The sequence below is a fragment of the Flavobacterium panacagri genome, from assembly GCF_030378165.1.
GTDB classification, from domain to species: domain Bacteria; phylum Bacteroidota; class Bacteroidia; order Flavobacteriales; family Flavobacteriaceae; genus Flavobacterium; species Flavobacterium panacagri.
The window spans coordinates 4,267,692-4,325,362 of sequence record NZ_CP119766.1; the positions used below are offsets into that span (position 1 = coordinate 4,267,692).

The window sequence follows — 57,671 nt, forward strand, 5'->3', positions numbered from 1 at the left end:
ATTAGCAATTTATCTCCCTTTCTATATATTATGGAATTGACAAAAATAGACTCCAAGCTTTACCACACCCTTTAAATAGCAATTAATACTCAGCTGAAAAATACTAAGATTTAATTTTGTACTTTCAAATGTTCTAAACACTTACGAAAAAACCACAGTAAAAAAAAGAATAACTATCAAACCAAAAAACACCCAAATAATTTGATGAAAAAAGTATACAAATTAGTGTTAATGTTAAACTTCGCAACATTAACCACTTTCGCACAGGAAAACCCTGCTTTTAAAAATCCTAACTTACCTATTGAACAGCGCGTGAATGATTTGGTATCCCGAATGACTGTAGAAGAAAAAATCAGTCAACTGATGGATTCCGCGCCGGCAATTGAACGTCTCGGCATTCCAGAATACAATTGGTGGAATGAATCCTTACATGGAGTTGCAAGAGCAGGATTTGCAACTGTTTTTCCGCAATCTATTTCGATTGCCTCTTCTTGGGACAAACAATTAGTACTTGATGTTGCCAATGCGATATCAGATGAAGCTCGTGCCAAACATCATGAATATCTTCGACGAGGGCAACACGGTATCTATCAGGGATTGACATTTTGGTCGCCAAATGTTAACATCTTTCGTGATCCACGCTGGGGACGCGGGCATGAAACTTACGGCGAAGATCCGTATTTAACTGGTCAATTGGGACTTAATTATGTAAAAGGTCTTCAGGGAACTGATCCAAAATATTTAAAAGTAGTAGCGACTGCAAAACATTATGCTGTACATTCCGGGCCAGAACCTTCTCGTCATGAGTTCAATGCCAATGTTAGCGATATTGATTTGTATGAAACGTATTTACCAGCATTCCGCACTCTTGTAAAAGATGGAAGCGTTTATTCTGTCATGGGAGCTTATAACCGTTTTAGAGGAGAATCTTGCAGTGCTAGTCCGTTTTTGTTTAACATTCTTAGAAATGACTGGGGTTTTCAGGGTTATATTGTTTCAGACTGTGGCGCTGTTACAGATATATGGAAATATCATAAAATTACAAATGACGCGGCATCTGCTTCTGCTCTCGCCGTAAAGGAAGGCTTAGATTTGGAATGTGGTAGTAGTTATAAATCTTTAAAAGAAGCTCTGGATCGCAAACTGCTTTCGGAAGCCGATATCGATTTAACAATAAAACGCCTTTTTACGGCTCGTTTTAAATTGGGAATGTTCGATCCGGACGAAATTGTTCCTTATGCACAGATTCCGTTTTCAGTTAACAATAACGCCGCTAATGACTGGCTGGCTCGAATAGCTTCACAAAAAAGTATAGTTCTACTAAAAAATCAAAATAATGCTTTACCGCTTTCTAAGAACATAAAGACAATTGCAGTAATTGGCCCAAATGCAGATGATGTGCAATCTTTGTGGGGTAATTACAGTGGCGTACCAAGTAATCCTGTAACGGTTTTAAAAGGCATTCAGAATAAAATAGAACCTAATGCTAAAGTATTGTACGCAAAAGGAACTGATCTTGCCAAAGGTGTTCCGGAAATGACGGTTATTCCCTCTGTTTATTTTCAAAATGAAAACGGAAAACAAGGTTTAATGGGCGAATATTTTGATAACAGCAAATGGGAAGGAAAACCTCTTTTTGTCCGTAATGATGATAATGTAGATTTTCACTGGGACATTAATACTCCTGATCCAAGAATGAAAATGGGGAATTACAGCGTAAAATGGTCGGGTTATCTTACTGTACCAAAATCCGGAGTTTATGAAATATCAGACTGGGCAAAACCTTTTATGACTGTAGAAATTGAAACCGGGAAATCAACGGGAGGAAAAAACAATCATCATCCAAGGATTCGTCCGCAGAAAATTGAATTGGAAGCTGGAAAGAAATATAAAATTGAAGTAAAATATCAAAACTTCTACGGCGATGCCATAGCACAGCTTTTATGGGCAGAACCGCAGCAAGATGTTTTGAAAGAAGCTGTTGAAACCGCTAATCAAGCAGATGCTGTAGTTTTAGTTTTAGGATTAAACGAACGTCTGGAAGGCGAAGAAATGAAAGTCGAAGCAGATGGTTTTGAAGGTGGCGACCGTACAAGTCTAAATTTACCAGCAAATCAAGAAGAATTAATGAAAGCTTTGGTTGCTACAGGAAAACCAGTTGTTTTAGTTCTAATTAACGGAAGCGCACTTTCTATCAACTGGGCAAATGACAATGTTCCTGCGATATTAACAGCAGGATATCCTGGGCAACAAGGAGGAAATGCTATTGCTGATGTTATTTTTGGCGATTACAATCCTGCTGGAAGATTGCCTGTTACGTATTATAAATCGGTAGATCAACTTCCTGCCTTTGAAAACTATGATATGAAAGGTCGTACTTATCGCTATTTTGAGAAGAAACCATTATATCCGTTTGGTTTTGGTTTGAGTTATACTCAATTCAAATACAGCAATTTACAACTTCCATCAACGGCATCAGCTGCTAAAGACTTAAAAGTATCTGTTGATGTAACCAATGTTGGAGATCGCGATGGCGAAGAAGTTGTTGAATTGTATCTTAAAGACGAAAAAGCGTCAACACCTCGTCCAATAATTCAATTAGAAGGTTTTGAACGCATTAATTTAAAAAAAGGCGAAACCAAAACAGTTGATTTTATTCTAACTCCGAGACAATTATCCTTAATCAATAAGAAAAAACAGCGCGTTGTTGAACCGGGATGGTTTACTATTTCAATTGGTGGAAAACAACCTGATGGTTCTGCTGCTGTTCAAACTGGCCGTGTAAATATTATTGGAAAAACAATCACGCTGGATAAATAAATTCAATCTACCGATGAGATGTTCCGATGGAACATAAAAAAAACAGGCTGTCTCAATTTTTGAGACAGCCTGTTTTTATCTTACGATTTTACATTAGATATTATAACAATACTCGTATAAAGCTTTAAAATGTTCTTTCATTTTCTGCTTGGCTAATTGCGGATTTTGTTCTTCAATCGCTTTATAAATCTCCATATGTTCCTTCATTCCTTTCTGAGCCTGATTTTCGTCACATACATGATACTTTTCAAAATTGGTGATAATCTCAGGAGTAATGATTAACATTAAAGTATTAATGGTACTGTTACCACTCGCCTTTGCTATTGCCAAATGAAATAATAAATCTTCCTGCACAGCATCTTTTCCATTCAACGCTTTTTCATTATAGGCATCAAGAGCGGCTTTCATTCTTTCCAAATCCTCGTCTGTTCTACGGGTTGCGGCCAAACGAACTGTTTTTAGTTCTAATAAAATTCGTGTTTCTACTAAAGACTTAAAATCTGATTCCTGCAATTTTAAAATATCCTCGATAATACCATTTATAGCAATCTGTCCAATATCAGCAACAAAAGTACCGCTTTGCGGAATCGATTTTAAAATACCATAAAACTCCAATTTTTGAATAGCTTCACGAACGGCGCTTCGGCTTACTTCGAATTTCTCGGATAACATACGTTCAGATGGGAGTTTGTCTCCAGGCTCCAAATTTTTATAATTCATATAATCCCTAATCTTTGCGATTATAGTATTCAAAACCTCTTTACTGTCTTTCTTGCTTAGAACCTCTAAATTCATCATTACTATTTTTAAATTAGTTTTTGGTTATCCACATTGGTTTGCTAAAATTATAAAAAAAAACGACATAAAAACAAGAAAAAACTTTCTTTCAAAATATAAGATTTTGAACTGCTCATTAATGTATTGTCTAATCTAAAACGATAACGATATAGTTGCTTTCATATTTCATTATAAAAAGTTTAAAAAAACTATAAAAAAACATAAATTATTATTTTTTTATCACATAAAAACTTAATAAAAAAAGAATTCCATTTTTTTATCATTCTTTTTTGATTTTTACGCACTTACTATTCTTTGTTTCCAAAAAAACAATTATGTTTGCCTTATTAATTGGTTAACCAATTTGGTTATTTAGTTTGAAATACATAAAAACTCAATTAATAAACTAACCGAAAAACTATTTGAATGCAAAACCTAACAAAAATTTAAATTATGAAAAAAAAGATTTTGATTTTACTTTTGGTCTTCTCAAGTGTTATCAATGCACAAACTGATAAAATAAAAATATCAGGTAGAGTTGTTGATAATACAGGTCAGTCGATACCAGGAGTTACTATTACTTCAGAAGAAAATAGTACAGTAACCGATTTTGAAGGTTCTTATGTTATTAACGTAAAAAACTCAAAATCAATCATAAAATATTCTTTTATAGGATTTGCGACCAAAACGATTACAGTAGGAAACAGTAAAACTATAAATGTAACATTAGTTGAATTTGCAAACGTTCTTGATGATGTAGTGGTGATTGGTTACGGAACTCAAAAACGTTCCAGTGTTACAGGTTCTGTTGCTAAATTGAAAAGCGATAAATTCGAAGATGCTCCCGTTTCAAGATTAGACAATGCTATTCAAGGAAAAATAGCTGGAGTTCGTGTACAAAGCATTTCATCTGAAGCTGGTGCTGATACACAGATAAACATTCGTGGAATTAGTTCCGTAAAAGCAGGTTCAGGCCCCCTTCTTGTAGTCGATGGACAACCAATGCCTGATGGTTTCTCTGCTCTTAATAGCGCAGATGTTGAATCTGTGGAAGTATTAAAAGACGCAGCTTCTGCCGCAATTTATGGTTCTAGAGGAGCTAATGGAGTAATATTAGTAACAACAAAAAGTGGTAAAGAAGGTAAAACGAAATATTATTTTAGAAGTACAGCAGGTGTTAAGCAAGCTTATGATACTTATGATATCATGAGTTCAACAGATTATGTAGAAAGATTATACGCTGAACAAGCGATGAGAAATGCCGATCCTTTGTGGACTACTGCTTATGGAGCGAGTTTACCATCTTTAGATAAATGGCGTGCGCAATACTCAATCGAAAAAGATTTATTAGGAGGCCAAGGAACCGATTATCAAAAAGAGGCCTTGCGTAAAGCCTATTATCAAGATATGCAATTTAATGTTTCTGGCGGAAGCAATAAGAATAAGTTTTTTATATCAGTCGGCTATCAAAATGATCAAGGTTTAATGCTGAAAAGTGAATTCGAAAAATTAAACTTCAGAGCAAAATTTGATTTGCAATTGACAGAAAAATTAAAGCTAAATATTAATTTGAATCCATCAAATACAAAAACGGAACGTCCGGCTATTAATTTCATTGATTTTACGAGATTTCCAAGTTTTATTCCTGTTTATCATACCCAAGCTACAGCTGATTTTATAAATGGACAGCAACCGTCAAGAGGAATTGTTGTTGGAAATTATGCAGAAGCGTCAGATTTTGCAAACTTAGTGTATACTGGTATTGATCCAAACGGAGTTGCTTATACTACTGCCGCTAATGCAGTTCCGTTTACAACATCCAATACAAATCCGATGAGAGCTTTATTGGAGCAAGATGATAATAACAATCAATTTCGTTTTCAAGGAAGTGCCGGTTTAGAATATAAAATCGCAAAAGGATTGGATTTTAGAACTACAGAAAACATTTACTATAGAAATTCTCAAAGAGTGCAATCTGGTGCTGCAAATGCTGCCAGAATAGGAAACCCAAATTATGCAACTTATACCAATGCAAATTATTTCGATTTCTTAACAGAGAATACTTTAAACTATAAAAAAAGTATAGGCAATCATGAATTTGGAGCTTTGGCGGGGTTCTCATTACAATCTACCAGAACAAAATCGTTAGTTACTGCTGGAACCACTTTCCCTAGTGATGACAACAAAAACTTGAACTATGCTACAGTTATATTACAACCTATTCAATCAGATGTTTCAATTGGACTTGTTTCTTTTTTGACCAGAGTAAATTATGCCTATAAGGACAAATATTTACTAATGGGAAGTTATAGAACAGATGGCAGCAGTAAATTTGGAGATGGCAATAAATGGGGAGGTTTCCCTGCTGTATCTGCAGGATGGGTAATTTCTAAAGAAAAATTCTTGGCAGATGTATCTGTAATCAACAGAATGGCTTTTAGAGCAAGTTATGGAGCTACAGGAAATAACAGTATTGGAGATTTTATGTATCAATATTACCTAAATCCTTCTAATTATGTAAGCGGTACTGGAAACGGAACTGTTTCTATTGGTTTGGCCAATACAAGTAACATTAATAATAATCCTGATATTACATGGGAAAGAACATTTCAATCTAACTTCGGTTTTGATCTTTCTATGTTTAAAAGCAGGCTTAACTTAAACATCGACGTATATCAGTCCAATACTGAAAAACTATTATTAGAACAATCTAGTATGTTAATTTCAGGATCAAGCTCTGTTATTGCAAACGTGGGAAGCTTAAAAAACAAAGGATTTGAAGTTGAATTATCTACAGTTAATCTTAAAAGCAAAAATTTCTCTTGGACTTCTGATTTTAATATCGCTCATGTTAAAAATCAAATCACTAATCTTGGCGATAAAACAATGATCATCTCGCCAACTATCGATGGCCGAAATGGATTGAATAATTATGCTATTGTTGGACAACCTTTAATCAGTTTCTATGGATTTAAAACTAATGGAATCTGGAACAGTATTGAGGAAATCACTGCTTCTGGTTTAACAACAACTTTGACCAACGGATTGAAAGAAGGTGGTTTGAAAATTATTGACTTAAATGGAGACGGAATTCTGGACAATAACGACAGAACAATTTTAGGTAATCCTTATCCTGATTTTACTTGGGGTTTCACTAATAAGTTTACATTCAAAAATATCGATTTAAGTTTTACACTTCAGGGGGTTGTAGGTGGCGAATTAATTAATGGAGATGTTAACTACAATGAGCCTAAAGAACGAAACTTAAATTACATGGCAAACAGATGGGTAAGTCCAAGTAATCCTGGTGATGGAAAAACCCCTTATACAACAAATGGTTATAACTGGGTTTTTACAGACAATGCTATAGAAGATGCTTCCTATACTTCTTTAAGAGAAATTTCTCTTGGATATAATTTAGGGAAAAATGCATTAAAACAAGTAGGCTTAACAAATTTAAGATTCTCTCTTTCAGGACAAAACCTATTATTCTGGAATAACAAAAACTACAGAGGCATTAATATTGAAGCCAGAACATCACAAACCAGTGCTTTGATAGATGGTTATCAAAGAGGAGGTTTCCCGATGCAGCGAACTGTTTTATTTGGAGTTGAAGTAGGTTTATAATTAAAAAAATAAAAAATAACTATGAAAAATATTTTCAATACAAGCAAGCTGTTCATTTTATTTTTAGTTCTATCTGTAAGCGGCTGTTCTGATTATATAGAACTTGAAAACAAAAATGATATCCCTCAAAAAGGATTTTATAATAGTGAAAGTGAATTAAATTATGCTTTATCAGGATGTTACAGTACCTTGAGAGCTCCTATCGCTTATGAGTGGATGCTGTCTGAAATCAGAAGTGACAATACTTTTATGAACCTTACTGCTACAACAGTCCCTCAGAACTTACAGATTTATAGTAATGATATATTTGAAGCACCAGCTTTTGATAGTTTTATTGAAAGTTACTGGGGAACAACGTATCAAAGTATTAGAAGTATTAATGCTTTATTAGAAGGTTTAAAAACTTCTTACAATCCAAATTCAGGTACAATTGAATACGGCTCTTTTACTATTACGATGACAGAAGCCGAAAGAAAAAGAATTGCGGGAGAGGCTTCTTTTATGAGAGCTTATCATTACTTTAATTTAGTACGTCTGTATGGCGGGGTATTTCTAATTGACAAAGTCGTTTCTTCTGAAGAATCATTGAGAATTCCAAGATCTACCGTTGCAGACATCTATAAATTTATTCTAGCAGACTTAAAAAATGCTTCTGAAAATTGTATCTCTGCCAAATATGGCAATACAACAGATGCACAAAAAGCGGTGCAAGGAAAAGCTACCGTTTGGGCTGCCAAAGCTTTATTGGCAAAAGTGTACCTTACCTTAGGACAAAAAGCAGATGCTTTGCAACTCCTAACAGATGTAATTGGAAACAGTGGACATTCTATTTTAACAGGAGCTACAGGATATGCTAATGTTTTTTCAAGTACTAATGAGATGAATGCTGAAATTGTTTTTGCTATAAGATTCAAATCTGGAGCATTGGGATATGGCAGTTCCTTATCCAATTTGTTTGCTACAAATAACACAAGTGTGGCCTCTCAAACTAAATTGGCACAGCCAGTAGGAACTAGAGGTTCGTATAATAATCCAACAGCAGAATTGTACAATTCGTATGCTACAAACGATATAAGAAGAGATTATTCGATAAAGGTTTACAAACCAACTGCAACGTCATTATCATCAACATGGACGTATTGGGCTGCAAAACACAATATCGCGACAACTGTTGCAAATGACTCTGAGTTAGACTGGCCAGTATTGCGTTACAGTGATGTATTGTTGATGTATTGTGAAGCTGTTGGTGCTAACAATCCAACAACTTTAGGGTATTTAAACCAAGTACATACCAGAGCAGGATTAACAGCCTTGACTAGCGCAAATGTTAACACGCAAGCCTTATACGAAAAAGCGGTTGCCGATGAAAGAAGATGGGAATTCGCCCTAGAAAATCAAAGATGGTTTGATTTACTACGTTTTTCTACTACCATGCCAACGATTAATGCAAAAGCAGTAATGAATAATCATTTTGCCGTAATGCAACCTTTCTATGCTCAATATGATGGTGCTTACACAACTGCACAATTACAACAAAAAACAGCAGATCCAAAATTTGATTTATTACCGATTCCAAATTCGGAAATTGTTACCAATACAATTAATCCAATACAGCAGAATCCTGGTTATTAATCCTCAAAACATTTTAATTAAATAGTAATTTTTATTTTATTGAAACATCCCATAATACTTGCTTTGATGCAAGATATTATGGGATGTTTTTATATAACAACTGTAAGTAAAAAGACGAAATTTACATCTTTTAGTCTCCAACAGAAACCTGACAGGTTTTAAAAACCTGTCAGGTTTAACTTGAAAAACAATACTATTTTTGATTCGCATTATCATCCAAAAATGCAAAACTCGTTATTGTAAGCTCCAACGGAGCTAAATATTTAAAAATATCAATTCGAGCAAATAAACCACTTATGAACTTAAAGTCAATAGTATAGCTGACAGATTGAAAGTCTTCAAGTTTCGAAACTTAATTTTAACCACAAATTGCACAAATTTTCGCAGATTAATTTGTGGGAATTTGTGCAATTTGTGGTTAAAAACTTTTTTAGAAGCTAAAATCGAAATACTTTAAAGTAAATAGTTTTAGAATATTTTTTGAGACCAATAAAAAAGCAACAATGTAGCGAAATATATTTAGTATGTTTAAAAAAACGTTACTCCATTTCAGCTTTCTATTGTACACATCTTGCTATAAAGATTTTGCTTTTCTCTGAAGCTTACAAAAAAAAGGCTGTCCAAAATAGGACAGCCTTTTTACTCTTTTTGGTATTTTATTTTAGCTAAAGGCTAATCCTCCATTAATATCAATATTATTTCCAGATAAAAATGACGATTCTTCAGAAGCTAAATAAGCTACTAAATCGGCTACTTCATCAGCACGTCCCTCACGGCGTAAAGCTGTCGCATTTGCAACATTTACGCGTACTTGGTCTTTTGTAAAATCATCATGAAATCTTGTTGCAATCATACCTGGATTAATTGCATTTACACGAATTCCTTTTGGCCCTAATTCTTTAGCCAATCCTCTTGTAAAAGTAGAAACTGCTCCTTTTGAAGCCGCATATAAAAATGCTCCTGGCCCGCCGCCATCTCTTCCAGCCTGTGACGCAAAATTTACAATTGCACTACCCTCGCCCATTAAAGGAACAAAAGCTTTAGTTACAAACACAGCCGATTTGAAGTTTACATCCATAATAAGATTATAAAAATCGACATCTATTTCATCAATTGTTTTACGAGCAAATAAACCTCCGGCAACATTAACTAAAATATCAACTTTCTCACCAAATGCAGTTTTAGTCTTCTCCACAAGATTAGAAATATCTGTCAAACTTGTAGCGTCACCTTGAACATAAATTCCCTTTCCTCCCATTTCTTCAATTAGTCTAATTGTCTCTTTAGCATCATCTTCATTATCAAAATAATTAATAACAACATTAGCACCTTCCTTTGCTAATTTTAATGATACAGCGCGACCAATATCTCTGGCGCCGCCTGTTACAACAGCTACTTTACCTTTTAATTTACTCATCTTAATTCTAATTTATTTTTAAGTTTATATTTTGTTTATTTTTCTACAGATTCAATATTTCTAGCGAAATAATAGATTGCGCCTACTCCTAATGGAACAAAAACCGCAATAGCAATAAAAATTGGTGTATATGATATTTCGGCAATTAAGGGCACTAGAAAATTCATAATAATTACAGAAAATACGCCTACCATTCCGCCTAATCCAGCCAATGACCCAACAGATTTTCCACTAAACAGGTCACTTGGCAAAGTCTGCACATTTCCAATAGCAAACTGAAAACCAAACAATACCACAAAAACAATGGCTACAAAACGTTCAGGCGACGTAGCAAAAAATACTGAGGCCACTAATCCAAAAAGCATAATGATGCCACCTATTAAAATGGTTGTTTTTCTTCCTTTATTGATTGAATTTGTTTTAGATATAATCTGTCCAGAAACATAGCCTCCAGCAATACTTCCTATGGCAGCACCAACATAAGGCACCCAAGCAAAAGCTCCCACTTCTTTAACATTAAATCCATATACATCAAAAAGATAAATCGGCATCCATCCAACAAAAAACCACCAAATAGGCTCAAGAAATAAACGTCCAACAACTATAGCCCAAGATTCTCTGTAAGAAAGAATTTCTTTTAAACTTAGACCTTTCGTGTGCTCAGTAGCACTTTGATCCGCTTTGCTCTGCCCCTCAATTATATATTTTTGTTCCTCCTGAGTAATCCAAGGATGCTTTTTTGGGCCAGCTTTATTCACAAAAAGCCAAGGTACAATCCATAGAATCCCGAAAGAACCTATTATCATAAATGTGATTCTCCATCCATAGCTTACAAAAAGCGCCGCAATAAAAGGCGGTGCAATTACAGATCCAATAGATGCTCCTGCATTGAATAAACCTTGTGCAATGGCTCTTTCTTTGATTGGAAACCATTCGGCATTGCTTTTTACGCCGCCGGGCCAATTTCCTGCCTCAGAAATCCCTAAAGTACTTCTGAAAAAGGCGATGGATAAAAAACCTCTTACGGTAGAATGAAGAAAAGAAGATAATCCCCAAACCCCAATACTGATTACATAACCAATTCGAGTTCCGACTTTATCAAACAGTTTTCCCGAAAACAATTGTCCTAATGCATAAAAAACCATAAAAATGTTCAGGATATTACCATAATCATTTTTGTTAAGCCCTAAAGATTTTGAAATAGAACCTTCGACATTTTCGTTGCCCCACATTATGGCAAGCGCACTTCTATCAATGTAATTGATAACCGTGGCTAAAAATATCAACCCAATAATAAACCATCTAAGTCCTTTTACTTTCATTATAATTTGTTTTTTTAGGTTCTAAAATCTCTTCAAAAAGAATATAGAACTTCCTGCATCAATGTTTTTAGCATGATGAATTGTTTATTTTTTTTAATTGGCGATAAAATAACTAAGTGAAAAATCAATCTATCTACACTTAGACAAACCTATTATCCATCTCTTAGTGAGATACTTGAAGGTCATAGATTTTAACTTTAGCAAATGTATTTGGATTAGTAGATTGGAAATAATTTCCCGCTTTGAAATAATTCTCAAAAACGCCCCATTTTTTAATATTAATATCTTCGTAAACAAATGATTCAGAACCATTCATAATTACTTCTAATCTTCCGTCAGATACTTTAATCTCTAGAGTGAATTTAGTATTGAAATCTATTTTTTCTTTAAAATCTCTTCCTTTATCATCAGTCCAAGCCTCTGCAGGAAGCATCTCTTTTAAGGATGCATTTTGATTTTTAAGTACCTTAGTTTTTACTCTTATTTTTCCCTGATCCCAGAAGATTTTCAAAATCGGTGCCGCATTTTTATCTTTCTGACCGATTAAAGCTTGCTGGCTGTCTGTTAATATTCCATGAATCTGAGCGATAATCACTCTGCTGTATTTTCCGTCAGCTTCCTTTGAAACATCTTCTATGGCGTATGTTCCTTTGAAATAGCCACCTTGGGCAAAAGTCCAGTTTACATTTTTACTGCCAATTTCAATTGTTTCTCTTAATTCTGATCTTGAAAAATGACTATTGGCAGTTGAAGTACCAGATGGATAAGCATAAAAAACAATCGATTTGTCTTTTGGATCCTCATACATATATTTTTTGGCAATATCATTTGAAGCAAAATCAAATATCTCCGGATAATTTAAATCAAATGTTTTTCCGGGTTTCTTTGGATCTTCAGCTGGAGTCGTTAACGTCCAATGAGATAAATCAATATTAGCCACATTTCTCTTGTTTTTTTGATCCTGACCATAACTAATCGTTATAAATGCCAAAGAAATAAAGAGCAAAATTTTTGAAAATTGTAAATTCATTTTAGTTCTATTATAAAATTAATTAATGGTAAAGATTTTATCTGCAATCTTTTGAAACAGAAATTACCTTAACTTTTAAAATCTGCCTTTACTGCAAGACTCAATAATATCGATAAGATAATCTGGTTTTTTAAATTGGTAAACCAATTTTTATTATTCAAAAATACTATTTTATCTTAATAAAAAAACAAATGACAGCTTTTTTTATTGAATAATTTACCTAATCTATTTTTAAAATATTATATTTTACAAATCAATTAAACTTTCATAAAATCCTCACGTATAGGACTAAATACATCAATTAATACTCCATCGGCCAGACATAGAGCGCCATGCCATACATGTGGCGGAATATAAAAACAGTCTCCACCTTTCAGATTTTTTTTCTCCTCGCCAATCGTTACTTCAAATTCGCCACTAACCACATAGGTTACTTGTGCATGATAATGTTCATGTAAAGGCCCGATGCTTCCTTTTTTAAAATCTACATTGACTAACATAATAGTGTCATCGTATCCCATTATCTTGCGCTTTACACCATCGCCAACAATCTCCCACTCTATTTCGTCTCCTATTAAAAATTCCTTGCTTGCTCCAAAACTTTTCATATTGTTTTTTTATTTAATTACTTTACTAAAATAGGTTCCAACCCAAGAATAGGTCGTTCCTTTAATTTCCAAGGTATGTTTCTTTGATACTGAATTATTTGCTGTAGCAAAAACAAACAAGAAAGAAGTCCCGTTTTTGTTTTTGATAGAAACTCCAATATAGTTTTCATCTTCATAAACTTTTTCCACTGTTATTATGGAGCTTGAAGCGTTTATAGCGGCTTCTGTAACGGTACTATAACTGCCATGTGTTTCTATAACATTAATATATGACGTCTGTTGAACATTTTTCTTTCGAATAATTAATCCTGCATCTCTACGCAAATTAAAATTAGGATCATTAGCACCCAAGCTTACTAATAATAATTCGTCATCTTGCTGTGTCACTGAAGTTAATGTGTAAAAACTTCCATGATCCAACCATGAAAATTTGATGTTTTCATCTCCAGCTTTTCCAAACCCTTCTTTCCACAAATGTTGATATCCAAAAGACCTGCCTAATGATTCTAATGTTTTTGGAGTTTCATACTTAAAACTGGCAGTCATCATTTGTCCTAAATAATAAAAAGGCAGATCGTATTGATTAGGCGTATTGGACTTCACTTGAAAAATATCCAGCAATAAAGGCTTTTCATAGCCATCAATCTCAAGCAAGGCCATTGTGCGGTGCATTTTTGTATTGGGATATGCATTATCTTCAATTGCGCTTATAATTTGAATTTTAGGATTACTCGAATCGAAGAAATATCTTTTGGATGAAAATTTATCTCCTATTTCAAAATCTCCTTTAAAATTTGAGGTTTCATTTTGTATAATAGTATTGTGGGCAATAGTCTGTTTTGCCCAGGTCTCATTTTCTTTCAAATAATTTCCACCGCCTTTTTGCTCAATATTTACAAATCTTGCCAATCCATAATCCTGCAAAATTTCAGAATCATTGTTATAATAAGAAAAAGATAGTTTGTCAAAATGTCCATGGCTGGAACCTTGAGAAGTGTATTTCATTACCAAAGTCAATTCATCATCCTTAGATTTGTTTCTAATAACAGCCACACCTCCTTGGTTGCCATCTTGGCCGTCAGACAAATCAATTGACTTTTTAATAAAAGGTTTAGCCAATTTCTTTTTAACTGCTAAAGCCACCGCCATTCCAGCATTATCCAATTGAACACGTCCTTGCTTTTCGGCAATAGACAATAAAGAAGCATCTTTTCCTCCATATAAATAAGCAATATCAACTGACGAAACCAATTCTCTTGAATAATAAGACATTCCTTTTTGTCCGTCGTTGAGTGGAAAAAACTCTCCTTCAGAATTGGTTAGATTTAATAATGCATACACCGACTTAATCAAAATTCCTTTTTTATATTCAAAAATTTTTAAATCTGGTTTAGTATTTTGCAATGCTTCTGCGAAAACCAAAAAAGGATACATCGCATATCTCTGATAATAAGGGCCTTCATTGTAATAACCGTCTAGAGAAAAAGGCTCATCAACATTGGCTAAAAATCCAGTTTTCTGACCCTCCTGTTTAATCAAACCTCCATCATTATCTTTCATACCTGCGGGTAAACCATCTTCTTTTAAACCATTCAAAGCCCTGTCCAGTAACTCTGCATCATCCATTACCAAAGCTATCATTCCAACAGCCACATTTCCCCATGTGCTATGATTATGAACTCGATTAAAAAACTGTGGAGAACCTATCGAAATAAAGTCAGCAAATGGTCTGAATAATTCTTTTTCCAAAATAGCTCTGTCGGCCGCACCAATGAAATCATAAACACAGTCATAAGCCTGACTTGTGTATACAAGCCAATTAGCATCATTGAGTGCCTGCCAAAATAATTTCCCTCTTGCATAAGAACGTTCCTGCGGATGCAAAGGCAGTGTAGGATATAATTTAGCATAAGCCATCAACATTTCTTTTACATAGACCGCATACTTTTTATCTCCTAAAATCTGATATAAAAAACCGGCTTTCTGCACGATTAAAAAATTCTTTTTGTGGCGCTCATGTGTATAACCTCCAGAAAAATCTTTAGGAATAGGAACCTCAATTCCTAACGCAATTTCTGCATCGACTTCTTTTTTCACTTCCAGTAATGAAGAATCAAAAAGTGGCGCTTTACCCAAATTTGCCTTGATTTCAGGTACACCTTTTTTAGTCAAAACTAATCTAGGATGCGACTGAGCAATTGCATTTTCAGATACTAATAACAGTATTGTAAAAGCAAGTAGTATCAAGACTTTATTTTTCATGAAATGTATTATCATCTTTTTTTCAGTTAGTCAATAACAGATTTTTTGTTTTTTGTTCAGCACTAAACTATTTAATTTTTGTAATCACTTAATTTTAAAACCAATTCAGAAAACAATAATCATAATTTCAATCAAAAAATGTTTACCTCAAAACTGGTTTACCAATTTGGTTTTCCAAATATAGAATTAAATGCATAATAAAAAAATAAAAAGCATACTTTTTTTGTATCTAACTTTAATTTAAGATCAAAAACTACTTTAAATAAAATATAAAAAAGAAGCTGTCCTTTTGAGACAGCCACTTTTAAAAAAACCAACCTAAATTATTGATGAGAAACTGTTAGGCTACTGATTCCAACCAAACCATAAGAACCATCATAGCTGACATTTTTTACAGACTGCAAATAGTTTCCAGCTTTAAAGTAATTTCCTTCTGTACTTGTGTCCATTTGCTGAGAAAAAACTAAAGTTGATCCGTTATACAAATACACTTTTCCGCCAGTATATTTTATTGCAAAAGTATAACTCGTACCCAATGAATATCCGGTAAAAGATTTACTTCCACCCAAAACTTTTTCAGTAATATAGCCACTGATTTTTAATTTAACTGTACCAGTTGATTGATTGGCAGCTCCGTCAAATTGCACACGTATAATATCATCTACTGCTACGCCACTGCTATTTGTAGAAGGGCCATGTATTTGACCAAAGCATAAAACTCCAGTAGTTCCATTTTCTCCTTTTGGCAGCTTATCTACTTTAACCGTCCAAGTCATGGTATGAGTTCCTACTGAACCGTCCCAGCTTGCTGAACTTCCATTATTCAATTCTCTTAATTCCACTCTAGGGTTTGAAGAATTTGATGAAGTACCAAGTCCTCTGTAACATTTAAAATAAGTCCAAGTTCCATCTGTGTAGAAATAATTAGGATCATTATACGTATTATAAGATACACCGCTTGCTGTTGTAATATCGTCATAATAAACCGCAGAAGAACCCGGAGTTCCAGTAAAACTATTAATCTTCCATGTATTTGCCGTAATGCCAATTACCGAAGTTGGGTACGTATCTGGTAATCCATCATCTACAGTACTGTAAATCTCTGTCTCTGCAATGCTGTTCCAAGTCGTCAATGAATTTCCAAAACAAGAAATTCTAACATATCTAGCTGTAACTGGAGATGATAAAGTATAAGTTTCTAAAGCTGTTGTAGTACCGCTGCTTCCTGTTGTTTTTGCATCATAAACAGTAGTAAGACTGCCTGTTGAATCGCCAACGCGAATTTGAAAATACGATTTTCTTTGATCTCCTTGATGCCACGCTATTTTAAGACTGGAAATAGATTTAGAAGATCCTAAATCATAGGTAATATACTTTCCTGTACTGCCATCCGAAGACCAGCGTGTGCTTAAGTTACCATCTAATGTATTAGCGGCAACATTTCCATCGTTGCCATTGTCAGAAACTGATGCAGGAGTTAGTTTGGTTGTCACTAATTTCATAGTTGTACCAGTCGTCTTTGGTGCTTCATTTGCTGCAGCTTCGTTTTCTCCTTTTTGTAATTCTTCATTAGTACAGGCCGTTAAAAGAATGAGACAAACGAATAAAAATCCACTAATTCTATTCGATTTTAAAAAAAAGGAATGTAATTTTTTAAATGTTTTTCTTTTCATAGAAATTGTTTTTAAAAAGGTTAATTAATTGGTTTTTTAAATTGGTAATCCAATTTGGTTAAACCAAAATAACAACTTTAATATGAATAAATTACATTTTTGATAAAAAAAATTGAAATAAAAATAAAATTCGTTTTTATCAGATTCATAATTACAAACAAAGAATGAAGTAAAATAAAGGCTTAGTGGGTTTTCATTAAATAAAAAAGAAAAACAAAAAAAGAACTAATCTCATTTATTTTAAAAAGGAGTTTAAGAGACCTCTATTAAACTTCTTAATCTTTTATCAAGAAATTAGAACAAAAATTTCTCTAAATTATACTTATTTATGTTTTGAATAAGAAAAATTACTTATATTTGGATTTCCAAACTGGTTAACCAATTATTATTTTTATAGTTGAAGTACCAGAAATTTATACTTTTTAATAACCAAATAATAAAATTGATGAAGAATTTTTTAGCGCTTAATCTGGTCTTTTTGCTATTCTCTTTTGTGGCGACCGGTAAAGACATTATAAAAGTAAAAAACGAAGCAGAATTAAAAACAGCCATATCAAGTGCAAAACCTGGAGACGAAATAATTTTATCGAATGGTACATGGAAAAATATTCAAATTAAATTTGACAGCAAAGGAACTAAAGACAATCCTATAACACTAAGAGCTGAAACTTCTGGAAAAGTAAGCATTGAAGGGGTATCCGATTTAAAAATTGGAGGCTCATATTTAGTTATAAGAGGGCTGTACTTTCGTAACGGTTATACACCATCAAAATCTGTAATCGATTTTCATATTGATTCAAGTAAAATTGCAAATAACTGTACCGTTACTGATTGTGTAATTGAAGACTTTACCCAATTAAACCGTGTCCGTTCAGATCATTGGATCGAATTTTGGGGAAGACATAACGAACTATCAAATTCTTACTTATCTGGCAAATCGAATCAAGGGCCAACAATTATGGTCATTTTAGAGGGAAATGAACAGATTAACAATTATCATAAAATCGTTAATAACCATTTTGGGCCTCGTCCACGAAAAGGAGGGCCGCATGGCGAAACTATTCAAATTGGAGACAGTGGCACTTCAATGGCACCTTCTTACACTATTGTTGAACATAATTTATTTGAACGATGTGATGGCGAAGTTGAAATCATCTCTAATAAATCAAACAATAATATTTACCGTGATAATATCTTTTATAAATCTGAAGGCTCTTTGGTTTTGCGACATGGAAACTACTGTACCATTGATAGTAATATATTTATTGGAGATGAGAATTCTGATTTTATGGGCGGTATTCGTCTAATTAATACAGGACATTGGATTACCAATAATTATTTTTATAAAATAAAAGGAAATGAATTCCGCAGTGCATTAGCGGTTATGAATGGAGTTCCAAAATCTCCTCAAAATCGCTATAATCAAGTTACTGATGCTGTTGTAGCTTATAACACTTTTGTAGATTGCGGCACTCCTTGGCAATTGAGTGTAGGTGCTAACATGGATAAATCAGCTGTTTTACCAGCGCAGGAAATTCGTTCGGCAAGGCCAACACGTACTATTATAGCTAACAATTTAATTTATAATTCTGGAGATGTTAAGGCGCCGATAAAAGCTTATGATAAGATTGATGGCATTTTATTTAAAAAAAACATTATAAACACGGATTACGAAAGCAAATCAGAAACAAAAGAATTACAAAGAAGCGACTTCACTCTAAACAAACAATCTGACTGGTTATATGTTCCAACAGCAAATCAAACAGACGTTTATAATGGTTTTGATTTTGAAAATATAGCAAAAGATGTATTTGGAAATGACAGAAGTACTAAAAACTCAATTGGAGCAATGGTTTTTCCTGTAGATAAAAACAAAGGACAGATTAACAAAAAGGACTTCGGAACAAGCTGGTTTTCTAATGATACACAGATAACAACACCAAAAACGGTTCAAGTCTCTACGCAGAAAGAATTCGTCAAAGCCCTTTCCGAAGCTTCTTCAAATACCATTATTGAACTAAAAAGTGGAACTTATAAAATAACCGAATCTCTGAAAATTGATAAAACAATTGCAATTCAATCAAGAGACAAAAAAAGCAAAGCCATTTTGGAATATAATGGAGCAAACAATACTGCCGCTTTCTTAATGTTACCAAAAGGAAACTTAGTGCTGAATGCAGTAATTCTTAAAGGAAAAAATACTCAAAATGCATTTACTACCAAAGAAAAGGAAATGTCTTCGGCTTATAACCTAAAAATAGAAAACAGCGAAATAAGTCAGTTTGATTATGTTTTAAAAGCTTATAAAGATTCCTTTTCAGACACAATTGCTATCAACAATTCTATAATAAAAGATTGCAAGAACGGAATTAGTCTAACAGCAGAAAATGATGATTTAGGAGAATATAATGCCGAGTTTTTACTGATTACCAATACTAAATTCAGTACTATTTCTAATTATATATTAGATTATTATAGAGGTGGTTATGATGAATCTACTATTGGAGGCAATTTAGTTTTTGACAATAATTCTGTTATCAATTCTGGAAAATTAGAAGCAAGCGGGACGTTATTAAAATTACAAGGGATTGTAAATGTTACAATATCAAATAACATCTTTAGCAACAATGCTGTAAAAACAATTGCTGTTTTATGGGGAGAAAAAGAACAAGTAAACAGCAATAATAAAATTGATGATTCGGGAGAATTTAAAACCGAACAAAATTTAAAGCAGAAAATGATGTATTAGTTAAAAAAAGGTTCAAAGTAACAGAGTGACAAAGTTGCAAAGGTTTTTTAGCCTGTAGAAAAAAATAAAAATATGAGCAAAGTAGTTGCATTTGGAGAAATCATGCTTCGTTTATCGACAGAAAGACATCTGCGTTTTTCGCAATCCACAGTATTTGGTGCTACGTATGGAGGCGGAGAATTTAACGTATGTGTTTCTCTGGCTAATTATGGCGTTAATGCTGAATTTGTTACAAGACTGCCTGAAAATGAGATTGGTTTTTCTGCATTGAAAGAAATCAGAAAAATGAATGTCGAATCCAAAAACATTGTTTACGGAGGAGAACGTTTAGGAATCTATTTTCTGGAAACCGGTGCAGGAACACGCGGCAGCAACGTGGTGTATGACCGTGCGCACAGTGCAATGTCGACTATAGAAAAAGGACAGGTTGACTGGGATAAAGTTTTAGAAGGGGCAGAATGGTTCCACTGGAGCGGTATTACGCCTGCAATTTCACAGACTGTTGCAGAAGCCTGTTTGGAAGCAATAAAAGTGGCCCACAAAAAAGGAATTAAAATTTCATGTGACTTAAATTACAGGTCTAAACTCTGGCAGTACGGCAAAACGCCTAGTGAAGTAATGCCGGAGATGTTAAAATACAGCAGTGTTATTTTAGGAGATATTGATACGGCTTATTTTATGCTTGGAATTCCTAAAGTAAATCCGAATTATCAGGATGAAAAATCACTTCCGGCGGTATATGATAAACTGTTTAAATTGATTCCGAACCTTAGAGTTGCTGCAACAACGCTTCGTTATTCTGTCAGTGCTTCGCACCAGAGAATCGGCGGTATTTTATATGACGGGAAAACAGTTTACAGCGCAAAAGTAAAAGAAGTAACACCTGTGGTTGACCGCGTAGGAAGCGGAGATGCTTTTATGGGCGGCTTGATCTACGGTTTACTGGAATATCAGAATAACAGCCAGAGAGCGCTGGACTTTGCAGTCGCAGCCTGCTGTTTAAAACACACCATTGCAGGAGATTATAATCTGGTTACTTTAAAAGAAGTTGAAAATAGGATTGATGGTGATGGTTCTGCATTAGTATCAAGATAATTTTAAAATAAAATGGCAAAATATTCAAGAATAGAAGTGGCTCAGACCATGAAAGAGAACGGCATGGTTCCGTTATTTTTTCATTCTGATATCGAATTGAGTAAAAAAGTACTGAAAGCATGCTACGACGGCGGTTCCCGATTAATGGAGTTTACCAGCAGAGGCGACTTTGCGCATGAAGTTTTCGGAGCTTTAAACAAATATGCTTTGGCAGAACTTCCGGGAATGATTCTGGGAGTCGGTTCTATTACAGATGCGGCTTCGGCTTCGTTATATATGAGTTTAGGCGCAAATTTTATTGTAACTCCTGTTTTCAGGGAAGATATTGCAATAGCCTGCAACCGCAGAAAAGTATTGTGGTCGCCTGGATGCGGCACATTAACAGAAATCGCAAGAGCAGAAGAATTAGGCTGTGAAATCGTGAAATTATTTCCAGCTGATACTTACGGACCTGAATTTATAAAAGCCATAAAAGGGCCGTGTCCATGGACAAATATTATGCCGACAGGAGGAGTTTATCCAACAGTGGAAAGTTTAAGTTCATGGCTGCATGCAGGAGCAACTTGTGTTGGTTTAGGATCGCAATTGATTTCAAAAGACATATTAGAAAAGAAAGACTTTGACGGACTTACTTCAAAAGTGAAACAGGTTCTTGGCATCATTAAGGAAATCAGAGAAAAATAAAATACACTTTTGGGTCTTGAATCAAAAATCAGTACAATTTAAGAAAGAGGAAAATTTATTAGCTTGGTAAATAAGCGGCAAAAATAATTGGTAGTTTAAAGGAAATTAATCCCAGCTCCTCACAAAAGGATTAATCCAATTATTCTAACAAGGACAAATGCCGCTTATTGATTTTGTTTTACTATTCTCTTTACAACTATAAGATATAAATTATTCTTGATCAGTATTAAAACTTCCTTTATCAGGATATTTAAGTGTATCTTTTAACTCCTCGACACGTTTAGGATCAAATTTAGGCAATTGTAATTCGTTATTTTCTTTCCATTTTTTTATGGTCTCAGAAATTGCCTCTGATTTTTCTGTGGAAGTTGGTGTATGACGAGCCATATAAAGTGTCTGCGAAGGATAAGCTAAAGAGGTTCCACTCTGCTCTATTATATCCATCATTCTCAATAATATATCTTCCTGAACTTCCTGAGAAGTTTCAACATTTATCGCTTCAATATAAGCTGTAATTTCAACTTTTAAAGCATCTGCCGTTACACCTGTAAAACGGACTATCGGGTTTGAATTGTTTATGGCTGGATGAGCATACAACAAAGACCTTAATTCTACAAGCAAATAACGCATCTGATCAGGCGAAGTCTCCATTCTAAAATTAAATATCGGATTAAATATAAAACGGTCACGATGGGTATAATTTTCTATTTTACTAGCTGATAGTTGTCCGTTTGGAATAGTTACAATAGTTCGTGCTGAAGTTCTAAGCGTAGTCGAACGCATTCCGATCGATTCTACTGTTCCTTTAATATCATCTATTCGACAATAATCTCCCACTCGCAAAGGCTGATCTGCAATAAGGCTCACACTTCCAACAAAATTTTCGATTGTTTTTTGTGCTCCTAATGCTAATGCGATACCCCCGATTCCCAGTGCAGCAAGTCCTGCTGTCACATCAACACCAATAATTCCTAATAAAGCAATGATTCCTATGACTACGATTGCTGCTTTAGTGGTACGGCTTAGAAATAAAATAGCAGAAATAGCAGATATACGTCCGCTTCTGCTCATTCTGCTTCTAGCATACATACTTACAAAATCGGTCATTCTCCACAGCAATATTAAGAACGCCAAAATCCCAATAGTAATGATGATGATTCCAAAACGCTGCCTCACAATTATAGAAATTCCCATACGTTGTGTAAAAGCAACAAACAAAATCACTGTCAGATACATATGAACTGGTAATGCCAATGCTTCTATAATGGCAGTTCCTTGCTCTGTAGCTGCTTTTTTCCAGGTTTTTTGAACTAACAAACCAATCAAAAATACTAGCAATCTAGCAAGTAAATAAGATAAAACAGTCATAACTACCACAACAGTCCAATGTCCGATTGGCACATTCCCTAACTTCTTCTCTTTCAAAACAGTAGGCAGTACGCGATCTAGAAAAGTTTTTTCTTTAGAAACATCGGCAGAAAGAATAGATTCTACGGTTTCGGCAGAGAAAAGCCATAGAGGTGGCTGACTGTCATCTGACTGATTTTCTACATAAAGCTGAATGGACGTTTTACTAGTAGTAATACTTCCAACATGATCAACACCTGTTGCCAAATCATCGTCTGTACGTCCCGTTTCTTTATTGCTTATAATAGAAGATGGCGATAAATTTCCTCCCTGATCTAATAATTGCTGAAAAGTCTTTGCTATACGAATTCTTTCTGCTGTTTTACGATAAGATCTTTTACTTAAGACAAAATATTGACTTGCACGAAGATAGTTTTGATCACCTATAGCTTTTATAAAACCATTGACGGTTCCCTGAGGTGTTCTTCTGCCCAGAGAATCTTCAGGGGCTTTGGCTGGTTCTTCAGTTGTGGTTTTACTGGTGCCTAATAATTGAGCTGTTACTATTTCAGGTTTAATCAATAAAACTGACCATAAGAACAAAAAATACAGTAAGCGTTTTATATCTAAACTCATACTTTCCTTGAATTTTTGATTTAATAAACTAAAAATAAGAAATATAGAACAGAAAAGAAACTTAAAATTCTTGATTTACAGTTTTAATCATCATTTGAGAGGCATACTGCTCAAAATGTATTTCTATGCTTTACCTCTATAATCCCATTAAATTTATTTCACATTTATGAAGCCATCATCCTGTTTTTAGTAAGATTTACTGGGAAAGTATTGAAATTACAATAGGTAGAATTTAGTTAAAATTTATTTCTTTTTTAACAACTGAAAAAGGATTACAGATTGTTAAATTTTTCTTAATTTTTAATTTATAAAATCATTACGGATTAAATCATAAATATTTGACAATCATTTATTAAAATAACAAAATCAAAAGTTACACTTTAATTAATTTCTAATCATAAAAATGAAGTTATAAATCAATATGTAAAAAAAATACTATTAGTATATCATAAATAACTATTTTTACACAGTCTAAATAAGAATAAAAACAGAAGGAAATTCTTAAAATAAAGACAAACCAAAAAATCAATGAAAAGTAAAATTACCAACGGTCTGAGTCAAAAAAAAATAGTTTTAAGTTTTGTTTTATTATGTATAAATCTGCTGCAAGCCCAAAAGAACAACACGATTCGAGGAAATGTATATCATTCTGGAAACCCAATAAAACAAGCAGTAATAACACTAGAGCCTTCTGGTAAAACAACCTTCTCAGATTTTAATGGTTTTTTCTCCTTCTCTGAATTGCCAAATGGAAATTATACTATAAGTGTGACTAATATGGGGTTTAAAAATCACATACAGCAAATAGTCTTAAATGAAAATCAAATTAAACCGTTGCGTATTGATTTGGAAGCTGGCATTGACTTAAATGAAGTAAGTGTAACAAGTAAAACCACTTCAAAAAACAATCCCGAAACACTTATCAATGCGCAATACAGTGCTATGCCTGTCACCATAATCGATCGTAAAACTATTGAACTTATGGGAAGCCGTAGACTCGATGAAATCCTGAAAGAGCAGACTGGAATAGCAGTTGTAAATAATATCAGTGGCGGTGCAAGATCAGTTGGTGTTCAAATGCAGGGCTTTGGAAGCGAGTATATTATGGTTTTAATTGATGGGCAACCCATGGTGGGAAGAAATCACGGAAATTTTGATCTTTCTCGCATCAGCGTATCAAATATCGAGCGAATTGAAATTATAAAAGGTGCTTCTTCTAGTTTGTATGGAAGCGAAGCTCTTGGAGGTACAATTAACATTATTACTAGACACGGAGTAATCGATCCGCAATTGCAAGCTTCTTTAAATTATGGATCTCTAAATATAGTTGATGCAACTTTAGAAGGCGAAAGTCCTTTCTCCAATAACAAAGGAACTGCAAATATTGCGGCAAATTATTATAGAACTGATGGTTTTAATACCAATTCGAAGTACATTCAGGGAACTACTTCTCCACCCTATGACAATTACAGTCTTCAAGGAAGATCACGTTATCAGCTTAATGAAAATAGTTACTTGAATTTTAGTGGACGTTATGGACTTCGCCGTTCTTTTATGCAGAAAGATTTTGGTCTCGGTCACATCTCGGGAGATAATCAGGATGAACAGGATTTGAATCTATCTCTTTCCTTTGATCATAAATTTAATAGCAATTTCAGAAGTATTACCAGATATTATCTAACCAATTATACTGCCGATATGAGCGTTGCCTGGCAGGAAAGTGACAATTCTGTAAGTCAGGATGTTTTTAGACAAACACTCCATCGTTTGGAACAACAGTTTTCCTTTAGCCATAATAATATGTATCAACTTGTTGGAGGAATTGGAGGCAGCATCGAAAACATGAATGATGATGCGCTTACAGGTGTTAATTCTCTTCAAACTTTCTTCTCTTATTTACAAGGCGAATGGACACCCATTCAAAAATTAAAAGCCGTTGGAGGATTACGATATGATCATACCAATAATTTTGGAGGAAGATTAAATCCAAGTTTTGGTCTACAGTATTTCATTACACCAAAAATAACTCTTAAAGCAGGTATTGGAACTGGTTTTAAAGCTCCTGATTTTAAAACGAATTACTTAGTTTTTTATAATTCTAGCAGCAATTATCTTGTTATTGGAAATGCTGTTCTAGCTCCTACTTTACAGCAATTACAGGATGACGGGCAAATCAGCGAAATCAGACAGTATGTACTAAATCAAACAGCTGGAAATCTTCAGGCAGAAAAAAGCACTTCTTATAATACTGGAATAGTTGTCGAACCTTCAAAAAAATTCAAAGCTGAAGCCAATGTTTTTTATCATAAAATAACCAATCAGATCAACAGCATCCAAGTTGCCACAGGAACTAATAATCGAATTATTTATACCTATCAAAATCTACCAGAAGCTGTTAACAAAGGATTTGAAATTGGCTTAAAATTAAGTCCTATAAAGAATCTAGAAATAAGTGCCGGCTATCAATATTTAATTGCTCAGGATTTAAGTGTAAAAGATAGTATCAGAGCAGGAAAATGGCCCTACAGCCAAAATATTCACGATCCGGCAACTGGAAATTCCTATAAACCTAGACCAAAAGATTACTGGGGTATTGAAAACCGCTCTCGTCACATGGCCAATACTGCCATCTTTTATCGCTACGATCCTTGGAAAATGAGTGCAAGCGTACGAGTAAACTTTAGAGGAAAATATCCTTTTGGAGATCGAAACGGAAATCAATTTATAGACAAATACGACATTTTCGTAAAAGATTATTGGCTGACGAATGCTAGTCTCGAAAAACGTTTATTGAAAGATCATCTCAGTATCAGATTTACGGCAGATAATATTTTCAATTATACAGATCCACTCATGCCGGGACAGCCGGGAAGAATACTTCTTGGAGGTTTGAGTTACCGTTTCTTTAAAGATTTATAAAATAACTAAACATTAATATTTACAAATGAAAACAAAAAGAATGATTAAAAAATGCCGTTGCCTTATACCGCTTTTAACTGCGGTATTGTTTACTGGTTGCAGCAGTAATGAAGAAGATATATCAGCAACACTTGTAGATGGAAAAAGTACTGTAATCACAGATTTAGCTGGAGATACAGGTGCTTCAATGGGCGGTAATACTGATGGAAAAGAACAAAGAAGCTTTCATACTTTCCTTTTCCGCTTTAGCGATAAAAAACAGATCTGGCTTCACACCAAAGCAGATTCTTTACAATATATGAAAACTACTGACTGGGATATTGCTTTTACTGGGCCTTACAATAGTGAAGTTTATGTAAACAATTCAAAATACCAGTACAATCCAGGTTTTGAAGGGCCTGCACAAAATACAGCAGTGGTTTTATTAAATGAAGATTATAGAAATGTAACTCAAGCTCCTGCTGATTCGGACTTTAATACTAGTGAAATTAACAAAATTGGCTGGGCTTCTTCTGAAAGTTCTGCGGGTTGGTTTTATTACAGCTTAAGCAGTCATATCATGCAGTCTATCCCAAATAAAACTTATGTTATAAGACTTCCAAACGGGAAATTTGCTAAACTCCAGCTTGTGAATGCCTATAAAGGAAATCCTCCAGCTGTAACAGATTTAAACTGGCCCGCTCCCTATTTTACCTTTAGATATTATGTCCAAAACGATGGAACCAAAAATTTAAATACCAAATAATACAATCCTATGAAAAAAATTGAATTGCTGATAAAAAAAATACCACAAGGATTCGCAATCCTTTTCTTTATGGCCATTACACTAACAGCTTGTTCTTCTGATGAAAAACCAGCTGAAGGAGAAGGAAATGGCGAAGAGCCTGGCACAGAAGTACCCGTTAATACAACTTTATTCAATAAAGTGATACATGTAAAAAACTATCAGGGAAGTACTTCTGATGCTAATCCTACAGCTCCAGCAGCAACATTATATTATAGTTTAGAAGAAAATAAAGCTGTAGACGGTTCTTATAAAAAAACAAGAAAGTGGGACTTAGCTTTTGGCGGACTTTACGCGAGTTTTCTATCTGGAAACAACGGAACTAATTCTCAAAACAATGGTTATCAAGCTGGCGGTGTAGGTGGTATTACCATTGTAGCTAAACCCTTTGATGAAGTAGTTGATATTCCGGCTGATACTGAATTCAAAACAGGAATCGATGTAATTGGAACCGATGATGCTGGCGCTTTTGGTAACGGAACAGGATGGTACTTATACGATTTTGACGGCGTAGTAGTAACTGACGGAACCAATCCACAGAAAGCACACGTAGCCTACGCGCTTGGAGATCCGCTTAAAATCAAAAATGGAACTACTATTCCTGCCCGAACTATCATCCTTAAAACTGCTAACGGAAATTATGCTAAAATTAAAATGATTTCGGTTTACAAAGATGTATATACTTCAGCAGAATGGTTCAAAGATACACCGCACATGTACTACACTTTTGATTACGTAATGGTACCGAAAGGAAGCACCAAATTTGAAATTAAATAACCAATCCAAATAATAATCAATGAATACTAAATTTTTTAATTCAAAAACACCTCTATTATTAAGTGCTTTTGCATTAATAAGTCTTTTAACTTCCTGTGACAATGAAGAAGAAAGATGGACTGATGTAAAAGAAGATCCCATTACTGAAATTGTAACTGATCTTGATGCCAGAAGAATTATCTCTTTTAAAGTGATAAATCCTGGAGAAAATCAGGCTATTTATAGTGCTGTAAACAATCTGGACAGAACTATAACTGTATATCTGCCGTCTTATTATGAATACGAATATCTGGAAGCTTCGATAACACTCCCTGAAAAAACAACCATTTCTCCTGCAACAACAGAGCTGGTTCCGGTATTTGCTAAAACTCCGTTTTTATATACAACAAAAGCAGCTGATGGATCTACGGCTATTTATACTGTAAAAGTTGTAATTCAACAGCCAAAACTGGTTTTAAATGAATTATCAACCGAAACAACTACTTATTCTTTGGCAACATCTGCGACACTACTTGTAAAAGGAGAGAATTTTATTCCCTCTTATGAAGTTACAAAAGTATATGCAGTTGATGCACAGGGAAACAAAAAATGGCAGTTTCAGCAATATAATGACGGACTGGATCTTTTTAGTTTCTCTGGAAGATATTCTTTTGGAACTACAGCTACAAATGTAACCTTAGAGGCTAATACTGATTACTGGATACAAATGGAAAGCTATAATCTTACAGCTAAAATGAAATATCCAATCAGGTTTACAAAATAAAAATAAAAAATGCCTGTCTTTTCTGCTTAAGTAATGAAAAAAGCCAAATTAATCTATTAAATATATCATTATGAAAAAAATAATCTTATCATTTTTAGCATTAGCTGCTATTTCAATTACATCATGTAGTACAGACGAACAAACTGAAAATCCTCAAGGAGTAGCAAAAGCACAAGAACAGCTGGTTACAAACAAAACTGCCAAAACAGCTTTAGCAGAAATCTGTTCAGAAACTTCAACCTCTGTAACCGTTACCAGATGGCAGGCGCCATCATCTGTAGATTCTAACTGGACTCCTGTAGCAGCGACTATTGGTAGTGTAAATGTACAATGGGAAGGAATCTATGGTGCTTCAATACGTCCTGTAAGCAATACAGATCATTGGTATGTTGGTACAGTTGATTTAGAGGAGGAATGCGATTTGTGGAATGACTGGAAAAATGCCATCATTGTAAAGAATGCTAATCTTGGCAGTGCACCATCAAATAAATTTAATGTTTTAGGCTATAATGGAACTATATCAGGTACTAACTATGGATTAGGATACTATGCTTATCAGCTTAGTAATCACACTATGACCCCTGAAAAAGCTATTGTAATCTGGAAAGCAGTTGATACAGTACCTTCAAGTCTTAATGAAGAGTCAATTACAAGTCCTTCAGCAGCAACAGAAGCCTATTTAGTTAAAGTGACTGCTGTAACACCAGGTTCTTCAAGCAGTACAATTAATTATACATGGACTAGAGTATTGTAATTATTAAAAATCTAAAAAAGAAACATGGGATTACGAAATAATTAAAAGTACTGCAGTAAAGCTTGACCGGCGTCTCTGCAAATTACAATTATCATCTCATTACCCCATGGCTATCAAACGGCTTTTTGAATTACCGCAACATTGAAAACAGGCATTTTAAAAAATATAAAAGCCCATTTAACAATAATGGCAAAATTAATAAAATAAAATCATTTAAAAATTAGATAACAAATACAATCATGAATAAAAAAAACAATACCAATATATTTTTAATTGGATTACTTTTTTTATCAGTATTATTTTTTTCTTGTGACACTGAATATATTGATAAAGTAAATACAATTCCCGGCGATGTTATAAAAGTTCCCGGCTATACACAGATTGAGACTTTTACTTTTAAAGATTCTGAAAATAATGCTATAAACGCAGCTATTACGGATGAAAATATTATAGTTACTTGGAGTGTGAATAACATCCAGCCTTTAACAATTAAACCCGAAATTGTATTAGGAACAGAAGCTTCTATTTCGCCTGCATCTGGTGCTGAAGTTGCTTTTAAAGACGGAACCGTTTACACTGTTACTTCAAAAGCAGGAATTACAAAAAAATACACTTTAAAAATAGATTTCAGACAAATTGAACCTAATACATGGACAAATACGACTAAAGAAACTTATTCAAAAGGTTCGATGCAAAAATTAACTAACAATGCGATTGGAGGGAGTACCAATGCCATTGAAAATTTATGGCTAAGCTTAGAAAACACTAGAGTCTATCTGGTAGCCGCAGCTGATCAAAAAACGGAATATACAGCAGAAATCGTTCATTTAGGCGGCCCCTTGGGAACAAGTACGGTTACACCTTTTATTAATTATGGAATTTACTATTTTCTTCCTGAGGATATGCCTGTAGGAACTTATGATTTACGTGTAAAAAATGGTATCTATACCTTACAGAATGCGAGCGTAGAAAATAGATTTAACATTACCGTTATAGAACCCACTTCATTTAGTGTTGAATCAGTTGGTTCTCCGGTTCAAAAACAGGGAGGAGAAACTTTCGAAGTGCGCGGTGCCATGATGAATACAGTTACATCAGTTATAATGTATAATAGTACAGCTTCTACAATAACATATCCTGTAGAAATTGTAAGTGCAACTTCTTATAGAATAGTATTGAAAGTTCCTGCGGGAACTTCAGCGGGAACTTTTAATAGAATGAGATTTTATAGAGGAACTGCTAATACATTATCTTCCTTTACTGTAACAGTTCAATAATAGTTGCAGCCTAAATATTAATTAAAGAAGGTCTTTAACCGTTTTATTATCGTTAAAGGCTTTTTTTGAATGAAATATATTTAATTTCCTCTCTATCCTAAAAAACAAAATTGTACTTACAAGAATTATCCTATATTTGACTGTACAATTTATATATTTAAACTATGAAAAGAATACTTTTGGCAGCTTTTTTAATAGTCTTAGCATCGTGCTCAGATAGTAGTGAACTAATACCCGATGATACATCTGGCGATATTAACGGAGTTTGGATTCTAAAAGCTGAATATGAAGGTATCCGACTACCTCTAAGCGATTGCAGACTGAATGAAAATATTGCTTTTGAAGATAATTCTGTTATTATGGTAAAAGCTGAGGAAACTGGAAATTCTGGATGCACTCTTACTACTGTCGAAGGTATTTTTTCTAAAACGGGTACAAGTTTATCTATTGAATTGACAAATGAAAAAGTAGAATATAAGATCAAAGAACTTACAAAAACTAAGCTTTATCTAATTCCAGCAAACTCAACAAAAGCCTACGTTTACGAAAGAGCAGAATAATTATATTTAACAATATTGCGCAAATAAAATGCAGTGTATCTTGAATTCAGATATACTGCATTTTTATTTCATACAATAATTCAGTACTAAATCTATAATAAGTCGTAAATTTAAATTCCCCATTTTTTTTCTTAATCTAGATTAATCGATGGACTTTTATGTCTTATCTAAATTTGTAAAAGAAATTTAACAACATCAATTATAACCTAAAATAATATGGAAACGATAAAACTAGAATTAGACGAGAAAAAACACGGTGCTTTTAATCTTTATGTAGACGGCAAAAAACTAGGCGAAATGACTGTAAGCCTTAAACCAGATTTATTAACTGTTTATCATACGGGAGTTGAACCAGAAGCTGAGGGAAAAGGTTATGCGAAAAAACTTTTGGAAGAAATGGTGTCTTATGTACGAGCTAACAACTTAATGGTTTTACCGCTTTGTCCATATGTTCATGCACAATTCAAAAGACATCCAGACGAATATCAGGATATTTGGAAGAAATAATTTTAGCCACAGATTACATGATTTAAATGATTTTTCTTTAGCCACGAATTTCGCAAATTTCCGCGAATTATTTAATCAGATTTGAATTGGTGAAAATTTGTGATCCGAGCGATAGCGAATAGGCGAAGCAAATTCGTGGCAAAAAAACATCTCAAAACATTTTAATTTTAAAAATATAAACATATGAATACAGAAATCTTAACAGACGGTATTCCTTTAGACGAAGCTAAAAAAGCCTTAATCCTAATTCACGGCCGTGGTGCAAGTGCCCATGATATACTTTCAATTGCAAAACATCTTAAAGTGGATGACTTTGCATTGGTAGCGCCTCAAGCAGAAAACAGAACTTGGTATCCGTACTCTTTTCTTGCTCCTTTAAACGAAAATGAACCTTCTTTTTCAAAATCATTAGAAGCTATTCATCAAGTTGTGGTTGCTATACAGCAAAACGGAATCGAAAAAGAGAATATTTACTTTCTTGGGTTTTCACAGGGCGCTTGTCTTGCTTTGGAATTTACTGCTAGAAATGCAGCTAAATACGGAGGCGTTGTAGCTTTTACCGGCGGGCTAATTGGCGATAAAGTTTATGAAAATCATTATTCTGGAAACTTTGAAAATACGCCAATTTTCATTGGAACAAGTGATCCAGATTTTCATGTACCAGTTGAAAGAGTAAATGATTCTGAAACGCTTCTGACAAAAATGGGTGCAGATGTTACCAAAAAAATCTATCCGAATATGGGACATACCATTAGCAAAGATGAAGTTGATTGTGCAAATGCATTGATTTTTAATAAAAAATAATGATTACGATAACCCGAGTTTACAGCGATTCAAACGGAGAAAGTCATTTTGAAGAATTCGAAGTTCCGTTGAAAAACAATGGAGATATCGGATTTTTATCTGATGATGAACCCGTAAAATCTATAGTTTTTAGAGAAGTACTTCCCTCTTATGATTATGATTTTCACAATGCTCCTGATCGCCAATACATCGTTTTACTGGAAGGAGGCGTAGAAATTGAAACTTCTTTAGGAGAAAAAAGGAAATTTGAAACTGGCTCTATTCTTTTGGTTGAAGATACTACAGGAAAAGGACATAAAACAAAAAATATGGAACCCAAACTTCGAAAATCCATATTCATAAAATTATAAAATACAGCCGGCAATTTTGTCGGCTTTTCTATTATTACTATTCTTTTAAACCAGGATAGAATCGAAATACAAAAATATCTATCTTCTATTCCCTTTATTCTATTTTCTAAATACAAATAACAGCAATCATAAAATGACGATATATCGCAAAGGGCTAAAAACCAAAACAACAGTAACACCCTAAAAAACAACACACTAAAACATACGGAATACTATTTGATTATTCCTTGATGAATATAAAAAGAGGTTTCTTATTTCTTAATCTAGGTTAATCGGTCCAGAGCGATAACGGGTGTAAATTTGTATAAGAAATCAATAACAATTTAATACCACAAATACCATGGAAAATACAATTTTAGGATTACACCATATTACTGCAATTGCAGGGGACGCTAAAAGAAACTTCGATTTTTATTCCAAAATACTAGGACTACGTTTTATCAAAAAAACAGTAAACTTTGATGATCCAGGAACTTACCACTTTTACTTTGGCGATGAGGTTGGAAGTGCCGGAACAATCTTAACTTTTTTCCCTTGGGGAGCAGGAATCCAGCAAGGTCGAAAAGGTTCTGGAATGGCAACAGAAATTGGTTATTCTGTTCCAAAAGGAAGTCTTGATTTTTGGCAGAAACGTTTTGAGCAATACAACATAATTTACAATAAACCAGCTGAAAAATTCGGAGAAAAGTATCTTACTTTCTTAGATCCAGACGGTTTGAAATTAGAATTAATCGAATCTAAAACAGAGGATAACAGAAAAGCCTGGGAAACAGATGAGGTAAAAGCAGATGTTGCTACAAAAGGTTTTCATAACATTACTTTGACTTTAAACGATATTAAACCAACGGCTGCAATCTTAACCGAAATTTTTGGTTACAAATTGATCGATCAAGAGGTAAATCGTTACCGTTATGCTACAGATGCAGTAGAAAACGCTGCCATTGTCGACTTGGTAGAACTGACAGATGAAAAACGAGGTTTAAATGCTAATGGTACCGTTCATCACGTGGCATTTCGTGTAAAAAATGATGAGGTATTAATGCACTTCCGTGAAAAAATTGAAGCTTACGGATTATCGATTACGCCTCAGATTGACAGACAATATTTTCACTCTTTGTATTTCAGAGAACCGGGAGGTGTTTTATTTGAAATTGCTACTGATAATCCTGGATTTACAGTAGATGAAAGCTTAGAAGAATTAGGTCAAAACTTAAAACTTCCTGCTCAATACGAAGCACATAGAAAAAGCATTGAAGATCATTTGGTTAAAATTAATTAATCAAAAACATTTAGGCAGCAAATAGAGCAATAAAAAAGATTATTTTTAATACAACAAACTGATAAACAGTATCTTGATTAATAATACAAAAATTTACAATCTATTTGCTGCTTATTATTTTCTACAACTAAGTAATCCATAAAACAAATATATCATGGCAAAAATAGCATTATACGGATTTGGCCGAATCGGAAGACAATTTCTCCGCATAGCCCTAAAAAACAATCTTTTTGTTCCTGAAGTCATCGCTGACATTCAAGATATAGATTTGCTCGGAGCGCTTTTCAGTGTCGACTCGAACTACGGAAGATGGCACGAAGAGGTAAAAACAGCAGATGAAAATTTTATAATTGGAGACAGAAAAATTCTGTACAAGAATTCTAAACTGGATATTCCAGATTGGAAAGCTTTAGGAGTTGATCTAGTTGTAGATTGTACTGGCCGTGCAACAAACAGAGAAAATGCTCAAAAACACATCGATAAAGGAGCAAAATATGTCTTAGTAAGTGCACCAAGTAAATCCTTAGCCGATTGTGATGCTGTACTTTTAAAAGGGATTAATCTAGATGAATTTAATGCTACAAATCATAAAATCATAAGCATGGGAAGCTGTACAACAAATGCTTTAGCGGCTGTTGTGAAAGTAATTCAAGACAATTTCGGAATTGAATACGGTTTATTCTCAACGGTTCACTCCTACACCAATACACAATCATTGACAGACCAGCCAATGAAAGACAGACGCGATTCTTGGGCAGCGGCAGAAAATATAATTCCGTCATCTTCCGGAGCAGCAAAAGCGCTACAGTTTATCTGGAGTGATTTAAAAATTACTGGAAAAGCCTATAGAGTTCCAACTAAAACAGGAAGTATTGCCGAATTAAATCTGGTGACAACCAAAGATTGTTCTGTAGAAGAAGTGAATGATGCTTTTAGAAAAGCGGCTAAAGAAGGGTTATTAAAAGGTGTTTTAGATGTTTTGGAAGAGCAATGGAGTTCTGCTAGAATTGTTGGAGATCCGCATTCTTCTATTATTGATTTGCCACTTACAACAAAACAAGGAAATTTACTTTCTGTAGCAGCTTGGTATGATAACGAATGGGGATTTGCCAACCGACTTGCAGAAGTTGCGCAATACATTTCGACGAAAATATAAATATCCAATAGTTACAGGAATCATCTTGTGACAAAACCCCCAACGGGGTTAAATATTTATAGAATTACGATAAGATAAATAAATAAAAGCTCCAGCGGAACGACACATTTTATAGATTAAGAAAAAATATGTCGTTCCGCTGGAGTTTTAAATTGTAAACATTTAATTTTTCTATAAATATTTCGCTTCGCTGAAGCTTACAAAAGAGAATTATTCTTTTGAACAATATTAAACAAACCTAACTAAGCTTTGTTAAAAGCTGTCTAATTTTAAAATGTAATTAATCTTAGAAATGACTAAAAAAAGCAAAGCCGAAATAATTAATTTCGGCTTTGCTTTTATCTATCTATATTAAAGATTTTTTATTTACCACTAGAAGCGGTAATATTTCCTAATTTAAGTCTAAAATCTGGTCTTCTTGCGTTGTATGCATCAACAAACGTTTCTTGATTCTCTGTGTGAGAATAAACATTTGCAAAAATGCTGTTTCCATACCAATTTTCTAAGTCCGTATTATCTTTATTATTTTCTGTAAAAATGTTACCGTTACATTGATTGAAAAACATTTCTTCAAATTTAATTTTCTTCAAGTTAGCAGAATTGATTTCTGTTTTGCTGTCTATCAATACCGCAGGATTAAATCCAGAAACTACACTTCTTTTTAATTCTAAAGATGCATTTTCAGCAACATAAATCGCTTCTTTTACTAAACCAGATTGAATATCAGCTTTAATTTTTTCGCTGTCATTAAGTAATGTAACGTTTGAAGCTGAAACTAATGTAAACTTTTTAGTGAAATCAGTTTCGTTTTTCTTTTCGTATCCTTTTACTTCCAAACATCTAGATCCATCTTTATTACTTGATAAGTAAGAAGATCTAACAGCTAAAGAGTTATACAGACGGGCTTGAACGCCTTGAGTAAATTTAAAATCGTCGTTGATTGATTTGTATGAAACTAACTGAGAAGCATTAACATCTCCACCATAAAAAGCAAATGAATCACCGCCTGAGTAGCTTACCATGATATTTTCTACAACTGTTTTGTTACCAACACCAGCAATAGTCAATCCGTTAAAAGAATCTAAACCTTTTACCTTTTTACCAGCAAATTCAATTCTAACAAACTTTAAAACTCCAGAGTTACTAGCTTCATTGTTTCCACCGTAGACAGTAAGTGCTGGATCAAGATCTAAATTGTAAGAACCTACACTACCAAATTTGTTGATTGGAGCATCACCAAGAACAACTACACCTCCCCAGTCGCCAGCTTTTTTCATGCTTTTGTTAGAAGTAAAAATAATTGGATCCGTTTCTTGTCCAATTGCCATAATCTGAGCTCCTTTTGTAATTACTAAAGTTCCTTTAGTTTCAGAATCTCCAATAATTACGGTACCTGGTTCAATTGTAAGCACAGCATTATTAGTAACATATACATTTCCTTGAAGAACATATACATTTCTTTTTAGCAATTTTGTATTCTCCGTAATGTTTCCTGCTAAAATTTGATTTGGTTCCTTAGATTCAACCTTATGAGGCTTAAACTCTGTCCAGTTATCCAACCAGTTGTTGTATCCAATAATTCCTTTTTCCTGTTGTGCGTTTACGCCGGCTGCTGTCAGCAATAAACAAACCAATAAAGTAATTTTTTTCATAATCTTGGGGCTTTTGTGGTATTATTAAAACTTATTTTGGCACGTTGAGTGATAAAAAAATCTTTTTTAGATTTTAGAACTCAGGACTTAACCTGGATAAATTTTGTTTCATCAGCAGTTGAAATTAAAATACTGTTAGCAATTCCAAATGTGCCTTTCCACAAATTTAAGTAAATAAATGTAATAAATCCCAGTGTTTACTCATATTTAACAATTGTTAACCGCAAAATAACATTCGATAAAATACAATAAACAGGCTAATAAGAACGACGAACAGTCAAGAATAGAAATAACAGCCCTAATAAAACATTAAATTTCAGCTTACTAAATTAAAACGAACTTAAACAAAGTATTAATCTTCTGTTCTTTACTAACAAGCCCAATTGTTTTTAATAACTGCAGTTACAGCTCCTGAACTATATTCGGGCGTACTCACTAAAACAACTGTATTGTCACCAAATAAATCATACGATAGACCTTGTGGTCCTATTCCGGTTTTGGTAAAACTATATTTTTGAAGATTTAAATCATTCCATTTTTCTGCCAATACATTATTTGTTTTTTCTGCTGATTCAACGTTCCATTGCAAATCACTTACCATGATTTTTTTTGCATTCTTTAAATAATTTAATCCTCTCGAATAATCTGAAGGAAGATCACTTGGAATCAAATAATCTATATCATTTGTTTGATATCCAACTTTTGCCAGTTTTTCAATAATAATATCTTCCATCTCAACAAATGGTTTGTTGATTAAATTTTGAAAAAAACTAAGTTCTTTTTTGTCACGTTTAATTTGATGCCTATCTGCATGGCACATCTGATCAATTAAAACTACGCCTTTGGGATGTTCTATCAAATAGCTTGATACGGGAAGCCAAATCCTACATTTAACTGGTTTTGAAATTCCAGTGTAAGAGAATGCAGGAAAGTTATCATTTTCGTTGGCAGGGAGAAATCGATCCACTCTAACCTGTACGTTTTGCAAATTGTGAACTTTAATTTCCATAATCAAATAGTATTTTTTATTTGAACCAAAAAATTCTTGGGTTATACAACCAAAGCATCAATCTATTTTTAAATATTGTTTTAATTGGATAATTCTTGAATCTAAAAATAGAAAAAAACGCATAGGTATAATAGCATAATTTCGTCTTTTTTTTCTTTTATGTTAGTTATAAAGCATAATTCTCAAAAGATTATTATTAGACAAAACAATCTTATAAAATAAAATTTAAAAATAGGAAGCAGAAATGAATCCGCCCCCTATCAAAACTAAAAAATTCAAAATGTTTTTGTCTAATTTATTAATTGTAACCTGGATTTTGCTGCAGATTACTGTTGGTATCTCTTACAGACTGTGGTATCGGTAAAATACTTCTGAAATCACCATTTGGCGTGTGAGTAAACCATGATTTTTTAGTAAATACTCCAAATCGTATTAAATCCTGTTTTCTATGAGCTTCTCCAATAAATTCCCAAGCAAGTTCGTCTAAGAAACCTCCATATTGAATATCAGCACCACCTTCTAACTTGGTAATAACACCAGAAGCATAAGTTCCATATTTGTAAACGCTTCCTCCACTAAGTTTTGCTCCACTAACAGTAGCTTTAGCAGGATTTGTATTTTTAAAATCTCTTTGTCTGATTTGAGAAACAATAGTAGCCGCTCCATCAGCATCTCCATTTCTTAACAAACATTCTGCTTTAATCATCAAAGCATCAGTATATCTGTAGAAAGGCACATCATTACTGGTTTGTCCTATATCTCCGGTACCAATTTCATATTTAACTAATCTGTATCCTTCGTTAGGTTCACAGCCGTTTACGTTTGTCATGAAATTGATATACTCAAATTGTTTACCATCTACCATTATCGGCTCTCCTTTGCTTGTATATTGTTTACCTCCTAACCAACAATCTTTTAATCTTTGATCATCTGGATCGTACGTATCAATAAATTGAGGAATTCCTCCAGTTCCATTCCAAGGGCCACCGCTCATTTCAAATGTTGCCTGACTTGGTGCTGCTAATGATTTAAAAGGCCAGTAACTTCCTCCTGTTTTTACCTGATCAAAAGGAATTGATAATATTTCTTCTGGAGAACCTTCATTTTTAATTTTAAAATTATCAGCGTAATTAGTTGCCAAACTAAATTTTCCACTGGCTATAATTTCATTAACCTCTGCTAAAGCTTCATTATATTTAGGAGTACCAATATAAACTTGTGCATTTAAATACAATTTAGCCAAAGTCATCTTAACTGCCCACTTTGTAACTTTTCCATAAGTTTCTGTATTGTTTTCTTCACTTAAAAATGGCAGTGCAGTTTTCAATTCGCTTTCAACAAAATCATATACTTCTTTCCCTGTATTCTGTACTGGCAGATAGCCTGGAGGATTTATAAAAGAAGTTACAATAGGAACATTTCTAAAATTATCTAGCAGTAAATAGTAATAAATCGCTCTTAATGCTTTTAGTTCCTGAATTACTTTATCTTTATTTGCAATACCTTCAATCTGTTCTATCTGATATATTGCCCTATTCACACTATTTACACCTGTATACATATAACTCCAGTTACCTTCTGCATGAGGAAGCGTAGAGCCCCAAGTATGGAGGTGCATGGTGATATAATAATCTCCCCAGCCAATTCCATTTCGCTGTGGCGTTACTAAACAGTCAGACGATTCTTCATACAAATCATGCAAACCATCCCAGTTCCAAAAAATTCCTCTAAATGAAGTATAAGCTGGCGCAATAATACTCGTCAAATCTTCTTCAGTAAGCGTTGTCCCTTCAGCAGTTATTTTGTCATAAACTGTCTCGTCCAAATTGGTACAGCCAGTTCCCAAAAGAAGCAAGCCAGAAATAAGGATTTTATATACTATATTTTGATTTTTCATCTTTAATTCTTTTTAAAAAGTTACGTTTAAACCTAAAGTAAAACCTCTTGTTGTTGGATATTTGTCTCTATTGTCTATTCCTTGTGACAAAACATTATCTCTTGCAATCTCAGGATCCAAACCTTTATATTTTGTAATTACAGCCAAATTATTTGCTGAAGCATAAACACGCATTGCACTGATAAACTTATATGGCTTGACATCGAAATTGTAAGTCAGTGTAACGTTATCAAGTTTTGCATAATCTCCTTGTTCTAGATAATAACTAACGTATGTTTGATTATAATTTAAAACCGCTTTATCGTAAACTTTATCAAATGCAGAACTCAACATGTTATAATTGATCGTAGGATTTTCGTAAAACATACGCTGAGAATTTAATATCTGAAAATCAAAAGCTCCCGTCATTACAATGCTTAAATCAAACTTTTTGTAGGTAAAGGTATTCGTCCAACCAGCAACGTAATTTGGTATTCCGTTACCTAAATATTGTTTGTTAGCATCATTGTATAAATCTGGTGTCAGAGTTTTTCTAGTTCCATCAGCGGTTTCGATAATCCATTTTCCATCAGTAGTAATGTCAACAGATTTTAATCCCCAATAATTTCCAATAGATTGGCCAACTTCTAATCTATGCGTTGTAAAAGAGATTGGATCTCCAGTATCTCCAGTATTAATAAAGTTTCTGTCAATACTATACAAATCATTTGAAAGACTTGTTAACTTATTTTTATTGTGTGAAAAAGTCATAGAAGAATTCCACATAAAATTTTCGGTCTTAACCGGAATTGTATTCAGGAGAATTTCAAAACCTTTGTTTTCCATTTTTCCAACATTTGCTGTAATGCTAGAATATAAATATGGAGGTGTTGGAACAGCATAATCCCACAACATATCGCTTGTTTTTTTACTGTAAACATCAAAGCTTCCGCTGATTCTGTTATTAAAAAATCCAAAATCAATACCTACATTCACCTCTGCTGTTTTTTCCCAGCGTAAATCTGGATTAGGGTTACTTGCAGGAACTAATCCTTTTACCCATTTACCGTCATTAAAGAAATACCCATCATAATTATACAAAGTCTGAGACAAATAAGATTCGCCAGGAATTACCCCCGTAACACCATAACCTGCTCTTATTTTTAAATTATTAATAGCTGAAACATTGTTAAGAAAAGACTCTTTATTAATGCTCCATCCTGCTGAAGCTGCAGGGAAATTACCCCATTTATGATTTTCCCCAAACTTAGAAGAACCCTCTCTTCTGATACTAAACAAAAGATCATATTTATTATTAAAATTGTAATTCGCTCTTCCGAAGAAACCTATCAATTTATCATCATTTTTGTAACTTGCCATAGATGCTTTTCCATCAGACAATGCATTACCCGCTCCTAAATTATTATATGAAAAAGCGTCTGTTGGGAAATCAAAGTTAGAAGCAGAGAAACCTTCATTCACCGTGTATTGATAACTATAACCTCCCAATAGCGTAAATTCGTGCTTATCTAATTTTTTATTATACTTAGAAGTAAGTTCAACATAATCTCTATCGGTTTGGCCAGTACTTCTTGAAGCGACTCCATTTCTTCCATTTATGGTGTTCGAATAGTGTTTTTTAGTTTCAGAATAACCATCTAATCCAGTATTTTTATTTTTGGCAAGCAAAGCACTTACATCCCATCCTGGTAACAAATCCAAAGTTATGTTAGCAGTAAACCTCTGCCAAGTACTTTGTCTGTCCTGTTTTGTCTCGTTTAAGATAGCAACTGGATTATAATATTGAAATCTATTGGTTTCTGCATATGTTCCATCAGGTTTGTAAACTGGAGCAGTAGGATTTCTAATCATGGCTTGTCTATAGGCATAACCTGCTGTACCTGGAGAAATTCCCATTTTTTGTGTTCCGTTCAATAAGTTCAAATTAATTTTTAATTTGTCATTGAACATCGTATGATTAACATCAAATGAAAATCTATACTCCTTGTTAAACGTACCATTAAAAACTCCTGTTTGATCTACATAATTTAAATTCGCTACATAGTTAGTTTTTGCAGTTCCTCCTTTAAGGTCTAAGTTATGATTTTGAGCAAAACTGCTTCTTGAAATTTCACCTAACCAATCTGTAGTAGCACCTTCATCTGTAAAAGGCATTTTAGTTCCCTGCGCCAGTAAACTTCTTAATCCCGCGGCATCTAAGAAATTAGCTTTCTTTGCAAAATTAGCCACCGTTGTAAAAGCAGAATACGTCATGGTTGGCTGTATCTCTTTATTGACAGTCTTTGTTGTAATCAAAATCACACCATTAGCCCCCCTTGTTCCATAAATAGCTGCAGCCGATGCATCTTTCAAAACCTCTATAGAGGCAATTTCATTTGGAGAAACAGTATCAATTCCACCAGGTACTCCGTTGATTAAAACTAAAGGAGCTGATCCGCCTTTTAAAGAAGATACCCCGCGCAATGATATATTGGGCGCTGCAGAAGGATCTCCAGAACCATTGCTAATGGTTAAACCAGCAACTTTTCCTTTTATAAGATCCGAAGCGTCTCTGATTGCTCCTCTTGTAAAATCTTTTTCTTTAATACTGGCAATAGCACTTGTAACTCTCGATTTCTTTTGAGTACCGTATCCAACTACAACAACATCGGCTAATTGTTCCGTATTTTCGATTAGCACTACATCTACTTTATTACCTGAAACTGTAACTTCCTGAGATGCAAATCCGACATAGGAAACAACCAACTTAGAATTTGGTTTTTGAAGTGTCATCTGGAAATTACCATCAAAATCTGACAATACACCATTATTAGATGTATTTTTTTCCATAATTGAAACTCCTGAAATCGGAACTCCATGAATGTCTTTTATGGAACCTTGAATCTTTGTTTGTGCAACGGAAGTAAAAAATATTAAGAGAAAAAAAAGGGTAAATCCCAACTTTTTCTTTAACAGTTTATTTCCAAAATTTTGCAATACTGAATGGTTAGTAAAATTCATAGCTTTTTTGGTTTTTTGGTTTTTGTTTGGTTAAAAAAAATACTTGCTTAATGCACAAAATACTTTATTGTGTATTTTAAACACTTGTAAAGTTAAATGATAACCAAACTCAAGAAAGCCAACAATTTATCCGAAAGCTATATTATATTATCCTCTTATTATGTTTTTACAGCAAAAACTGATTAAAAAAAATGGTATTCAAAAAAAATATGTTAATTATACATAATAAAAAGCATCTATTTTTAAAATTCATTAAAAAAACATCAGTATTAACCACTCAAAATAATCAATTAATAAGATTCATTCAAAAAATCGAAAAATCGACAAAAATCCAAAGCCCGTCACAATTAATTAGACTAATTTGTGACGGGCTTTTGGGTATTGTAATACCTACTCTACTTTTCTAACCAACTGCGTAGTACTTTCCTTTGATCATCAGTACTTGACTGCAAAATCTGAAAAGAAAATTTTCTGTTTTTGGAAACTGGATCTAAATCCTCTTTCAATTCTAAACCTGCATATTTTAAATAATTATTATAATCAATTGGTTTTGTAGTATAAACATATTCGAAAACATTCTTTAACGAACATTCTGCCATCTTTTCGCAGGATTCTTGAAATTCAGCATCGGTAAAACCACGCTGCATTTTTTTATAATATTCCCAATATAAAAAACGCATCACATCATCTAATGATTTTTGATTTTGTGTTGCTTTACGAATAGCAAAATCTAAAACAAGACCAACAGCTGGCCCTTTCTCATAGTAAGAAATAGAGTTAGCAGCATTTTCTCCCTGCTTTCCAAAAGGCCCATCGCTCCAAGTTTCAAAACTTGCTTGAGTTAAAGATTGGAATGCTCTTCCTGGAGAATTCTCAAACGCATTAATCCCACTTTCTAAATTTTGAAATAAAGTCTGATCCGTTACAAGTCCAGCTCTCTTTACAATTAGATATTCATAATAAACAGATAAGCCTTCGCTCACCCACAATAAATTTGTTTTGCTTCCTTTATCATAATCAAAAGGCCCCAATTCAAAAGGTCTGATTCTTTTAACATTGTAATGATGAAAATATTCATGAGCCAAAAAACTCATCATTCTGTTCATTGCCTCCGGTTTATCCAAATCAGAACCATCAAAACTAACCGTTGTATTATTAAGATGTTCGATGCCTCCTTGCTCCGGCCCAATTCCAATAAACGTATATTGTTTATACGGTATATCCCCAATAATGGCTACAGCCGATTCGACAACCTTTTTCAGATTGTCCATAAATTTTACTTTATCAAAATCGCCTATTTTATAACCTATAAAACGGTGTTCGATTCCGTTAACTTTAAAAGAGGGTAATTCTTCTAAATCTCCAATTAGGATTGGACAATCATATAAAATATCAAAATCAGTGGCTGTAAATTCATTTGTTTTTCCCGCAATTGGTTCTAAGCCTGTTGCAATTTTAAAGCCTTTTTTTATTCCTTTAATTTTTACAGAAACTGGCGTATTAATATGTTCATTAATATAGACAAACAAACTATTTGGAATTATATAAGCATGCGATGCATCGAGATAACTATTGGCTACAAACTGTTTATCGGCTTTTACATCATAACTTAAAGTGAATGGTTTATTCTTTTGCGTCTTAATCTGCCAACTGTTTTCGTTCAACTTTTTAACGGCTATATTTTTATTATCAGACTTTGCAGCGAAATTTTCTACCATTTTACTGTAATTCATTAACTGATAATAACCTGGCATCCAATTCGGCATTTTAAAGTCTATAGTTTCCTCCTGCCAGCCACTGCAATATAATTCCACATGAAAATAATGATTTTCAGTATTAGGCATTGAAACCACATACTGCAAAACTGGAGATTTCGTTTGTGAAACTGCAGATGGAGCAATTCCTAAAAAAACGAAAGATAAAATTAGAAAAACAAATAAGTTTCCTTTTCTGTTTTGTGCTGATAAATGGTTCATATGATTATTTATATTTTATACATTTTTGTTTTTTTTTGCCACAGATCGGAGGATTAAAAAGAATTACTATTTTTCTAAATTATTTTTAAATATCCCTGTACTTAGATTAGAGTAATTTTTATTTTTTTGCACACAACGTTTTGCAGAAACAATTCGTGAATTCGTGGCTAAAAAAACATTTTCCAGTTCTAAGCTTTGTCTTTACTCACGAAATAATAATAAATCGGAATTCCTAAAAGCACAATTGCCAATCCCGGTATCGAAGAATTGTATTTATAAATTAAAAGCATAATGCAAATAGTCAGAGCCGCAATAATATAAATAAAAGGCAGAATCGGATAACCAATTGCTTTGTACGGACGTTCTAAATCCGGTTTCGTTTTACGAAGTCTAAAAATTCCAGCAATGGTTAAAATGTAAAATATTAAAACGACGAATATTACATATTCCAAAAGTTCATTGTATTTGCCGCTTAAACAAAGTGCCGATGCCCAAATACATTGAATCCACAATGCTTTTTCTGGTACTCCGTTTTTATTTAATTGCCCTAATTGTTTAAAAAACAATCCGTCCTTGGCCATTGTATGATACACACGAGCTCCAGAAAGTATTAATCCGTTATTACATCCGAAAGTCGAAATCATCAATAATATGGCAATAATATAAGTTCCTGAATTTCCAAAAATATGCTGCGATGCTACCACACCTACACGATCATTTTCGGCATAGGCAATTTCATTTATAGAAAGAACCGATAAATACATCATATTGGTAGCAATATAAATTACGGTTACAATCAAAGTTCCCAAGAAAAGGCTTCTTCCGATATTTTTAGAAGGATTTTTTATTTCGCCGGCAATAAAAGTGACATTATTCCAGGAATCACTGCTAAACAAACTTCCGACAAGACTTGCTGCTAAAGCTCCCATAATCGCAAATCCTGAGTAAGGAACCAACGTGTTTCCTTCTAATTTATTAATAGAAAAACCTGTGCTCCAGTTTGCTTTCCAAATATCAGCTTTTGCTGCAAGAGTAAAACCAAAAATGATAAGTCCGAACAGTGCAATTAGTTTTACCAGCGTAAAAATAGTCTGGATCATTTTTCCTTCTTTTACGCCTCTCGTATTTACATAAGTAAGGAAAACAACTAAAATTATAGAAGTCAATTGTGCCGCCGATATTTGTAAAAAACTAAAATCTATTATAATATTTTTTTCGCTCAGGGAAGGAAAAACATAAGCCGCAAATTTGCTAAAAGCAACCCCAACCGCAGCGATAGAACCAGTTTGTATCACTGCAAAAAAACTCCAGCCGTACAAAAAACCGGTAAGTGAATTGAAAGCTTCTTTTAAATATACATATTGTCCTCCAGCCTTCGGAAACATACTGCTCAATTCTCCATAACTTAACGCCGCAGCAATAGTTAGAAAACCCGTGAATAACCAGATCAACAATAAAGCACCTGCTGATCCTACATTACGAACTATATCTGCACTAACAATGAAGATTCCTGATCCAATCATAGAACCCGCAACGATCATGGTAGCATCTAATAATCCTAATGATCTTTTGAAATTATTTTTTTCTGTTGTTGATTCCATATTTCCTTGTTGTTTTGTTTTTTTGTTTTTGAATGAAAATCTGTTTTAGAAGCTGTATTTATCCAAACCTTTCTACTTCAAAAGCATCAATATCAATACTTGTAGCTTCTCTATTCACTATTTCTGAAACCAATTTTCCTGTCCCTGGCCCAAGGCTTAATCCCATCATAGAGTGCCCAGTTGCGACAACAACATTATTGTATTTTTTTATTCTTCCAATATAAGGCAGTCCGTCCGCAGAACATGGTCGGTAACCGTACCAAATATCTTCTTCCGCTGGTTTTTGGATATCAAATTCCGGCAGGAAATCTTTAACTGCATTTAATATTCCGTTGATACGATGATATTGTGGTTTTTCAGTTGTAGGCACTACTTCCATTGTACCTCCAAATCTAATTTTATTGCCGTCCATAGGTGCTATGGCAACTCTTCCCTCTGCTAGAATAATGGGATGATTTACTTTATAATTCGAATTTTCTAATGTGATGGAATAACCTCTTCCCGGCATCAGTGATACTTTAGCATTTACTAAGGCCGCGATTTCTCTCGTCCAAGCTCCTGTTGCAATCACTACATCATCTGCTTCATAAGATTGCTTATCGGTTATTACTTTTTTAACAACATTATTTTCTTTTTCAAAAGAAACAACAGTTTCTCCCGATTGAAACTGAACACCATTTGCTACTAAATGCTCCTTTAAAACTTTCATCAATTTATTTGGATAAACATGTGCATCACAATTAAACTGAACCGCTCCTATTGAATTAATTTTCGTTTGAGGTTCTAATGCCTGCAGCGCTTCATAATCCAGTAAGTTTACATCTAAACCTAATTCTCTTCCTTTAGAAACAGTATGTTCTGCGTGTTTCGCAACGGCTTCGGTTTGAAAAACTTCCAGCATTCCTTTGTGTTCATAAGCAAATTCAAAGCCTGGGATTTTTTTCCATTCTAAAAACTCATTCTGACTCAATAAAGATATGTCTCGAAGCGGAATAGCCGATTTGGCAACATTTGTTTCGGTAGCACTTTTAACAAAATTAATTCCCCAGTCCAGCAATGCTTTATTAAAAGAAGGCTTTACATAAAAGGGACTTTTAGAATTAAACATCCATTTGAATCCCTGCCAGACAATTCCAGGTGCTGCTAATGGTATAAAGTGACTCGGACAGACATATCCTAAATTGCCATAAGAGCAATTGTTTTCAAAATTATCTTTGTCTATTACGGTAACTTTACAACCACTTTGTTGTAAATAAAATGCCGAACTTAATCCTATAATTCCTCCGCCTATTACTACTACCTGTTTCATAAATGTGCTTGTATCTTAATTAAAATTTGTAAAATTTCCAGTTGGTTTTAAAATCTCTTTGCAAGGATTGATTAGTCAATAATGCTCTCAACAATTCGATTGGCATCGCATTTTCTCTCAAAATAGCATCATGATATTGCTGATATGTCATTTTCCCGCTTGTGACCAATTCTTCTTTTAAGGCAGTAAACTGCAACCCGCCCAGCATATAAGCGATTTGGTATAACGGACTATAACCGCCTACAAATGATCTGCGTACTTCGCCTTCTGCATTGGCACGTTCATGTCCTACCCGATCAACTAAAAAATCAATACATTGCTGCGGACTCCATTTTCCTAAATGATAGTTTAACGAAAAAATAATTCGCGCACAGCGATGCATTCTCCAAAACAGCATACCAATTTTGTCTTCGGGTGTCTGAGGAAATTTTAAATCCCATAACAGCATTTCCCAGTACAATGAATTTCCTTCAACCCAAAACGGAGTATCAAAATGACGGTATGCTTTGTATCGATCTTTCATAAATTGCTGCAAATGATGTCCTGCAATTAACTCATGATGAATGGTCGCTCTAGAAAAATGAGGATTATTGCCGCGCATGCTCATCATTTTTTCGCTATAAGACATTGTGCTTGTTGGATAAGAAATAATAAGAGATTCTCCGCCTAGAAAAAAGGGATTTATTTTTTGCGCTTCGGGCGACATCATGTACATACGCCAGCTCTCTTCTGCAATTGGCGGTATGGTCAAAAGATTATTTTGTTTTAAAAAATCTACTGACTGATTGTATAAATCCAGCATTGCCTGCGGTTGATCTCCCGGTGACACAAAATAATTTTTGACTTTTTCCTGAGCGGCTTTCCAATTGTCTCCAAAGCCCATTTCACGAGAGGCTTTTAATAATTCGGCATCACACCAGGCAAATTCTTTATTCGCAATAGCTACCAATTCTTCTGGGGAATACGGTATAAATTCTGTCTGCAACTGACGAATTAATTCTTCTCGTCCTATTGGATTTCCGACGATACCACTTCCATCTTCTTTTTGAGTACTGGCATCTTTTCTTTTTGACTTTAAAAGCAAAGCATATTCTCCTAAAGCAACATCAACTTCGCTGTAAGTTTTAGGAACCCACCAGGAAAATAAAGGATCATAACCATTATAAAAGTCAAAATAATTCTTCAAAATTTCCTGTAATCCTTTTGCGTGCGAAACAGCAAATTCTGAAGAAGTTTTATCTAAACCTTCAATTTTTTCAACTTTTTTAATTTGTTCTTTGATCGCTTTGCGTAAATCTTCCAGTTCTTTTGCAACTAGTTCTCCATTTACTTTGATTCCTCTTCTACGTGGTTTTTCCAGAGCATAAATTTTTTCATCAAAAGGGAAATAAACTTTTATCTTATCACATACTTTTTGCTGCTGTAGTAGTTCGTATTCTTCACTGTTTAAATTTCTATTAAATAAAATATAATCCACTTTGCCATTTATGTTCATGGCATCGAAATTTAATCCTTCAAGTGTTTTTTTATAATCAGAAATTAATTTTAAACGACGGTTTCTTCGTTCGGGAGTATTGTAGTTACCTTCATTGTATTGAACACCAAAAGTATCTGCATTGCTATTGGTGGCATAAAACCGCATGATACTTCCTTTATCGGCTTCATAATGTACCATGGTATTGTTTACTTCACTGGTTTGCAGATACAAATCTGAGCTGAAATTCTGTGCAAAAGAAGATGCTGGTCTTAAAACAATTAAAAAGATTAATAAGAGAAAATAACTGTTTCTATTTGTTTTGGTTTTAATCATAGTGGTATTTTGGTAGAGTTAAAAGACTGAATTTTTTTACTGGTCTAATTCATTGTTATTTCGGCTTGGAGGATCAACTCCTAATAAATGTTTTACAAAAAAATCACGTTTTCTCTGTCTTCCGTAAGGGCCACCATCACTATGACCAACGCCTGGCAGAGGCAGAAACTCAAATGTCTTTCCTGCTTTTATTAAGGCATCGGCAACACGATAAGTAGATTCTGGTGGTACATTTTCATCAGCTTCTCCAATCACTAATAATAAATTTCCTGTAAGTTTTCCGGCATTGGTTACATTAGATTGTTCTTTATAATGCTCTCCAACCGGATATCCCATCCATTGTTCGTTCCACCATTGTTTATCTACTCGATTGTCGTGGCAACCACAGGCGGCAACTCCTGCTTTGTAGAATTCCGGATGAAATAATAAACCGCCTAAAGCATTTTGCCCTCCGGCAGAAGTACCATACAATCCGACTCTTGAATCGTCTGCATAAGGATATTTTTTAGCCAAGGCTTTGATCCATAAAATACGATCTTCAAAACCGGCATCTTTTAAATTTTTCCAGCAGACATCATGAAAAGCTTTTGATCTATTGGCAGTTCCCATTCCATCAATTTGTACGACTATAAATCCTAACTGCGCCAGACTCTGCATCTCGGTGGTATAGCGATCCATAAAATTTTTAGGCACAAAAGAATCCTGCGGGCCTGCATAAATACTTTCAATTACAGGATATTTTTTATTAGGATCAAAATCTGCAGGACGGCATATTATTCCCCAAATATCTGTCACACCGTCTCTCCCTTTTGCATGAAAAGGTTCTGGTAAAGACATTCCTGTAGCGAGATAAGCTGTAGCATCTGATTTTTCAAGATCCATTATTTTTTTTCCATCAGAAGTACGATGAAGTTCAATAATAGTAGCCACATTCGGTTCTGAGTAAGAATCGACATAGTATTGTTTGTTTTTTGAAAAAGAAACCAGATGATTTCCTTTTGAAGGAGTAAGATTAATAAGTTTATTTCCATCAAATCCTATGCGGTAATGATGAATATAGTAAGGATCTTCGTTTGAATTCATTCCGCTTGCCGAAAACCAAATTTCTCTTTTCTTTTCATCAATGCTGTCAATACTTCGAACAACCCATTCTCCTTTAGTAATTTGCTTTTTTTCTTTACCTGTTATCGCATCAATTAAATACAAATGTCTCCAACCGTCTTTTTCAGAAGACATTACAATTTCATTGCTTTCTTTACCATAATGTGTAAACAATCTGGATTCGTAAATAAAAGTATTGGTCTTTTCATCGACTACCGAACGGGTTTCGGCAGTTTGAGCATTTACTTCTATAATTCTAAATCTTTGATGGCCTCGTTCTACTTTTTCAAACGTAAAATAATTAGCATTATCTTTTCTCCAATGCAATTCTGGAGCATCAAAAAAGTCAATTATTGGGGCATTTACTTTTGTTGTTTTTTGATTTTCGATATGAAACAAATACATTTCATAAGTAGTGAAAGGATCTCCCGGCTGTTTATAAGGCTGGGAATGCAATTCGCCGCGAGTAGTATTGGCTACAGAAGTTAAGACATAATGAACAGGCAAATCGGTAAAGGGAGTAATTAGATAACCAACAATATATTTGCTGTCAGGCGACCACGCTAAAGCCCCATACGGTTTTTCTTTTGTGCCGTCTTTTGTGAATTGAATTTCATTTCCTCCAGCGATTGGCTTTATAAATACATTACAATCTTTTATAAAAGCCAGCCATTTTTTATTGGGAGAAATACTGTCTGTCTTAAAGGAATTCCATCTTTGCCATTGCCTATTTAAACTAGGATATTTTATTTTGTCTTTAGACAGGGAATTTATTTTTTGAATGCTATAATCGGAGAGCCTTACCTGATAGTAGTTTTTATCATATTTTAAAGCTATAGAACTTGTTTTGGCATCATAATTTAAACTATCAATAACCAGACTTTTTTGGGGAGTTTTAATTACTGTAACCGAACTTAGGGCATTTCTTAATTTTGGTTCGTCAAATAAAATATTTTTAGTTCCTTTTTCTGCATCAACTAAGATATATTCGATGATACTGTCTTTTAAAACATTGGAATACCAAAATGATTTTCCGTCGCTTTGCCACTGTGCTTTTATAATGGTCTTGAAAACAGTATTTTTAACTGCTTTATCCAATAACAAAGCTTTTTTATATCGTTCTAAAATCTCGGTTTTAGAAGGCTGATAGGGTATCATTTCTTTATGCTGCGAATATAAATTACAGTTCAAAAATGATACGAAGAAGGCAAAAAGTAGTAAATTCTTTTTCATAGTTATTCAAATACAAGGAGACTTCCCTATTTATTAATTATAGAAACCCGTTGGGCGAAATTATCTTTTCAATTCTATCGCATCAGCGTAGATATAAATCTGTCTAAATCTGCTTTTATCTGTGTAAATATGCGTGAAAAACTGACATGCAAAATCATTTCACGCAGATTTGAAAGGATTTCAGCAGATCAAATTAGATTTTAATCCTTCAATCAAGCTATTTTCTTCAATTTTATAATGGATTATAGAAATAAAAATAGTTTACCAATAGAACTTTAAACTGCCAAAAAGCAGGTTTTAAAGTCCTATTCACGATACTGAAAATAAGCTGTAAAAATTTAAAAATAAAGAACGGTTAATTCAGGAATATTGAATTACAAAACCTGAAATCCGTGTGCGTAAGGATCATCTTCCTCATCAATAATTATGGTATTGTAACCATACACTTTTGCCCATCCTTGTATGCTGGGAACAATGGCTTTAATATCGCCAATTGCAGTTTCTTCTTCTATTCTGCCAACGAACTTACTTCCGATATAACTTTCGTGTATAAATTCGTCTCCTTTTTTAAGCAATCCTTTGGCATGCAACTGTGCCATTCTTGCTGATGTACCTGTACCGCAAGGCGAACGGTCTATCGCTTTGTCTCCATAAAAAACAGCATTTCTGCCTGATGAAGTCGGATCTAAAGGTGTTCCTGTCCATAACATATGACTCACATCTCTAATCGTTTCATTTTCAGGATGAATAAATAGATTTGGATATTTTTCGTTAATTCGCGCTCGCACTACCTGACTGTATTGCACAATCTTACTGGCGGTAAAATCCTGAATTCCAGAAAAATTTTGCTGCGGATCTACAATGGCATAATAATTTCCGCCATAGGCAACATCAAAAGTTAATTCGCCTAATTCCGGGCATTCTACAGTTAAATTTTCAGCCGCTAAATACGATTTAACATTCGTCAATTTAACCCATTCTACTTTTTTACCAACTTGCTTGTATTCAATTTTTACCAAGCCTGCAGGCGCTTCCATATTTATTTTCCCTGGAATTTTCGGACTAATTAATCCTTCTTCAATTGCAATGGTAATCGTACCTATTGTACCGTGTCCACACATTGGCAGACAGCCTGACGTTTCGATAAACAAAATTCCAAAATCGTTATCTGGATTCGTTGGCGGAAACAAAATACTGCCACTCATCATATCATGTCCGCGAGGTTCAAACATCAATCCTTTACGAATCCAATCGTATTGGCTTAAAAAATGCTGTCTTTTCTCGCTCATGTTGACGCCAATTAAATTTGGCCCACCGCCAGCAACTACTCTAACTGGATTACCACAAGTGTGTGCATCTACACAAAAAAAAGTTTTTCTAGCCATATTTAAATTGAATCTCTTGTTTGAACATTATTAACTAATCTTGAAATTCCAAGCGGGTTTTCATTTTGAAGTGCCTCTGGAAGTTTGTTATTCGGCCAATTCTGATAACTAAAAGGTCTAACCCATCTTTTAATGGAACCAATTCCAACTGCTGTAAACCTGGAATCTGATGAGGAAGGATAGGGTCCGCCATGCACCATCGACGGACATACCTCTACTCCTGTCGGTAATCCGTTAAAAATTATTCTTCCGACACGATTACCCATAGCATCCACTACTTCTTCATAGTTTTCAATTTCATTTTCTTCTGCCAAAATACTACCCGTCAGCTGTCCTTCTAATTTTTCAATAATCGCAACCAGTTCAATTTCGTCTTCACATTGTACTAAAATTGAAAAAGGCCCGAAAACCTCTCTATGCAAAACTGGATTTTCTAAAAATATTTTGCCTGAAACCGTCAGTATTTTTTGTGAAGCGTAATTAGGATTATCTGTTTTAGCATATTCTGCAACCACTTCAATTCCGTCTTGCGAACTTAACAGTTCATTATTGGATTGATAATTTTTATAAATCGATGGATTCAACATACAACTTGGCGAAATCTTTAAAATCTCAACGGCAAGCTGTTGGGTAAACGTTTTTAAAGCATCACTTTTAATTCCGAGCATCAATCCGGGATTTGTACAAAACTGTCCTGCACCTAATGTTACAGAACCAGCGCATGCCACTGCCCATTTTTCAGCATTTTGTTTTAATGCTTCTGGTAATAATACAACTGGATTTATACTTCCCATTTCAGCAAAAACCGGAATTGGTTCTTCACGCTGTCCTGCTAAATCATATAGAGAACGACCTCCTTTTATACTTCCTGTGAATCCAACTGCCTTAACCAAAGGATGTTTTACCAGTGTAACCCCAACTTCAATGCCGCTACTGTTCAAATTAGAAAAAACACCTTCTGGCATATTCGTTTTTTGAGCTGCTTTAATTACTGCCGAAGCTACCATTTCTCCAGTACCTGCATGCATGGGATGGCTTTTTACGATAACTGGACATCCAGCGGCCAATGCAGATGCTGTATCGCCGCCGGCAGTAGAATACGCGAATGGAAAATTACTGGATCCAAAAACGACTACAGTACCTAAAGGTCGCTTCATTTTACGAAGATCAACCTTTGGCAAGGGAACTCTGTCTGGAATAGCAGTGTCAATTGCCGCTTCAACCCAAGAACCTTCTTCTACTAAATCAGCAAAAGCATTTAATTGTCCGATAGTTCTTCCTCTTTCGCCTTCAGCTCTTCCTCTTGGCAAACCCGATTCTTGACAATAAACGTCTAAGAGATTATCTCCTAAAACCAATATTTCATCCGCAATTGTTCTTAGAAATAAGGCTTTCTCTTTACCAGTAGATTTCTGAAATGTCAAAAATGCTTTGCTTGCAAGAGTTACGGCGGATTCTATTTCTTCATTACTTGCTTCAGTAAACTGCCAAGGATTCTCTGTATTTTCCTGCGGATTAAACGTTTTGAAGGTTTTATCGCCGCTGGCTGACAACTGACTCCCTATGTAATTTTTTCCAGTAATCATGTATTCTATAGTATTTGGTTAAGTAATTCTAAAATTGAAAAAAGTTTTCAAAAAACTTCTTTTCTATTAAAGGCTTTTATAGTCTGGCAGCGCTGGTCTATTTTTTAATGAATCATTAATAATAGCCAAAACTCTTTCTCTTTCAGCTCCCATAAGTGGTAACCTTGGTGCACGTACGTATTCCGTTCCTAATCCTGTTCCCACTTCCGCCAACTTAATATTTTGAACCAATTGTGCATTGATATCCAATTCTAATAAAGGCAAAAACCAACGGTAAATCGTCAACGCTTCCTGAACTTTACCAGCTTTCGCTAATTTATAAATAGCAACTGTTTCTTCCGGAAAAGCATCTACAAGACCACCAACCCATCCGTCAGCTCCCATTAGTAAACTTTCTAATCCTAAAGTATCAACTCCTGTAAGGACTTTTAATCTGCTTCCAAAACGATTAATGATTCTGGTTACATTAGAAATATCTCTTGTAGATTCTTTAACAGCCTGAATGTTATCCAGCTTTAAAAGTTCTTCAAACATGTCTAAAGTTACCTCGATCTTATAATCAACCGGATTGTTGTAGATCATAATAGGTAAAGAAGTACTTTTTGCAACTTCTGTAAAATATTCAACAGTTTCGTGGTCGGTAGCTTTGTAACGCATTGGAGGCAACATCATTAAACCTCTTGCTCCATTAGCTTCAGCTTTGTTTGCTGCTTCAATAGCACCGCGCGTAGTTTGTTCTGCAATATTCATTATCACAGGAACCTTTCCATCAACTATACGAACTGTTTCAAGAATAAGGTCTTGTTTTTCTTCTTCTAAAAGTGTACTTGCTTCTCCTAAAGTTCCTCCAAGAATAACGCCTTCTATTCCAGCATCTAATTGATAATTAAGGTTTTTCTCAAACATTTTAAAATCTAAAGTGTCTTCAGCTGTAAAATTTGTGGTAACAGCTGGCATTACCCCTTTCCATTGAATATTCATAATTTATCTATTTTTATTTATTTCAAAGGTATCAAGGGGGGTAAAAATTTTATCTAGGAATATTATCAAAAACCTATACAATATTATCTCATTTGTAAGATTTTAACAAAAACTAGATTAATTTTAATTCATCTTTTACTAATTTTCATATCTTTCCGTAAAATATAAAAAATAACCAAGTAATGAAAGTTTTTCCTTTTAAAATCCCAAAGTCAAGCGAAGAGGCATTTATCTATCAAGAAGACTGCGAAACTATTTTTTATGATAAATACCATCAGCATGAAGAAATTCAAATTAGTTATATAAAGAAAGGAGAAGGCAAAATTTTAGTCGGAGATATGATTACTGAATATCAAAAAGGCGACATCATTATATTAGGAAGCAATTTACCGCACGTTTTTAAAAGTGACATTTCTGAAAGCAGAGGAATGTCGGTCATGCTTACGGTCTTTTTTACCGAAAATGGATTCGGAAAAGATTTCTTTAATTTACCGGAATTAAATGCTGTAGAACCTTTTTTTACAGCCATTAAAAACGGAATACAGATTAGAGATGCCAAACCATCTATTATAAGGAAGTTTAAAAAGTTTAAAGAAGCCGATAAATACGATCGTTTTATTCTTTTAATGTCTATGCTAAAAGCCTTTAGCCAATCTGATAAAAAACATCTTTCTAATTATGTTTTCAATAAACCTTTTACAGATGCTGAAGGGAAACGAATGCAGATGGTTTTTGATTTTGTCATGACGCATTATCAAAAAAACATCACTTTAGACGAAATTGCCCAAATTGCCAACATGACCAAAAATGCTTTCTGCAAATATTTCAAAACCCGAACTAAAAAGACTTTTTTCCAGTTTTTGATTGAAATAAGAATTGAACATGCTGCAAAACTGCTTATCAAAAACAAGGAATTATCGATTATCGAAATTTCGGAACTTAGTGGTTTCAATAATATTTCTAATTTCAACAGAAAATTTAAAGAAATCAAAAAGAAAACCCCTTTTGAGTTTAAAAGTTCCCTTATTAAGTCTTAGCCTATTTTACTCCTTTTTAAGTAATATTCTATTATATAAGGATAATAAAAGTCTAGCTTCAATATACTAAATCTGCATACTTTTGAAAATCTACACTCTTTTTCTTAATGAAATAAGATTTTGAGTTCAGCTACATTTTCAACCATTTCAAACTTAAAAATGCCATGATTAGGAACTATTTAACTCTTGTTTTTTTGTGTTTTAATTTCATTTCTTTTGCCCAAAAAACAAAACCATATACACTTGCAGACACCTTAAGAGGCAGTTTAACTCCTGAAAGACAGTGGTGGGACGTACAACGTTATGATATCACTGTGAAACCTGATTATGACACTAAAATAATTGTAGGAAGCAACACTATAACGTATAAAACACTTAAAGAAAAGAGCAATACCAAAATGCAGATTGACCTGCAAAATCCTTTGGTTATTGATAGCGTGATTCAATCCGGAAAGAAATTAAGTTTTGCAAAGGAAAACGGTGTC

40 protein-coding genes (1 of these 40 only partly in view) are annotated in these 57,671 nt (G+C 34.0%); 20 read left to right on the plus strand and 20 right to left on the minus strand.

From position 1 onward, the window contains the following. Window positions 1–204 precede the first annotated feature (204 nt). Entirely contained in the window at window positions 205–2,820 is a 2,616-nt protein-coding gene (locus P2W65_RS18795; protein WP_289659970.1) for a beta-glucosidase, read from the plus strand. Window positions 2,821–2,913: 93 nt separating this feature from the next. Here P2W65_RS18795 and P2W65_RS18800 read toward each other — a convergent pair whose 3' ends face one another. Then, window positions 2,914–3,615, minus strand: coding sequence for a FadR/GntR family transcriptional regulator (locus P2W65_RS18800; RefSeq protein WP_289666206.1), 702 nt, complete (start codon window positions 3,613–3,615; stop codon window positions 2,914–2,916). A 435-nt stretch (window positions 3,616–4,050) separates the two neighbouring features. On the opposite strand from P2W65_RS18800, the gene P2W65_RS18805 reads away from it, so the two are divergent. After that, window positions 4,051–7,224, plus strand: a complete 3,174-nt coding sequence (locus tag P2W65_RS18805) for a SusC/RagA family TonB-linked outer membrane protein (protein WP_289659971.1) — start codon at window positions 4,051–4,053, stop codon at window positions 7,222–7,224. Between the two features lie 21 nt (window positions 7,225–7,245). After that, entirely contained in the window at window positions 7,246–8,856 is a 1,611-nt protein-coding gene (locus P2W65_RS18810) for a RagB/SusD family nutrient uptake outer membrane protein (RefSeq protein WP_289659972.1), read from the plus strand. A 661-nt stretch (window positions 8,857–9,517) separates the two neighbouring features. Here the strand turns inward: P2W65_RS18810 and P2W65_RS18815 are convergent. The 6 genes from P2W65_RS18815 to P2W65_RS18840 all read right to left on the minus strand — a co-directional run bounded on the left by P2W65_RS18815 (window position 9,518) and on the right by P2W65_RS18840 (window position 17,168). Then, window positions 9,518–10,273 carry an SDR family NAD(P)-dependent oxidoreductase gene (locus P2W65_RS18815; protein ID WP_179006144.1) on the minus strand — a complete coding sequence of 252 codons (756 nt, stop codon included), beginning with the start codon at window positions 10,271–10,273 and terminating at the stop codon, window positions 9,518–9,520. Window positions 10,274–10,308: 35 nt separating this feature from the next. Beyond that, entirely contained in the window at window positions 10,309–11,595 is a 1,287-nt protein-coding gene (locus P2W65_RS18820) for an MFS transporter (RefSeq protein ID WP_289659973.1), read from the minus strand. 163 nt (window positions 11,596–11,758) lie between these two features. Continuing rightward, complete coding sequence (locus P2W65_RS18825; protein ID WP_289659974.1) at window positions 11,759–12,625, minus strand: polysaccharide lyase family 7 protein; 867 nt, start codon at window positions 12,623–12,625, stop codon at window positions 11,759–11,761. Between the two features lie 257 nt (window positions 12,626–12,882). Beyond that, window positions 12,883–13,233 (minus strand): cupin domain-containing protein, encoded by a 351-nt coding sequence (locus tag P2W65_RS18830; protein WP_289659975.1) that lies wholly within the window; start codon window positions 13,231–13,233, stop codon window positions 12,883–12,885. 9 nt (window positions 13,234–13,242) lie between these two features. Beyond that, window positions 13,243–15,495: a heparinase II/III domain-containing protein gene (locus tag P2W65_RS18835; RefSeq protein WP_289659976.1), complete on the minus strand. Its 2,253-nt coding sequence runs from the start codon at window positions 15,493–15,495 to the stop codon at window positions 13,243–13,245. A gap of 323 nt (window positions 15,496–15,818) precedes the next feature. After that, window positions 15,819–17,168 carry a polysaccharide lyase family 7 protein gene (locus P2W65_RS18840; protein WP_289659977.1) on the minus strand — a complete coding sequence of 450 codons (1,350 nt, stop codon included), beginning with the start codon at window positions 17,166–17,168 and terminating at the stop codon, window positions 15,819–15,821. A gap of 445 nt (window positions 17,169–17,613) precedes the next feature. Here P2W65_RS18840 and P2W65_RS18845 point away from each other — a divergent pair, with 445 nt between their 5' ends. From P2W65_RS18845 to P2W65_RS18855, 3 genes are all read left to right on the plus strand, one after another. Further along, window positions 17,614–19,917: a chondroitinase-B domain-containing protein gene (locus P2W65_RS18845; RefSeq protein ID WP_289659978.1), complete on the plus strand. Its 2,304-nt coding sequence runs from the start codon at window positions 17,614–17,616 to the stop codon at window positions 19,915–19,917. Window positions 19,918–19,989: 72 nt separating this feature from the next. Continuing rightward, the gene (locus tag P2W65_RS18850) at window positions 19,990–21,012 is read left to right on the plus strand and encodes a sugar kinase (protein WP_289659979.1); all 1,023 of its coding nucleotides are present in this window, start codon (window positions 19,990–19,992) and stop codon (window positions 21,010–21,012) included. Between the two features lie 12 nt (window positions 21,013–21,024). Beyond that, window positions 21,025–21,696: a bifunctional 4-hydroxy-2-oxoglutarate aldolase/2-dehydro-3-deoxy-phosphogluconate aldolase gene (locus tag P2W65_RS18855; RefSeq protein ID WP_289659980.1), complete on the plus strand. Its 672-nt coding sequence runs from the start codon at window positions 21,025–21,027 to the stop codon at window positions 21,694–21,696. A 210-nt stretch (window positions 21,697–21,906) separates the two neighbouring features. On the opposite strand, the gene P2W65_RS18860 is transcribed toward P2W65_RS18855, so the two are convergent. Next, window positions 21,907–23,679: a mechanosensitive ion channel family protein gene (locus tag P2W65_RS18860; RefSeq protein WP_289659981.1), complete on the minus strand. Its 1,773-nt coding sequence runs from the start codon at window positions 23,677–23,679 to the stop codon at window positions 21,907–21,909. Between the two features lie 528 nt (window positions 23,680–24,207). Between P2W65_RS18860 and P2W65_RS18865 the strand changes: the two genes are divergently transcribed. The 12 genes from P2W65_RS18865 to P2W65_RS18920 all read left to right on the plus strand — a co-directional run bounded on the left by P2W65_RS18865 (window position 24,208) and on the right by P2W65_RS18920 (window position 35,609). Beyond that, the gene (locus P2W65_RS18865; protein WP_289659982.1) at window positions 24,208–26,598 is read left to right on the plus strand and encodes a TonB-dependent receptor; all 2,391 of its coding nucleotides are present in this window, start codon (window positions 24,208–24,210) and stop codon (window positions 26,596–26,598) included. A gap of 25 nt (window positions 26,599–26,623) precedes the next feature. Then, window positions 26,624–27,343 carry an HmuY family protein gene (locus P2W65_RS18870; RefSeq protein WP_289659985.1) on the plus strand — a complete coding sequence of 240 codons (720 nt, stop codon included), beginning with the start codon at window positions 26,624–26,626 and terminating at the stop codon, window positions 27,341–27,343. A 9-nt stretch (window positions 27,344–27,352) separates the two neighbouring features. After that, window positions 27,353–28,159 carry an HmuY family protein gene (locus P2W65_RS18875; protein ID WP_289659987.1) on the plus strand — a complete coding sequence of 269 codons (807 nt, stop codon included), beginning with the start codon at window positions 27,353–27,355 and terminating at the stop codon, window positions 28,157–28,159. Between the two features lie 19 nt (window positions 28,160–28,178). Further along, window positions 28,179–28,922, plus strand: a complete 744-nt coding sequence (locus tag P2W65_RS18880) for an SGBP N-terminal domain-containing protein (protein WP_289659989.1) — start codon at window positions 28,179–28,181, stop codon at window positions 28,920–28,922. Between the two features lie 70 nt (window positions 28,923–28,992). After that, window positions 28,993–29,676 carry a hypothetical protein gene (locus tag P2W65_RS18885; RefSeq protein ID WP_289659991.1) on the plus strand — a complete coding sequence of 228 codons (684 nt, stop codon included), beginning with the start codon at window positions 28,993–28,995 and terminating at the stop codon, window positions 29,674–29,676. A 239-nt stretch (window positions 29,677–29,915) separates the two neighbouring features. After that, window positions 29,916–30,953, plus strand: coding sequence for an SGBP N-terminal domain-containing protein (locus P2W65_RS18890; protein WP_289659993.1), 1,038 nt, complete (start codon window positions 29,916–29,918; stop codon window positions 30,951–30,953). A gap of 164 nt (window positions 30,954–31,117) precedes the next feature. Further along, window positions 31,118–31,513 (plus strand): lipocalin-like domain-containing protein, encoded by a 396-nt coding sequence (locus tag P2W65_RS18895; protein ID WP_289659994.1) that lies wholly within the window; start codon window positions 31,118–31,120, stop codon window positions 31,511–31,513. A gap of 216 nt (window positions 31,514–31,729) precedes the next feature. Further along, window positions 31,730–32,020, plus strand: a complete 291-nt coding sequence (locus P2W65_RS18900; protein WP_091498325.1) for a GNAT family N-acetyltransferase — start codon at window positions 31,730–31,732, stop codon at window positions 32,018–32,020. A gap of 183 nt (window positions 32,021–32,203) precedes the next feature. After that, window positions 32,204–32,824 (plus strand): alpha/beta hydrolase, encoded by a 621-nt coding sequence (locus tag P2W65_RS18905; protein ID WP_289659998.1) that lies wholly within the window; start codon window positions 32,204–32,206, stop codon window positions 32,822–32,824. Beyond that, window positions 32,824–33,174, plus strand: a complete 351-nt coding sequence (locus P2W65_RS18910) for a cupin domain-containing protein (protein WP_289660001.1) — start codon at window positions 32,824–32,826, stop codon at window positions 33,172–33,174. Before P2W65_RS18905 ends, P2W65_RS18910 begins: the two co-directional genes overlap by 1 nt. A 340-nt stretch (window positions 33,175–33,514) precedes the next feature. Continuing rightward, window positions 33,515–34,453 carry a ring-cleaving dioxygenase gene (locus P2W65_RS18915; RefSeq protein WP_289660004.1) on the plus strand — a complete coding sequence of 313 codons (939 nt, stop codon included), beginning with the start codon at window positions 33,515–33,517 and terminating at the stop codon, window positions 34,451–34,453. Window positions 34,454–34,607: 154 nt separating this feature from the next. Then, window positions 34,608–35,609 carry a type I glyceraldehyde-3-phosphate dehydrogenase gene (locus tag P2W65_RS18920; protein WP_289660006.1) on the plus strand — a complete coding sequence of 334 codons (1,002 nt, stop codon included), beginning with the start codon at window positions 34,608–34,610 and terminating at the stop codon, window positions 35,607–35,609. Window positions 35,610–35,971: 362 nt separating this feature from the next. On the opposite strand, the gene P2W65_RS18925 is transcribed toward P2W65_RS18920, so the two are convergent. The 12 genes from P2W65_RS18925 to P2W65_RS18980 all read right to left on the minus strand — a co-directional run bounded on the left by P2W65_RS18925 (window position 35,972) and on the right by P2W65_RS18980 (window position 56,149). Continuing rightward, a complete protein-coding gene (locus P2W65_RS18925; protein WP_289660008.1) occupies window positions 35,972–37,261 on the minus strand; it encodes a beta-helix domain-containing protein in 1,290 nt (429 codons plus the stop codon). Window positions 37,262–37,631: 370 nt separating this feature from the next. Then, a complete protein-coding gene (locus P2W65_RS18930; protein ID WP_289660009.1) occupies window positions 37,632–38,270 on the minus strand; it encodes an MBL fold metallo-hydrolase in 639 nt (212 codons plus the stop codon). A gap of 298 nt (window positions 38,271–38,568) precedes the next feature. Then, a complete protein-coding gene (locus P2W65_RS18935; RefSeq protein WP_289660011.1) occupies window positions 38,569–40,167 on the minus strand; it encodes a RagB/SusD family nutrient uptake outer membrane protein in 1,599 nt (532 codons plus the stop codon). Window positions 40,168–40,179: 12 nt separating this feature from the next. Next, complete coding sequence (locus tag P2W65_RS18940; protein ID WP_289660013.1) at window positions 40,180–43,167, minus strand: SusC/RagA family TonB-linked outer membrane protein; 2,988 nt, start codon at window positions 43,165–43,167, stop codon at window positions 40,180–40,182. A gap of 395 nt (window positions 43,168–43,562) precedes the next feature. Further along, on the minus strand, window positions 43,563–45,143 hold the full coding sequence (locus P2W65_RS18945) for a M61 family metallopeptidase (RefSeq protein ID WP_289660015.1): 1,581 nt from the start codon (window positions 45,141–45,143) through the stop codon (window positions 43,563–43,565). A 188-nt stretch (window positions 45,144–45,331) separates the two neighbouring features. Continuing rightward, window positions 45,332–46,744 carry an APC family permease gene (locus P2W65_RS18950; RefSeq protein ID WP_289660017.1) on the minus strand — a complete coding sequence of 471 codons (1,413 nt, stop codon included), beginning with the start codon at window positions 46,742–46,744 and terminating at the stop codon, window positions 45,332–45,334. A 58-nt stretch (window positions 46,745–46,802) separates the two neighbouring features. Beyond that, complete coding sequence (locus P2W65_RS18955) at window positions 46,803–48,053, minus strand: NAD(P)/FAD-dependent oxidoreductase (RefSeq protein WP_289660019.1); 1,251 nt, start codon at window positions 48,051–48,053, stop codon at window positions 46,803–46,805. A 19-nt stretch (window positions 48,054–48,072) separates the two neighbouring features. Beyond that, window positions 48,073–49,863 (minus strand): DUF885 family protein, encoded by a 1,791-nt coding sequence (locus P2W65_RS18960; protein ID WP_289660021.1) that lies wholly within the window; start codon window positions 49,861–49,863, stop codon window positions 48,073–48,075. Between the two features lie 36 nt (window positions 49,864–49,899). Then, entirely contained in the window at window positions 49,900–52,197 is a 2,298-nt protein-coding gene (locus P2W65_RS18965) for a S9 family peptidase (RefSeq protein ID WP_289660023.1), read from the minus strand. A 374-nt stretch (window positions 52,198–52,571) separates the two neighbouring features. Continuing rightward, a complete protein-coding gene (locus P2W65_RS18970; protein ID WP_289660026.1) occupies window positions 52,572–53,582 on the minus strand; it encodes a 4-hydroxyproline epimerase in 1,011 nt (336 codons plus the stop codon). Between the two features lie 2 nt (window positions 53,583–53,584). Beyond that, entirely contained in the window at window positions 53,585–55,168 is a 1,584-nt protein-coding gene (locus P2W65_RS18975; RefSeq protein ID WP_289660028.1) for an aldehyde dehydrogenase (NADP(+)), read from the minus strand. Window positions 55,169–55,234: 66 nt separating this feature from the next. Next, window positions 55,235–56,149: a dihydrodipicolinate synthase family protein gene (locus P2W65_RS18980; RefSeq protein ID WP_289660030.1), complete on the minus strand. Its 915-nt coding sequence runs from the start codon at window positions 56,147–56,149 to the stop codon at window positions 55,235–55,237. 182 nt (window positions 56,150–56,331) lie between these two features. Between P2W65_RS18980 and P2W65_RS18985 the strand changes: the two genes are divergently transcribed. Beyond that, window positions 56,332–57,186 (plus strand): AraC family transcriptional regulator, encoded by an 855-nt coding sequence (locus P2W65_RS18985; protein ID WP_109193714.1) that lies wholly within the window; start codon window positions 56,332–56,334, stop codon window positions 57,184–57,186. A 164-nt stretch (window positions 57,187–57,350) separates the two neighbouring features. Next, window positions 57,351–57,671 carry the 5' portion of a M1 family metallopeptidase gene (locus P2W65_RS18990; protein ID WP_289660034.1) on the plus strand. Its footprint extends 1,350 nt past the window's final position, so the window shows 321 of its 1,671 coding nt (coding positions 1–321); the start codon lies at window positions 57,351–57,353; the stop codon falls past the right edge of the window.

Excerpts from the sequence above, each read along its gene's own strand:
- P2W65_RS18795 (WP_289659970.1), top strand. The coding sequence starts at position 205 with ATGAAAAAAGTATACAAATTAGTGTTAATGTTAAACTTCGCAACATTA.
- P2W65_RS18800 (WP_289666206.1), bottom strand. The coding sequence starts at position 3,615 with ATGAATTTAGAGGTTCTAAGCAAGAAAGACAGTAAAGAGGTTTTGAAT.
- P2W65_RS18805 (WP_289659971.1), top strand. The coding sequence starts at position 4,051 with ATGAAAAAAAAGATTTTGATTTTACTTTTGGTCTTCTCAAGTGTTATC.
- P2W65_RS18810 (WP_289659972.1), top strand. The coding sequence starts at position 7,246 with ATGAAAAATATTTTCAATACAAGCAAGCTGTTCATTTTATTTTTAGTT.
- P2W65_RS18815 (WP_179006144.1), bottom strand. The coding sequence starts at position 10,273 with ATGAGTAAATTAAAAGGTAAAGTAGCTGTTGTAACAGGCGGCGCCAGA.
- P2W65_RS18820 (WP_289659973.1), bottom strand. The coding sequence starts at position 11,595 with ATGAAAGTAAAAGGACTTAGATGGTTTATTATTGGGTTGATATTTTTA.
- P2W65_RS18825 (WP_289659974.1), bottom strand. The coding sequence starts at position 12,625 with ATGAATTTACAATTTTCAAAAATTTTGCTCTTTATTTCTTTGGCATTT.
- P2W65_RS18830 (WP_289659975.1), bottom strand. The coding sequence starts at position 13,233 with ATGAAAAGTTTTGGAGCAAGCAAGGAATTTTTAATAGGAGACGAAATA.
- P2W65_RS18835 (WP_289659976.1), bottom strand. The coding sequence starts at position 15,495 with ATGAAAAATAAAGTCTTGATACTACTTGCTTTTACAATACTGTTATTA.
- P2W65_RS18840 (WP_289659977.1), bottom strand. The coding sequence starts at position 17,168 with ATGAAAAGAAAAACATTTAAAAAATTACATTCCTTTTTTTTAAAATCG.
- P2W65_RS18845 (WP_289659978.1), top strand. The coding sequence starts at position 17,614 with ATGAAGAATTTTTTAGCGCTTAATCTGGTCTTTTTGCTATTCTCTTTT.
- P2W65_RS18850 (WP_289659979.1), top strand. The coding sequence starts at position 19,990 with ATGAGCAAAGTAGTTGCATTTGGAGAAATCATGCTTCGTTTATCGACA.
- P2W65_RS18855 (WP_289659980.1), top strand. The coding sequence starts at position 21,025 with ATGGCAAAATATTCAAGAATAGAAGTGGCTCAGACCATGAAAGAGAAC.
- P2W65_RS18860 (WP_289659981.1), bottom strand. The coding sequence starts at position 23,679 with ATGAGTTTAGATATAAAACGCTTACTGTATTTTTTGTTCTTATGGTCA.
- P2W65_RS18865 (WP_289659982.1), top strand. The coding sequence starts at position 24,208 with ATGAAAAGTAAAATTACCAACGGTCTGAGTCAAAAAAAAATAGTTTTA.
- P2W65_RS18870 (WP_289659985.1), top strand. The coding sequence starts at position 26,624 with ATGAAAACAAAAAGAATGATTAAAAAATGCCGTTGCCTTATACCGCTT.
- P2W65_RS18875 (WP_289659987.1), top strand. The coding sequence starts at position 27,353 with ATGAAAAAAATTGAATTGCTGATAAAAAAAATACCACAAGGATTCGCA.
- P2W65_RS18880 (WP_289659989.1), top strand. The coding sequence starts at position 28,179 with ATGAATACTAAATTTTTTAATTCAAAAACACCTCTATTATTAAGTGCT.
- P2W65_RS18885 (WP_289659991.1), top strand. The coding sequence starts at position 28,993 with ATGAAAAAAATAATCTTATCATTTTTAGCATTAGCTGCTATTTCAATT.
- P2W65_RS18890 (WP_289659993.1), top strand. The coding sequence starts at position 29,916 with ATGAATAAAAAAAACAATACCAATATATTTTTAATTGGATTACTTTTT.
- P2W65_RS18895 (WP_289659994.1), top strand. The coding sequence starts at position 31,118 with ATGAAAAGAATACTTTTGGCAGCTTTTTTAATAGTCTTAGCATCGTGC.
- P2W65_RS18900 (WP_091498325.1), top strand. The coding sequence starts at position 31,730 with ATGGAAACGATAAAACTAGAATTAGACGAGAAAAAACACGGTGCTTTT.
- P2W65_RS18905 (WP_289659998.1), top strand. The coding sequence starts at position 32,204 with ATGAATACAGAAATCTTAACAGACGGTATTCCTTTAGACGAAGCTAAA.
- P2W65_RS18910 (WP_289660001.1), top strand. The coding sequence starts at position 32,824 with ATGATTACGATAACCCGAGTTTACAGCGATTCAAACGGAGAAAGTCAT.
- P2W65_RS18915 (WP_289660004.1), top strand. The coding sequence starts at position 33,515 with ATGGAAAATACAATTTTAGGATTACACCATATTACTGCAATTGCAGGG.
- P2W65_RS18920 (WP_289660006.1), top strand. The coding sequence starts at position 34,608 with ATGGCAAAAATAGCATTATACGGATTTGGCCGAATCGGAAGACAATTT.
- P2W65_RS18925 (WP_289660008.1), bottom strand. The coding sequence starts at position 37,261 with ATGAAAAAAATTACTTTATTGGTTTGTTTATTGCTGACAGCAGCCGGC.
- P2W65_RS18930 (WP_289660009.1), bottom strand. The coding sequence starts at position 38,270 with ATGGAAATTAAAGTTCACAATTTGCAAAACGTACAGGTTAGAGTGGAT.
- P2W65_RS18935 (WP_289660011.1), bottom strand. The coding sequence starts at position 40,167 with ATGAAAAATCAAAATATAGTATATAAAATCCTTATTTCTGGCTTGCTT.
- P2W65_RS18940 (WP_289660013.1), bottom strand. The coding sequence starts at position 43,167 with ATGAATTTTACTAACCATTCAGTATTGCAAAATTTTGGAAATAAACTG.
- P2W65_RS18945 (WP_289660015.1), bottom strand. The coding sequence starts at position 45,143 with ATGAACCATTTATCAGCACAAAACAGAAAAGGAAACTTATTTGTTTTT.
- P2W65_RS18950 (WP_289660017.1), bottom strand. The coding sequence starts at position 46,744 with ATGGAATCAACAACAGAAAAAAATAATTTCAAAAGATCATTAGGATTA.
- P2W65_RS18955 (WP_289660019.1), bottom strand. The coding sequence starts at position 48,053 with ATGAAACAGGTAGTAGTAATAGGCGGAGGAATTATAGGATTAAGTTCG.
- P2W65_RS18960 (WP_289660021.1), bottom strand. The coding sequence starts at position 49,863 with ATGATTAAAACCAAAACAAATAGAAACAGTTATTTTCTCTTATTAATC.
- P2W65_RS18965 (WP_289660023.1), bottom strand. The coding sequence starts at position 52,197 with ATGAAAAAGAATTTACTACTTTTTGCCTTCTTCGTATCATTTTTGAAC.
- P2W65_RS18970 (WP_289660026.1), bottom strand. The coding sequence starts at position 53,582 with ATGGCTAGAAAAACTTTTTTTTGTGTAGATGCACACACTTGTGGTAAT.
- P2W65_RS18975 (WP_289660028.1), bottom strand. The coding sequence starts at position 55,168 with ATGATTACTGGAAAAAATTACATAGGGAGTCAGTTGTCAGCCAGCGGC.
- P2W65_RS18980 (WP_289660030.1), bottom strand. The coding sequence starts at position 56,149 with ATGAATATTCAATGGAAAGGGGTAATGCCAGCTGTTACCACAAATTTT.
- P2W65_RS18985 (WP_109193714.1), top strand. The coding sequence starts at position 56,332 with ATGAAAGTTTTTCCTTTTAAAATCCCAAAGTCAAGCGAAGAGGCATTT.